The organism is Myxococcus sp. AB036A, assembly GCF_006547355.1.
In the GTDB taxonomy this organism is placed as follows: Bacteria; Myxococcota; Myxococcia; order Myxococcales; family Myxococcaceae; genus Myxococcus; species Myxococcus virescens.
The window spans coordinates 1-47,628 of record NZ_VHLC01000069.1 but is presented as its reverse complement, the minus strand read 5'-3'; the positions used below and the strand labels follow the sequence as shown (position 1 = coordinate 47,628).

Annotated in this window: 42 protein-coding genes and 6 pseudogenes; 26 read left to right on the top strand and 22 right to left on the bottom strand. The window is 65.9% G+C overall.

Going from position 1 to position 47,628, the window contains the following annotated elements; translation table 11 throughout:
- Positions 1 to 287: 287 nt before the first annotated feature.
- The gene (locus tag FL344_RS25460) at positions 288 to 671 is read left to right on the top strand and encodes a DUSAM domain-containing protein (RefSeq protein ID WP_141620348.1); all 384 of its coding nucleotides are present in this window, start codon (positions 288 to 290) and stop codon (positions 669 to 671) included.
- Positions 672 to 720: 49 nt separating this feature from the next.
- On the opposite strand, the pseudogene FL344_RS25455 reads toward FL344_RS25460, so the two are convergent.
- Positions 721 to 1,071, bottom strand: a pseudogene (locus FL344_RS25455) (PspA); the annotation flags it as partial.
- A 298-nt stretch (positions 1,072 to 1,369) separates the two neighbouring features.
- On the opposite strand from FL344_RS25455, the gene FL344_RS25450 reads away from it, so the two are divergent.
- Positions 1,370 to 1,678, top strand: a complete 309-nt coding sequence (locus FL344_RS25450; protein WP_141620347.1) for a hypothetical protein — start codon at positions 1,370 to 1,372, stop codon at positions 1,676 to 1,678.
- 321 nt (positions 1,679 to 1,999) lie between these two features.
- Entirely contained in the window at positions 2,000 to 2,521 is a 522-nt protein-coding gene (locus tag FL344_RS25445; protein WP_141620346.1) for a beta/gamma crystallin-related protein, read from the top strand.
- A gap of 131 nt (positions 2,522 to 2,652) precedes the next feature.
- Here FL344_RS25445 and FL344_RS38650 read toward each other — a convergent pair whose 3' ends face one another.
- A complete protein-coding gene (locus FL344_RS38650) occupies positions 2,653 to 2,919 on the bottom strand; it encodes a hypothetical protein (RefSeq protein WP_194863248.1) in 267 nt (88 codons plus the stop codon).
- 24 nt (positions 2,920 to 2,943) lie between these two features.
- Between FL344_RS38650 and FL344_RS25440 the strand changes: the two are divergent.
- Positions 2,944 to 3,045, top strand: a pseudogene (locus FL344_RS25440) (DUF2379 family protein); the annotation flags it as partial.
- A 111-nt stretch (positions 3,046 to 3,156) separates the two neighbouring features.
- On the opposite strand, the gene FL344_RS25435 reads toward FL344_RS25440, so the two are convergent.
- The 8 genes from FL344_RS25435 to FL344_RS25400 form a co-directional block, all read right to left on the bottom strand.
- Positions 3,157 to 3,714 carry a PspA gene (locus FL344_RS25435; protein WP_141620345.1) on the bottom strand — a complete coding sequence of 186 codons (558 nt, stop codon included), beginning with the start codon at positions 3,712 to 3,714 and terminating at the stop codon, positions 3,157 to 3,159.
- A 116-nt stretch (positions 3,715 to 3,830) separates the two neighbouring features.
- The gene (locus FL344_RS25430) at positions 3,831 to 4,256 is read right to left on the bottom strand and encodes a hypothetical protein (RefSeq protein WP_141620344.1); all 426 of its coding nucleotides are present in this window, start codon (positions 4,254 to 4,256) and stop codon (positions 3,831 to 3,833) included.
- The gene (locus FL344_RS25425; RefSeq protein ID WP_141620343.1) at positions 4,253 to 5,800 is read right to left on the bottom strand and encodes a recombinase family protein; all 1,548 of its coding nucleotides are present in this window, start codon (positions 5,798 to 5,800) and stop codon (positions 4,253 to 4,255) included. The genes FL344_RS25430 and FL344_RS25425 overlap by 4 nt, the downstream gene beginning before the upstream one ends.
- A complete protein-coding gene (locus tag FL344_RS25420; RefSeq protein ID WP_141620342.1) occupies positions 5,797 to 5,997 on the bottom strand; it encodes a hypothetical protein in 201 nt (66 codons plus the stop codon). The genes FL344_RS25425 and FL344_RS25420 overlap by 4 nt, the downstream gene beginning before the upstream one ends.
- Positions 5,994 to 6,542: a DUF2924 domain-containing protein gene (locus FL344_RS25415; protein WP_141620341.1), complete on the bottom strand. Its 549-nt coding sequence runs from the start codon at positions 6,540 to 6,542 to the stop codon at positions 5,994 to 5,996. Before FL344_RS25415 ends, FL344_RS25420 begins: the two co-directional genes overlap by 4 nt.
- A gap of 236 nt (positions 6,543 to 6,778) precedes the next feature.
- Entirely contained in the window at positions 6,779 to 9,718 is a 2,940-nt protein-coding gene (locus FL344_RS25410) for a CHC2 zinc finger domain-containing protein (protein ID WP_141620340.1), read from the bottom strand.
- 266 nt (positions 9,719 to 9,984) lie between these two features.
- Entirely contained in the window at positions 9,985 to 10,665 is a 681-nt protein-coding gene (locus tag FL344_RS25405; protein WP_228565361.1) for a hypothetical protein, read from the bottom strand.
- A gap of 2,534 nt (positions 10,666 to 13,199) precedes the next feature.
- Complete coding sequence (locus FL344_RS25400) at positions 13,200 to 13,814, bottom strand: tyrosine-type recombinase/integrase (RefSeq protein ID WP_141620339.1); 615 nt, start codon at positions 13,812 to 13,814, stop codon at positions 13,200 to 13,202.
- A 146-nt stretch (positions 13,815 to 13,960) separates the two neighbouring features.
- On the opposite strand from FL344_RS25400, the gene FL344_RS25395 reads away from it, so the two are divergent.
- From FL344_RS25395 to FL344_RS25370, 5 genes and pseudogenes are all read left to right on the top strand, one after another.
- Positions 13,961 to 14,770, top strand: a complete 810-nt coding sequence (locus FL344_RS25395) for a Bro-N domain-containing protein (RefSeq protein ID WP_141620338.1) — start codon at positions 13,961 to 13,963, stop codon at positions 14,768 to 14,770.
- A 540-nt stretch (positions 14,771 to 15,310) separates the two neighbouring features.
- Positions 15,311 to 16,216, top strand: a complete 906-nt coding sequence (locus FL344_RS40105) for a hypothetical protein (RefSeq protein WP_368667451.1) — start codon at positions 15,311 to 15,313, stop codon at positions 16,214 to 16,216.
- Between the two features lie 459 nt (positions 16,217 to 16,675).
- Positions 16,676 to 18,331, top strand: coding sequence for an ATP-binding protein (locus tag FL344_RS25380; protein WP_141620335.1), 1,656 nt, complete (start codon positions 16,676 to 16,678; stop codon positions 18,329 to 18,331).
- A gap of 68 nt (positions 18,332 to 18,399) precedes the next feature.
- The gene (locus FL344_RS25375; protein ID WP_228565359.1) at positions 18,400 to 19,266 is read left to right on the top strand and encodes an acyl-CoA desaturase; all 867 of its coding nucleotides are present in this window, start codon (positions 18,400 to 18,402) and stop codon (positions 19,264 to 19,266) included.
- A gap of 923 nt (positions 19,267 to 20,189) precedes the next feature.
- Positions 20,190 to 21,089: pseudogene (locus FL344_RS25370) on the top strand (DUF6444 domain-containing protein); the annotation flags it as partial.
- A gap of 335 nt (positions 21,090 to 21,424) precedes the next feature.
- Here FL344_RS25370 and FL344_RS39335 read toward each other — a convergent pair.
- The 3 genes from FL344_RS39335 to FL344_RS25355 form a co-directional block, all read right to left on the bottom strand.
- On the bottom strand, positions 21,425 to 21,607 hold the full coding sequence (locus FL344_RS39335) for a transposase (RefSeq protein WP_228565358.1): 183 nt from the start codon (positions 21,605 to 21,607) through the stop codon (positions 21,425 to 21,427).
- Positions 21,608 to 22,194: 587 nt separating this feature from the next.
- Positions 22,195 to 22,371: a hypothetical protein gene (locus FL344_RS25360; protein ID WP_153881186.1), complete on the bottom strand. Its 177-nt coding sequence runs from the start codon at positions 22,369 to 22,371 to the stop codon at positions 22,195 to 22,197.
- Positions 22,372 to 22,518: 147 nt separating this feature from the next.
- Positions 22,519 to 22,830: a DUF378 domain-containing protein gene (locus FL344_RS25355; RefSeq protein WP_141620333.1), complete on the bottom strand. Its 312-nt coding sequence runs from the start codon at positions 22,828 to 22,830 to the stop codon at positions 22,519 to 22,521.
- 187 nt (positions 22,831 to 23,017) lie between these two features.
- On the opposite strand from FL344_RS25355, the gene FL344_RS25350 reads away from it, so the two are divergent.
- The 4 genes from FL344_RS25350 to FL344_RS39320 all read left to right on the top strand — a co-directional run bounded on the left by FL344_RS25350 (position 23,018) and on the right by FL344_RS39320 (position 26,099).
- The gene (locus FL344_RS25350) at positions 23,018 to 23,935 is read left to right on the top strand and encodes a YihY/virulence factor BrkB family protein (protein WP_228565357.1); all 918 of its coding nucleotides are present in this window, start codon (positions 23,018 to 23,020) and stop codon (positions 23,933 to 23,935) included.
- A gap of 154 nt (positions 23,936 to 24,089) precedes the next feature.
- Positions 24,090 to 25,040, top strand: coding sequence for an AsmA family protein (locus tag FL344_RS39330; RefSeq protein WP_228565356.1), 951 nt, complete (start codon positions 24,090 to 24,092; stop codon positions 25,038 to 25,040).
- 277 nt (positions 25,041 to 25,317) lie between these two features.
- Complete coding sequence (locus FL344_RS39325) at positions 25,318 to 25,914, top strand: AsmA-like C-terminal region-containing protein (RefSeq protein WP_368667450.1); 597 nt, start codon at positions 25,318 to 25,320, stop codon at positions 25,912 to 25,914.
- The gene (locus FL344_RS39320) at positions 25,824 to 26,099 is read left to right on the top strand and encodes a hypothetical protein (protein ID WP_228565364.1); all 276 of its coding nucleotides are present in this window, start codon (positions 25,824 to 25,826) and stop codon (positions 26,097 to 26,099) included. Before FL344_RS39325 ends, FL344_RS39320 begins: the two co-directional genes overlap by 91 nt.
- 59 nt (positions 26,100 to 26,158) lie before the next feature.
- Here the strand turns inward: FL344_RS39320 and FL344_RS25340 are convergent, their stop codons facing one another.
- Positions 26,159 to 26,596, bottom strand: a complete 438-nt coding sequence (locus FL344_RS25340; protein WP_141620331.1) for a phosphate-starvation-inducible PsiE family protein — start codon at positions 26,594 to 26,596, stop codon at positions 26,159 to 26,161.
- Between the two features lie 691 nt (positions 26,597 to 27,287).
- Between FL344_RS25340 and FL344_RS25335 the strand changes: the two genes are divergently transcribed.
- Entirely contained in the window at positions 27,288 to 28,691 is a 1,404-nt protein-coding gene (locus FL344_RS25335; protein ID WP_141620330.1) for an ATP-binding protein, read from the top strand.
- Positions 28,692 to 28,944: 253 nt separating this feature from the next.
- On the opposite strand, the gene FL344_RS25330 is transcribed toward FL344_RS25335, so the two are convergent.
- The 4 genes from FL344_RS25330 to FL344_RS25315 form a co-directional block, all read right to left on the bottom strand.
- On the bottom strand, positions 28,945 to 30,141 hold the full coding sequence (locus FL344_RS25330) for a carboxymuconolactone decarboxylase family protein (RefSeq protein WP_141620329.1): 1,197 nt from the start codon (positions 30,139 to 30,141) through the stop codon (positions 28,945 to 28,947).
- Positions 30,142 to 30,168: 27 nt separating this feature from the next.
- Entirely contained in the window at positions 30,169 to 30,906 is a 738-nt protein-coding gene (locus tag FL344_RS25325) for an SDR family oxidoreductase (protein ID WP_141620328.1), read from the bottom strand.
- Between the two features lie 113 nt (positions 30,907 to 31,019).
- Complete coding sequence (locus FL344_RS25320) at positions 31,020 to 32,126, bottom strand: alpha/beta fold hydrolase (RefSeq protein WP_141620327.1); 1,107 nt, start codon at positions 32,124 to 32,126, stop codon at positions 31,020 to 31,022.
- A gap of 5 nt (positions 32,127 to 32,131) precedes the next feature.
- Entirely contained in the window at positions 32,132 to 33,235 is a 1,104-nt protein-coding gene (locus tag FL344_RS25315; protein WP_141620326.1) for an alpha/beta hydrolase, read from the bottom strand.
- A gap of 415 nt (positions 33,236 to 33,650) precedes the next feature.
- Between FL344_RS25315 and FL344_RS25310 the strand changes: the two genes are divergently transcribed.
- The 4 genes and pseudogenes from FL344_RS25310 (at position 33,651) to FL344_RS25295 (ending at position 38,092) form a co-directional block, all read left to right on the top strand.
- Positions 33,651 to 34,556: a LysR family transcriptional regulator gene (locus FL344_RS25310; protein ID WP_141620325.1), complete on the top strand. Its 906-nt coding sequence runs from the start codon at positions 33,651 to 33,653 to the stop codon at positions 34,554 to 34,556.
- Positions 34,557 to 34,889: 333 nt separating this feature from the next.
- Positions 34,890 to 35,756 carry an aldo/keto reductase gene (locus tag FL344_RS25305; RefSeq protein ID WP_305021772.1) on the top strand — a complete coding sequence of 289 codons (867 nt, stop codon included), beginning with the start codon at positions 34,890 to 34,892 and terminating at the stop codon, positions 35,754 to 35,756.
- An 88-nt stretch (positions 35,757 to 35,844) separates the two neighbouring features.
- Positions 35,845 to 37,002 carry an aldo/keto reductase gene (locus FL344_RS25300; protein ID WP_141620323.1) on the top strand — a complete coding sequence of 386 codons (1,158 nt, stop codon included), beginning with the start codon at positions 35,845 to 35,847 and terminating at the stop codon, positions 37,000 to 37,002.
- A gap of 98 nt (positions 37,003 to 37,100) precedes the next feature.
- Positions 37,101 to 38,092 (top strand): annotated as a pseudogene (locus FL344_RS25295) (aldo/keto reductase).
- Between the two features lie 195 nt (positions 38,093 to 38,287).
- Here the strand turns inward: FL344_RS25295 and FL344_RS25290 are convergent.
- Positions 38,288 to 39,253, bottom strand: a complete 966-nt coding sequence (locus FL344_RS25290) for an IS630 family transposase (protein WP_141620322.1) — start codon at positions 39,251 to 39,253, stop codon at positions 38,288 to 38,290.
- A 233-nt stretch (positions 39,254 to 39,486) separates the two neighbouring features.
- Here FL344_RS25290 and FL344_RS25285 point away from each other — a divergent pair.
- Positions 39,487 to 40,195 (top strand): annotated as a pseudogene (locus FL344_RS25285) (transposase); the annotation flags it as partial.
- An 88-nt stretch (positions 40,196 to 40,283) separates the two neighbouring features.
- The gene (locus FL344_RS25280) at positions 40,284 to 40,640 is read left to right on the top strand and encodes a hypothetical protein (RefSeq protein ID WP_141620320.1); all 357 of its coding nucleotides are present in this window, start codon (positions 40,284 to 40,286) and stop codon (positions 40,638 to 40,640) included.
- Between the two features lie 190 nt (positions 40,641 to 40,830).
- On the opposite strand, the gene FL344_RS25275 is transcribed toward FL344_RS25280, so the two are convergent.
- The 3 genes from FL344_RS25275 to FL344_RS25265 all read right to left on the bottom strand — a co-directional run bounded on the left by FL344_RS25275 (position 40,831) and on the right by FL344_RS25265 (position 45,475).
- Entirely contained in the window at positions 40,831 to 43,074 is a 2,244-nt protein-coding gene (locus FL344_RS25275; protein ID WP_194863245.1) for a PQQ-dependent sugar dehydrogenase, read from the bottom strand.
- Between the two features lie 669 nt (positions 43,075 to 43,743).
- Positions 43,744 to 44,667 carry a hypothetical protein gene (locus FL344_RS25270; protein WP_141620318.1) on the bottom strand — a complete coding sequence of 308 codons (924 nt, stop codon included), beginning with the start codon at positions 44,665 to 44,667 and terminating at the stop codon, positions 43,744 to 43,746.
- 343 nt (positions 44,668 to 45,010) lie between these two features.
- A complete protein-coding gene (locus FL344_RS25265) occupies positions 45,011 to 45,475 on the bottom strand; it encodes a hypothetical protein (protein WP_228565354.1) in 465 nt (154 codons plus the stop codon).
- Between the two features lies 1 nt (position 45,476).
- On the opposite strand from FL344_RS25265, the gene FL344_RS25260 reads away from it, so the two are divergent.
- The 6 genes and pseudogenes from FL344_RS25260 to FL344_RS25235 form a co-directional block, all read left to right on the top strand.
- Positions 45,477 to 45,806, top strand: coding sequence for a hypothetical protein (locus FL344_RS25260; protein ID WP_228565353.1), 330 nt, complete (start codon positions 45,477 to 45,479; stop codon positions 45,804 to 45,806).
- Positions 45,807 to 45,816: 10 nt separating this feature from the next.
- Positions 45,817 to 46,254, top strand: coding sequence for a hypothetical protein (locus FL344_RS25255; protein ID WP_141620317.1), 438 nt, complete (start codon positions 45,817 to 45,819; stop codon positions 46,252 to 46,254).
- A 142-nt stretch (positions 46,255 to 46,396) separates the two neighbouring features.
- Positions 46,397 to 46,681, top strand: coding sequence for a hypothetical protein (locus FL344_RS25250; RefSeq protein ID WP_141620316.1), 285 nt, complete (start codon positions 46,397 to 46,399; stop codon positions 46,679 to 46,681).
- Between the two features lie 72 nt (positions 46,682 to 46,753).
- Positions 46,754 to 47,023 carry a hypothetical protein gene (locus FL344_RS25245; protein WP_141620315.1) on the top strand — a complete coding sequence of 90 codons (270 nt, stop codon included), beginning with the start codon at positions 46,754 to 46,756 and terminating at the stop codon, positions 47,021 to 47,023.
- Between the two features lie 72 nt (positions 47,024 to 47,095).
- Positions 47,096 to 47,320: a hypothetical protein gene (locus FL344_RS25240; RefSeq protein ID WP_141254459.1), complete on the top strand. Its 225-nt coding sequence runs from the start codon at positions 47,096 to 47,098 to the stop codon at positions 47,318 to 47,320.
- A 114-nt stretch (positions 47,321 to 47,434) separates the two neighbouring features.
- A pseudogene (locus tag FL344_RS25235) lies at positions 47,435 to 47,596 on the top strand (DUF2924 domain-containing protein); the annotation flags it as partial.
- Positions 47,597 to 47,628: the final 32 nt, after the last annotated feature.

Below are 47,628 nucleotides of genomic sequence, written 5' to 3'. Positions count from 1 at the left end.
TGAGCGTCTCGTGGGCTCGGAGATGTTATAAGAGACAGCTGTGAATCCTCCTGAAAGAAGGGGCGCGGCCCCACCGTCACCGACATTCGCCGTCGCGGGCAACTCTCCCGAAGCCTGCTAGGTCCAGTTGACTCGACCGTCGAATTAACATGACCTTCGAGAAACTGTGAAGCCCTCTGCCACTCGCAGCGGACAGGCCGCCCCAAGTGCGCCTATCCGGGGTGAAAGAGACCCCAGCCTCGGCCTCACACGCCGGGCTGGGGCAGCCCGCAAAGGAAACATGCATCGTGAGTAAAACCATTGACTGGGGGCCGATTCGCGCACTGGCGCGTCGTGTCCTCACCGAAGGAGAGCGCCTGGCCCTCACGAGGAAGGAGACGGCGCTGCTGAAGCGCACGGCCGCCGAGGTGGGCATCAGCGACGGCGAAGCCAAGAGCGCGCTCGCTACGGAAGAGGGAGCGCTGGGCCTGCTGCAAGAAGAGTCTCGGCGCATCCGCGAGGGCACTCGCCGGCTCATGGACGCGCTGCACCGGCTTTACCAGCACAAGGACAAGGGGGACTTCGTCAGCGCCCGCCAGGAGATGCGGGACGTGCTCGCCGTGGAAGTCGTGCCTCACTACCGCGCTATCATCGCCCAGGGGCAGCTCGACGCCATCGCCGACGAGCCGTAGCGACGAGCCGCAGGAGCACCCTCCAGCGAGGGCGCTTCGCTGCCCAGACTCAGGCTGGCGTCACCTTGTCGAAGGGACGCGCCACCTGCTTACCGTCGGAGACGCGCTCCACCTTCACCGTCTTCGCCTTCTCGTCGACCGCCTTCACCTTCGCATTGAAGGCGCCCCGCCCTTGCTTGTAGCGCACCTCCTGTCCCACCGCGAAGGAGACGGGTGCCTCGGGACTGGGACTGGAGCTGGGGGCTGCGGCCGTCGCGGTGCGGCCCGCTGCGCGCGGGCGCCCGCGGCTCTTCCGGGGCGAGGGCCCGGCCCGCGTAGGCTTCGGCGCGACCTCCTCCCTCGCCCACTTCCGCACAGGCACCGAGGGGGTGCGCTTCGACGCGGGCGCCGAGGGCGTGCGGCCTCAAGTGTGCCAATTGGACCCATGCGGCCCTGGCCGACTTCCTAGACAAACGAACGGGCATCCGCGTGCGTGAGACGGCCATGGGTGACTTCTGCCGCCGTGGCGTGCGCCCCTACCGGTCCACCTACCGCTTCCTGCGGGCCGACGCCACATGCCAGCAGAGAGCCCTCGATGAGTTGAGGGGAAAAAACGCCAAGCCCAGCAAGGCGTCATTGTCCTGTTGAGCCAAGACGAGGGACGCTTCCCCATGGTACCCACTCTGACGGCCACCTTGGGACTTAAAGGAGAGCGCCCCGTGGCTGGCACCCGCGACTGCACGGATGTGATGCACACACTTGCCGCAATCAACGTCATCACCGGTGCGCTAACCAGCCGCCTCTACGGCATCCGCGTTGGCACTCGCCGCAAGGACAGCCTGTCCAAGACGAAGCGGATGCAGGTGGCCTTTGCGCACCACCTGCTCGACATCGCCCGCGCCAACTCAGCCGACGAGTACCCGGAAGTAGTCATTGTCATCGACAACGCGCCCTGGCACCGGGGGCAGCCCGTGGACTGGGCTTTGCGGCGACACCCTCATCTAACATTGTATTGGCTGCCACTCTGAAGCCCGCAGCTTCAGCCCGTTGAGCGACTGCGGTGCCCTCTGCGCGGACATACCACTCACAACCTTCTCTTCGACGAGATGACCGAGCTTCAGGACTCGTTACGCTCAGGGTTTACCTACTATTGGGCGTGGCCCCAGGCGGTGCTCAAGATTCTCGGCTCGTTCTGGAACCCGACCACTTCAGCCGAGGCGTGAATCAGCACATCCTTGGCCGAAAGGATACGGCACTTTAGGCGGATTGCTTTTTCGGACTGTGAGCCCAATGCTTGCCGCAGTTCTGGCAATAAATGAGCCGGGACCGCTCGACGGAGGAGAACTGCAATGGCAAACATTACCGTCTACTACGAGGAAGATTTCAACGGTACGCACGTCGATCTGCCGCCTGGCAACTACACCCGGGCCCAGTTGGAGGCGCGGGGCATCGGGAACAACACCATCAGCTCGGTGAGGGTGCCGCCTGGCGTGAAGGCCGTCCTCTTCAAGGACGATAATTTCACCGGCGACCAGCTCGAAGTGGTGGCCAATGCCGAGTCGCTGGGCGCGCTGAACAACAACACCTCCAGCATCAGGGTCATCACCGTGCCCGTGCAGCCCAGGGCCAGGTTCTTCTACAAGGAGCAGTTCGAGGGCAAGGAGGTGGACCTGCCTCCTGGCCAGTACCTCCAGGCCGATCTGGAGCGGTACGGCATCGACAACAACACCATCAGCTCGGTGAAGCCGGTGGGCTTGACTGTCATCCTCTACAAGAACGACAACTTCTCCGGCGAATCGCTGACCGTGACTGCCGACGCCTCGAGCCTGGGCGCGCTGCACAACAACACCTCCAGCATCAAGATCTCCTGACGTTGGCGCGCCGGCATTCCAGGTGACGGTCCCTGCCTCGGGGACCGCCACCCTTTCGCCCCCAGTGACTCTCGAATCACCTGCATCCATGACAGTAGAGTGCGGCCTCCACTCGGTGACCCCATTCACGCTCACGGCCGAGCTGGTGCCCTATTCGTCTGCACGCGCTCGCCCCTCCAGCCGAAGACGGCGAGCGCACGCGCCACGTCCGCGTACCAGGGCAGCCCTGGTAAGTCCTCGGGCACCAGCGCGCCGATGAGCGAGCGTGGAGCGCCGCCCCCCTCTTCGAGCCGCGCCGAGTTCTCCTTCGCGGAGGACTGTGGTCGGGCCGCGCGGGGCCGCGATGAGTGCCAGGTCTGGAGGTTGCGGAATGCGAGGAAGGCAAAGAGCAACGTCATGTACCTGCGGTCATACGACGCGGCAGCGACCGCCAGGAGATGCGGGAAGTGCTAGCCGTGGAGGTCGTTCCCCACTACCGCGCCATCGCCCAGGGGCAGCTCGACGCGCTGGCCGACGAGCAGTGACGGCGAGTGCGGAGCGCCTTGTGCAGCGGTGGGCCGGGCGACGGCGGCGCCCGTGCCCTGGACTACGTGCCACAAGAGCGCCCTCCGAAGAGGGCGCCTCGCGACCCAAACTCAGGCTGGCGTCACCTTGTCGAAGGGGCGCACAACCTTCGTGCCGTCGGAGACACGCTCCAACGTCAACGTCTTCGCTTTCTCGTCGATTGCCTTCACCTTCGCCGAGAAAGTGCCCCGCCCCTGCTTGTAGCGCACCTCTTGACCCTCCGAGTATGAGGCAGGCGTCTCGGGGCTGGGACTGGAGCTGGGGGCGGCGGCCGGCGCTGTGCGTCCCGCCGCGCGCGGGCGCCCGCGGCTCTTCTGCTGCGAGGGCCCGGCTCGCGTGGGCTTCGGCGCGGCCTCCGGCCTCACATACTTCCGCACGGGCACCGAGGGCGTGCGCTTCGGCGTGGCCGCGGGCTCTGGCGCGGGTGCGTGCTTCGCCGTGGGCACAGGCGCGGGCGTGCGCTTCTGCACGGGCGCCGATTGGGCGCGGCCAGGCTCAACGCCCAGGAACCGAGCAATCCGCTCCAGCAACTCCACCTGCCGCTCTTGCAGCTCCAGTTGCCGGCCCAGCGTCTTCTCCACCGCCTCCGCCACCGCAGCTTGGATGATGCTCTTCATGTCGCTCTGCATGTGCTCTCGCTCACTTTCTGCGCGGGGCGTACAGCCCGCGCACTCTCAACACGGACAACAATTCAGCCTCTTGCACTCACGCTACACCAAGAAGTCCAGGCATCCGGACTCCCGTCTCAAAATGAAGCCTTCACCTCACGCCACCGCTCGCGCTGCGCTTCCCACGTCCCCGCGTGCGCAATGGCCCGGAGGCCTCGCTCGCTGAGAGGCTCCTCCCCTTCCACAGCCTCCAAGAAAAGCACCTCCTCCTGGATGTCGGGCGCCAGCAGCAGCAAGTCCAGCAAGTGCGTCACACGCGCTCGGGTAAAGCCGAGTTGACCTGCGACCTCCGCTGCGCTCGCCACGAGGCCCCGCCCAATGACGGACTCCACATGGTGCGCCAGGGCCAGCATTCGCGCGACGTGTGCGGGCCGTCGCGCCACCTCTCGCGGCGGGGGTGGCGCGCCCCCTCGGAGGCGCACCGCCTTCGCGTGACGCACGCGGTGGAAGTGCGCGCTGACGAGGCCGGCCTCCGCCGGCCCAGACTCGGAGCTCGCGCTCACGCCGCCACCTCCTCGCGCCCAGTCGCTGCGGCCTCACCAATGTGGGCCATATGCACGTCGACCTTGCCCGTCGCCTCGTTCACCACCACCCGGCCGACGAGGGCCCGCAGCAGGCGCCCCCGATTCGTAGAGGTGAGGGCATCCCACACCGCGTCGAAGTTCCCCAGGGCCTGGGCCACCCACGCAGCCTCCACCCTCTCCCCCTCAATGGCGTCCAGGGCGCGCTCCACCTCCGCCAGCCGCTTTCGCATGCCGGCGACCTCCTCTTCCGCGGCCGTCAGCTTCTCCTCAACGAGGCGCCGGGCTGGGCCCTCCAACTTGGAGAGGGAGTCCACCCACTTCGCGGACTCCCCAGCACGCTTGGCCAAGTCCCTCGGCAACTGCGCGCGCTCGGCGCGCAGGGCCTGGTGTTTCTCCTCCAGCCGCGCCGTGAGGCGGGCATGCACCTGGGCGGAGAAGCCGTCACCTACCGAGACTTCCCGCAGCTGAGCGACGACGAAGTCCTCCAGGGCGGCTGCCGGAAGGGGCGCGGCCCGGCACCCCTCCTTCCCCTGCTTGTCCCGGGTGACGCAACGGTAGTAGCGGTACTCGCGCTCGCCCTTGCGCGTGCTGCCGGGCGTCATCGCCTCACCGCACAGGCCGCAGCGCAACAGCCCTCGCAGCACGTAGTCGGGGTTGCGCCCGTGGTACTGGATGCCGGGGCCATCCAGCATGTCCTTCACGCGGTGGAAGGTGGCCCTGTCCACAATCGGCGGGTGCTCGCCCGGGTGCGTCTCGTCGCCATACGGAACGAAGCCCGCGTACAGGGGACTCCTCAAGAGGCGCAGCACATCCTGCGTCGTCCACTTCCGAGCTGCGCGCGTGGCACCACTCTGGGCCTCGTACCGCTTCGTCCTGCGCCCCGTCTCGTTGAGGAGGCGCGCCACCGCCGAGGCCTGCTGGTGCTGGAGGTACAGCTCGAAGGCCTCCCGCACCACCACCGCCTCGTACTCATTCACCACGAGGCGCTTGTCCTTCACCTCGTAGCCCAGCGGCGCGCGCCCTCCCGTCCACTTCCCCTTGCGCCTCGCGGCAGCCACCTTGTCCCGCGTCCGCTCCGAAATCATCTCCCGCTCGAACTCGGCGAAGGACATCAGCATGTTCAGCGTCAGCCGCCCCATGGCGTCCGCCGTGCTGAAGTTCTGCGTCACCGAGACGAAGGAGGCGCCCGCCGCGTTGAAGCGCTCCATGACTTTCGCGAAGTCGAGGAGGCTGCGGGAGAGGCGGTCCACCTTGTACACCACCACCACGTCCACCCGCCCCGCGTCCACGTCCTGCAGCAGCCGCTGGAAGGCGGGCCGCTCCATGTTGGCGCCGGTGAAGCCACCATCGTCGTAGCTCTCATCCACCAACACCCAGCCGGGCTGGCGCTGCACGTAGGCGACACAGGACTCGCGCTGGGCGTCGAGCGAGTTGAACTCCATCTCCAGGCCCGCGGCGGTGGACTTGCGCGTGTAGACGGCGCAGCGCTTCGCGTCCGAGGGCGGCAACTTGCTCTTCCTCATCTTCCCTCCGAATCCTCGGGCGTCGGCTCCCGAGGCTCGACGCTCGGCGACTGAGTCTTCCCGGCGAGCTGCTCCGCCACGGCCACCAGCCGCTCCATGTTGTCGTTGAGGCGCTTCAACTCACGGACGAGCCCCGGCACCGTCGACTCGTAGAAGCGCTGGCCCATGTACGTTTGAAAGAAGGCGGGGCCGCTCATGACGTTACCGCCTTGGGGCAGCCGGCCTTGAGGCCGAAGAAGGAGAAGCCATTCCAGGCCGTGCCCGTAATCAGCTTGGCCACGCTGGAGAGGCTGCGGTGAAGCTGGCCCTCGTATTCAATGCCGTCCTCGCGCACCGTCACCCGGTAATGCGTGCCCTTGAACACGCGCGTCAGCACCGTGCCCGGCGGAGGCAGGCGCGCGTCGCGCCCGTCCACCGGAGCAGGAGCAGGAGGAGGGGGCGGCGGCGTCGCGGGCTTAGTCTCCTCCACCTGTCGCATCCGCCAGCGCTCGGGCAACTTGTCGCCCAACTCCGAAATACGCGCGACGGCGCGCGCGGAGAGCCCCCCTTCGGCCAGCTCCTGAATCCGGAAGGCCAGGCGCTTCTTCAGGTAGTCCCGGTTGCGGCTGCGCGTGGGCTCGCCGTACAGCTCCAGGTACTTCTCCGCCAAATCCGGCACCGACATGCTGGCCAGCGCGGCCAGTTGCTGTGGCACGTCCGCCAACTGCTTGCGCGCGGCGCGCGCAGTCTCCTTCTTCGCCACGGTGTCTCCTTTGCCCGGGGCAGCACGCCCTCGGGCGAAGGCCATGGACGCTCTGTCCCCAGAAGAAGACAAGTCGAGAGTCTGCGGTTCAGCCATGCGCGCCCTCCTCCGCTCCCCACACGTGCGTCTGTCGTTGCGGCTGCGTATGCCGGCGCAACCACAACTCCCAGAGAGCCTCGGACAGCACGTCCACCGCATCCTCGCGGCGTTGCTGCACGGGGCTCGCCGGACAACTGCTACGCCCAAGGGTCGACTTCCGTCGTCTCCGCGGCAGTCGTGGCCGTGTTCACCTCCGGCTCGCCCGCCAGCTTCTGGAGTGCGTACATCGTCCGCTTCTTGCGGTCCTGGTTCCTCACCACCACTCGCAAGTCGCCAAAGACTCTATCCCTCGCCGTTTGCAGCGCGCGGCCCAGGCGGCTCTGCTGTGAGCGAGGGCCGCCCTCGCCTCGCACCTGCAGCATCAGCTCGTCCTTCTCGCACAGCTCGTTGAGGCTGGAGACGAGCACCTCTGCCGTCCCGTGTGCCGCCCACCAGGCCTGCACGAATTCACGCCAGGACTCCCCTTCGACGTCCGCATTCGCATACAGCTCGTCGAGGTTGCCGAGGAAACCCTCCACTCCAGCCACCTTGAGGAGGCCGCCCATGACGGCCGCCCAGTGCTCGAAGGAGCCCAGCCGCTCTTTCCCCAGGGGCCTCCCCACGGCAATCCACGCCTGCACGAGCGTCAGGGCCGCGCGCACCAACTCGCTCCGGTGCTCCTTCACCCAAGGAATAATCGGGTCGTGCTTGAAGTCGGTCCGCGTCCAAGCCCTGTCCAGCTTGGGGTCGATGCGGATGCGCACGGAGCGACGGGCGATGTCCTTTGAGAGCCTCGGGTTGTTGCCGGTGAGCATCCACATGGCGGCATTGGGCAGCGTCAGCTTCTGCGTCTTGCCCAGGAGGCGGTCCGTCCAGGACGTACTCGTCAGCATGGCTGCGAGGGCCGCGGAGGAGAGCGTCGCCTTCTCATTGGCGTTGTCGAGGAGGATGAGGGGGCGCGCCAAGGCGAGCTCGGCGGTGAGCGTCTTTCGAATCTCCTCTTCATTCTCAGGCAGAGTGCCAATGGCGCACGCCCTGCCCGTCACCACCCACGAGACGAGGTTGCACAAGAGGCCCTTGCCGGAGCCGACAGCTGGCGCCTCCACCACGTGGAGAGGGGTGCAGCCCTCAATCATCCGGCGGACGAAGGGGAGGAGGACGGCGGCGAGGGCATGTGCCCTGTCGCTGGGGTGGGCGAAGGGGAAATCCACGAAGACGTCGTCAAAGAAGAGGGCCCGTGCGGCTGCAACCTCCTCGGGTGTCGGCCGCTCCGGCACGGCGCCGAGGTGGAGGGCGGGGGTGGGCTCCAGCCAGAGTCTGTCCTCCCGGTGCAGTCCGGGCGTCAGGAGGAGCTTCCCGTCCTGGCCGAATACCGGCGTGGTAATGACGGCCTCCACGGGAGGGAGGCCCGGAGGCGGGTACGCGAGGAAGTCCCGCGCGACGTCCTTCGGCGGGAAGACGGAGTGCGGCCTGCCCTCGACTTCCGCTACCCACGTCGCCTCCCGGAGGAGGACTCCGTAGACAGCGGCCTCCGTCATCTCGGAGAGAATGGGCGCCTCCTTCTCGGGCTGGGCGAGCTGCGCGAGGGCGTTGCCTCGCACGAAGAGTGGCGCCGCCTCGTTGGCGAAGCCCTGCGTGCTGGCCGCCTTCATGCGGCGCTCATTCGCCTGCACCACCGCCTGGCGTGCCTCGGTGACAATGGCCCAGAGTTGGCGGTTGCCCACGTTGATTTCCGGGCGCACGGCGGACGCACGACGCTGAGCCGTGGCCGCCGCCTCCTTCTGCGCCACCACCCCCTTGAGGTTGGCGTTGAGGGCCCGCCTCCGGAGGCCAAACTTCGCCGAAATGGCCTCCAGCACGACGTCGGCCCGCACGGCGGTGCACGTCTGCAGTGAGGCCAGGAGGGGCGCCAGCGCCTTGTCCAAGTCGGCCTTGGGCGCGCTCTCGGGAATGTCGTCCAGCATGTACTCCGGGTACCCCCTCGCGCGGCCGAGGACTTCGTGGAGCGCCGCGGCGCCGTGCGTCGTCACAAACGCGTTGACGTCCACCTTCTCGGTGCCCTGCGAACGTGGAAGCAGGGCGAGGCACGCCTCGCGCCCCTCGGCCCAGAGGGCCGCGGCAGTCTCCCTCGCGCCCGCCTCTCCGGCGCCGCTGGCCTCGGCGTCATTGCAAATGACGACGCGCCTGGCGTCGCGCGTGAGTCTCAGCAGCCGGGGAATGTCCTGCTTGCGAAAGCGCGTCGTGGCCGGAGAGAGGCAAGCAATGCCCGCCTGCATGGCGCTGATGCAGTCGGTGACGCCCTCCGTAATCAGCAGCGTGTCGGCCTTGCGTGCCGCGTCCTCGTTGTAGAAGTAGTCGTTGCGGACGGTGGGCGAGACGTAGGGGTGCCGCTCCGAGTGGGTGAGGAGCTTCTTGTACTTGGCCTCCTCCCTCGTGTGTTGCGTCGCCCGGGCGATGAAGTAGACGACGCGGCCCCCCTTCCAGTACGGGAAGACGAGGCGCTCCCGGAAGAAGTCCTCGACGCGGCCGCCCGGCAGTTGGACGAAGAGTCCCGTCTTGAGGGCCGCCTCGCGGCTCGCGCCCAACGCCTCACTCAGGTGCGCGAAGAGGCAGCCGTCGGCCCACCCCAGCTTGAGGCTGTCCACCACCTCGTCGGTGAAGCCGTAGTGCTGGTTGAAGGACTCCTCGCGGAGTTTCGCGGGCAGGCGGCGGTGGTAGTAGTCGGCAGCGGCCGTGAGGAGTCGCTCGACTTCGCGGCGCTCCACCAGTGCCTCGAACTCCCCCGCGTAGGACTCGTCATCGGGCGAGGGTGGGGAAATGCCGACGCGCTCAGCCAGCCGGAATACCGCCTCCTTGAAGCCAACCTTCTCCCTCTCCTGGACGAAGTTGAAGACGTCGCCCCCCAGGCTGCCGCCGTTGGAGAAGTCGCGCCACGTCTGAGTAGTGGGCCACACCACGAAGGAGGGCGTCTTCTCCGGATGAAAGGGTGAGAGTCCCTTGAGGGTGCTGCCCGAAGGGCGCAACTCGACGTGGGCCCCGACGACGTCGGTGATTTCCGAGCGGCTCCGCACCTGCTCCACAAAGGCGCGAAAGCTCATGGGGCCTGCACCTTGGGGCTGTGCCTCGTCGCCGCGGCGTCCGGCCCTCGGCGCCCGGCAGGTTGGCGCGCACGTCCCGCCAGCCTGGCGCCGAGGCGCCGCTGCGCAATGACTGTTGGGAGGCCGAGGGCACGAGAGGCAGCGCGCCCCTCGTCCCCACGGCGCGCGGAGAAGGAGTCCTGCATGGGTTGCTTTCCGGGGACGTGTGGACGGGCTGACTCGCAGCACGCCCTCGCTTGGCGGCTCAACTCACCTCGGGCTGGCGCTCAGCAGTTTCGTTCCCAAAACGCCTGGTACTCGACTGCAACCTCTTCGACGAAGGTTTGCCACTCCTCGCCGCGCATGGCTGACACGTCCCCAACCTGCTGCATTCCGAGGTGGTGGTGGAGGAGGCGCTCCACCCTCTTGCGCGGCATGGTTTTCAGCACGTTAGAGAGGTACTGCACGAGGCGCGCGTTGGGCCGCCTCGCGCCCGAGTCGCCGCGGCGCGCTGCTTCGGCTGCCGTCGACGCGTCCACCCGGAGCTTCGCCAAGTCGTGAAGCGGCAGCCCCTGGAAGGCATGCTGCTCCTCCGAGGACAGGCGGCGCTCGGGCTGCAGGGAGTAGCGCGTCTGCCACCAGTCCTTCGCGGCCCCGTGACGCTGGACTTCAACGGCCCACGTCTCAAGCCCAAACGCGTGCCGCACGCGCAGGACGTCCTTGAAAAAGCCAATCCCGTACTCAAGCACCTTCACCTCGCGCGTCTCGAAGAGGGCGACGTTGTGGGTAAATCGCAGCACGGGCTTGTGTCCCTCCGCCTTCAGCCTCCGGGTAAAGGGGACGAACTTGTTGTCGATGACAGCCACGTCGCGCGGGTGCGGCTCCCCGAGGAAGACGACGACGGCGGCGTCGCCGTCATTCTCCAACTTCAGCCAGGCGACCCCGGCCTCCTTGGGCTGCTTCGTCAACTCCTGCGTGCGGCAGTCCTCCCCCAAGGGCTGGGCTGGGGCAGGGCTGGGCGTCTGGGTAACTGGCCTGGGGAAGTCGCTCTCGTCACGCATGCGTGCCTCGGGGCCGGAGGAGGTTGTGGCCGCCGCTACTGGGGAGCCGCTCCGCCCTGCAGAGACAAAGGCTCGGTGCCCGCAATCGGGGACATGCCGACGCGCACGAATTTCCACTGGGGCCTTCAACTCTCCAGGTAATCAGTTTTTGCTGGAGTCCTGGTGGCTTGCCCCGCATCCGGTAGCACCATGAGAAGGAGGCCGCGGCGGGCCATCCAGCATGGAGGGTCGCTCCTTCATGGGGGCGGCGATGGCCTCTGCTTGGCGGGCCTCATGCCCCTCTGCCTTGAACACGGGCGGAGTTCCCACCTCCTCCATTCGGACGCCCACGCTGCGCTCCAAGGGAAGAGGCAACGAGCACTCCACGACGGGCTGGCCATGACTGCTCGGAACGAGTGAGGAGTGCGTGGGCGAGGCAACCTTCGCACCGAAGGGCGCGGACCGCCGTCTCCCCAGAAGCAGCTCTCGCTCGCACCAGGGCAACCCCAGCAGACGCACGGAGTGGTGCTCACTGGTGACGCGCAACCGGCGGTCCCAGCACGACGCGAGGGCAAGTAGGACGATGAAGGCGGGGAACAGGAGAGCGAGTGGCCTCATCACCCACGTTTCCCCCTCCGACTCTCACATTCCTGCCGGACTGCCGGACTTCCTGCCGGACTTCCCCTGCAGAAGTCCGGCACCCAAAACGGCTGTAACTACGAGTGGTTAGGCCCTCCTGCCGGACTTGCCGGACTTCCTCCCCCGTCCCGCCCCTCTACGGGGAAATATTTTCTGCGCGCTTCCCTCCCAAAATATTCTCCCTCGCGTACGTAAAGGTGCCTTTGAAGTCCGGCAAGTCCGGCAGAGTGACTCAACCCCATGAAGTTGTTACGGAAATTGCTGCCGGACTTCATGCCGGACTTCTGCCGGACTTTGGAAAAGTCCGGCAGCTGAAGTCGGGGGCGGGGCCCTGCTTTAACTGGAGGTACCGGGCGCCTGGGTGAGACTTCGGCACCTCCGGCCTCCCTGGCCTGGTTGCTGGGTGCCAGGACCGGCTCAACGGACCGCATCCGGGTCGGCCAATCAGCTCGCGCCCCCTGAGCGCGCAGGACTACCACTTGCTCCCAGTTGCCCTTCGCCTGCGCGCGGAAGTCAGGGCAAGGCGAGAACCGTTCAGGCTTTGGCGAAGCTGCCCCTTGGTACTCCTGAGCGCCCGGGCAGCTTGAGCAGAACGGGACTCCGATTCGCGCAGGTGCCCCACAGGAGAGGACGGCCCATGACAGGTCGAAGGCGCGGCTGTCTCGGCGGCTGCGTGAAGCCCGAAGCTGTTCGTCCAGGTTGGTCCAGGGCCAGCACACTCCCGCGCTCGGGGTAGTTCCCCTCCGACAGGCGCCCTCCCCCGCCGACCCCGACTGAGAGCGCCCGCCGATAAGTGAACGCGGACACTTTCGCGTTCAGTTTCGCCGTTCACTTTCGCCGAGCCAGGCCACGCCCGTTCACTTTCCCTGTGGAGCTCCGGCCTGGCGCGCGAAAGCACACGCCTGGCACCACAGCCTTTGTAGTTTTGCGAGGTTAGGGCGGACAGCCACCAGGTCCTCGAGCGCCGCGGGATCGCTCCGGGCAATAATTCGGGCCTGGAAGCACACTCCGTCCAACGAGCCGGACTCGCAAGCCGTTCACTTTCCTGGCCCGTTTGCCCGTTCCCCGCCGAAGCCCCGCTGGCCGCCACCTGGCCCACCTGGCGCGCGCCCCCGGGCAACCCCGCGCGCCGCGCCTTTCGCCGCGTGACACCCCTTTCGTGCGCGCGTGTCCCCCAGCGCTTCGGGCCGCAGGCCTTTGTCCTCCTCGTGAGCCCCACGCGGCCCCGAGTTGCCCTCGAAGCACCGGCCCTCCGCCCCGCGCGCACCTGGGCGCGCGTGCCGTTACCAGGGCCGAGCCGAATGGCCGAAAACAGGTAAAGGCGGCCGTTCGGCCTCATCGCCCCACGCTGTTTCGCGCGCTTACGAGGCCTCCTGGCGGGCCGAAGCGCCGAGGCCCATGGCCGCTTTCCCCGGGTTGGCGCCACCTGCCGCCCATCGCGGGGCCCAGCTCGTCCCCAGTCACCTTCACCGCCTGCCCCGGCCGGGCGCAACCATGCCTACCGATGACGCCAGCACGCCTACCTTGCCTACCCCTGACGCCAGGGTGGGGGGGGTGGTGCGATTTTTCGTGGGGCCGGCGCTGCCGGGGCGTGTATCGGGGGCCCTTTTCGAGAGAGTCAGCTCCGAAAAAGTGAACACCCCGCCCCTGTTCATTTGCACCCGGTAAGTGAACGCCTCGCGCTGTTCACTTTCGCCGGCTGCGCCTGCGCCTGGGGCAGTCCGCGCGGGCCCCGAGCACGGCCACCCCTCACCGCCTCCGCGCGGCACCCCGGCCCAACCAGGGGCTCTCGCGGGCGCTCAGCGCGGAGGCGGCATGCCCCATCAGCAGGGCAAGTCGTTCGTCACGCGCACCAGCTCGTCGTCCGAGGGGTGCGTGTAGATGACGGTGGAGTCGACGCTTCGCTGCCTCGCGAACTTCTGAGTGAGGCGAATGTCCTTCGTCCTCCGGTACACCCCGGTGCATGCGGTGTGGCGGGTGCAGTGGAAGTTCAGGTGCCGCTCCAGCCCCGCGCGCTCCTGCCACACCGCGAAGCCGTGGCGCACCTGCCGCGTGGACAGGCGCAGGCCCTTGCGGCTCAGGAAGAGCGGCGCCTGGGGCCCCACGTCATGCCCCTGCGCGCGCTTGAGGCGCAGCAACTTCTCCAGCTTCGCGCGCACCGTGTCCGAGAGGACAACCTCCTGGGGGCGCGGGTGCCGGCGGCAGCCCTTGAAGACGTGCAACAGCACGTGCCGGCGTGCGCGCCCGCGCTCGTCGAAGATGTCCCCGACGTTGAGGGCCACCAGTTCGTGCTCACGCAGGCCCGAGGCCAGCGCGAGGCTGTAGAGGCAGTGGTCCCTGAATCCATCCTTGTGCAGCCCCGTGGCGCGCAGCAGCCGCGCCACCTCCTTCTCCGTGAGGGTGCGGGGTGCGCGGGTGACAGCGGCATAGGCAGACATGGCGGCTCCTTCGTGAAGAGGACGTGGCCATACGCGCTCTGTCGCCCCAACAAGACAAGTCATTAACCACGCTGCTCATTGATTCTTCGCCGGCGCCGCAAGCGGCCCTGGCCTTCCCCAACCTCTCCAAGAAGGAGTCCCTGTGAATCAGCCTGTCTCATTCGACTTCGAATCGCACCACGTTCCGCGTCGTCACCGACGCGCACGGCGAGCATTGGTTCGTCGCCAAAGACATCGCAGAATCCCTCGAATACCGCATGGCCAGCGACCTGACACGCGTGCTCGCAACGGACGAGGTCCGTACGCACGACGTGCGTACGGACGCAGGGACTCGGGAGATGTCCATCATCAGTGAGCCTGGGCTGTACCGCGCCATCTTCGCGGCCAAGCCCCACAGCCACGAGAAGGCCGAGAAGGTAGAGAGGTTCCGCCGCTGGGTGACACACACGGTGTTGCCCTCCATCCGTAAGACGGGCAGCTACACGACGCCAGGCGCTCCGTCACCACAGCCGCGCCCCTCGCCGCTCCAAGCCCAGGTGCTGGCCCACCTGGAAGTAGCCAGGACGCTCGCCTCCTTCATCCCGGGACTCAAGCCGGAGCTGGCCGCGGCCTGCGCCCTCGACGCCATCCACCGAGACACTGGGCTGACGATGGAGCCCCACCGCAAGGGGCTGCCGGCTGCCGCCGAGCCCCCCGCGCGGCTCAACGCCACGCAGCTCGGCCAGAAGGTGGGGCTGTCCGCCCGGAAGATGAACCTCCGCCTGGAAGCATGCGGCCTCCAGCGACGCAACGAGCGCGAGGAATGGGAGCTGACGGACGCGGGTCGGGAGTACGCCGAGGCCGTCCCCTTCAGTCGCAACGGCCATGCCGCCTACCAGCTCCTCTGGCGACCCGAGGTGCTCGGCGTCCTGGAGGATGTCGCTCGCTCCTCGGCGATTTCCGTCGGCCTCGGTTGAAGGAGGGCACCGTGACACTCGGCATCGTCAAGCGCACCGAGGACGACCTCACCCAGTGGCTCGCCACCGAGTCGGGCTTCATCTCCGGCCTGTGCCACTACGACAGCGAGCCGGTGGTGTTGGAGCCCTACCAGCAGGCCCTGCTGGACAACCGCTCCCGCTTCCGCTGGGTGGCGAAGAGCCGCCAGGTGGGCTTCTCCTTCCTCTTCGCCCTCGAGGCCCTCGCCCGCTGCCACCTGCGCGACGGCCACACGGCCGTCTTCGTCTCGTACAATCTCTCGGACGCGGTGGAGAAGGTGCTCATCGCCCGGCAGGTGTACGAGGAGCTGCCGCTCGCCTACCAGAAGAAGCTCGTCACCGACGCGAAGACGGAGCTGGCCTTCGAGTCGAACTCCCGAGGCCGGCGCCTCTCGCGCATCATCTCCGTTCCCGCCAAGCCTCCGCGCGGGAAGCGCGGCGATGTGTACCTGGACGAGCTGGCGCACCTAGTCAACGACCGCGAAGTCTACACCGGCAGCACCGCCCTCATTCTGCGCTCGCATGGGCAACTCACCGGGGGCAGCACCCCGCTCGGCCGGCGCGGCATCTTTTGGGAGATTGACGCCCAGGAGCTGCGCAAGTACCCGCACCACACCCGCCAGCTGGTGCCCTGGTGGCTGTGCCGCTTCTTCTCCCTCGACGTGCGGCGCGCCTCGGTGGAAGCCCCTCTCATGTCCACCGAGGAGCGCGTCGCGCGCTTCGGGCGCCCCGTCCCCGTGGAGCAGTTCGACTCCCTGCCCCAGGAGGACTTCCAGCAGGAGTTCGAATGCCTTTTACGTCGACGAGTCCTACAGCTTCCTCTCCTACGAGCTCATCCTCCCGTGCACCACCGACGAGCTGCCCTTGGCCCAGGACGCGTCCGACGTGCCCGTGCCCCAGGGACGCTTGGTGGCGGGATTCGACGTGGGCCGCACCCGAGACCGCTCCGAGCTGGCCGTCTTCGAGGAGGTGGCGGGCCGCTTCACCTGCCGTATGTTGCGCAGCTTCGAGGGTGTGCCCTTTGCGGAGCAGGAGGCCCACCTCCGTCGTCTCCTCTCCGTCCTGCCCGTGGCTCGACTCTCCGTCGACCGCAGCGGCATCGGAATGAATCTTGCTGAGAATCTTGCCCGCGACTTTCCCCAAGTCGTGGCGGAGAACTTCACCAACGAGGCCAAGGAGCGCTGGGCCACCGACTTCAAGATTCTCCTCCAGCGCCGCGACGTCACCCTGCCGCGCCAGCGTGAGCTTGTCGGGCAGATCCACTCCATCAAGCGGCGCGTGCTGCCGTCGGGGAAGGTGTCCTTCGACGCCGAGCGCACCAACCGCGGGCACGCGGACAAGTTCTGGGCCGTGGCCCTGGCGTGCCAGCGGGAGCGTGGACCGGAGAGACGAGGTAGCGGAGAGATTGGGGTGAGGGTGATTGGCTGAGGCCGTGCCTGATGGATGTGGACGCCGCAGATAGGGCGCGATGAGCGCCGCCTGGACGAGGAACAGGTAGTTCGCCGCGAGCCTGTTACATCTGACGTTAAACTAGATGCTTGTCCTTGAGGCAGCCCACAACTCGTCAATGACGGAGCGCTGACGATAGAGCACTGTGTTGAATCTGAAGGCACCATGCCTTCACAACTCTTCCGCGACTTGCGTGGACCGCCAACCAGATGACCAACATCCGAATCGGGACGATGCTCGTGAGGCGATGCTGAAGACGTTCCCCACAGCGCCTGCCTGGCTGGTAGCAGACGATATCCGCCAGCACGATTTCTTACAAAGGCCAAGCCCGACAGGGCATCCACTCTTTGATTACCAACAGTCCGACAAGCTCTACGCTTGCTCACACAGGAAGTGCCAGGCGGCATCCCTACTTCTTTAGAAAATCGAGGTATCGCGATGGCAAGTGTTGCGGAGACCATTCGTCGGAATCGAAGTGAAATCATCCGTAGATGGTCCGAGCAGGCCACCCGCGCGGCATCCGCCCGAAGGCTGGATGGGCCCGAGTTCGAAAACGTCATACCTACGTATCTAGCCTCGCTTGCCGACGAAGAAGGGGCACCCGGTGCGCTCGCCAACGCCCGGAAAGCGCACATCGAAAGCCATGTAGCCGCCCGCCTCCGACAGGGCTTCAATGTCGCGGAAGTCATCGAGGAGTTCGCCATCCTGGGACGGTGCATTACCCACACGTGGGCGAACGCTTCGCCCGAGGCCCGTCCTAGCGTCCAGGACGTTGAGCGCCTCTTCACCGAGCTGCATGACGCATCAACCGCCGTGGCGGAAATCTTCAGTCAGCATCTGATGGAGGACGAGCAGACGGAGAAACGATACTTGCGGCTCCTCCAGCAGGGAGCCAGCGAAGCGCTCATGGAGGAGACGACGTCCCTGCATCACCACTTAAAGGGAGCCCTTGAGTTGGTCGTCGAGGCCATGGGCGCTCAGAGCGCGGCCGTGCTTCTGTATGAAGTCGAGGGGGAAAGGCTCGTTACCGCAGCCGCTGCGGGGATAGCGAGCGAGCACCTGGAGAACTACGCGACCTCGATGAGTCCCGCATCCTTTCCCGGAATGGTTGCCGCTGGGGGCGATGAGACCAGTTCGGTCCTGGATGCCGAGACGACGCCGCTCGAGCTGAGCCCTCTGCTTCGCCAGAGCGGACTGCGTTCGCTGCTCGGGGTTCGACTCCCCCCCCACCGTGCACTGGTGGGCATCATGTTTGTCGGCCTTACCGAGGTCCGGGAATTCACCGCACGGGAGAAGGCACGGCTGCTCTCGCTGGGACAACAGCTTGGCGTCCATCTGGACAACGCCAAGCTGTACGCGAAGCTGCGCGAGAAAATCGAAGCGCTGCAGGCCGAACGAGCGCTTCGCGAACACTTCGTCTCGGTGCTCGCCCATGACCTTCGCGGACCGCTGTCGGCGGCGAAGTCAGGGGCGCAGCTTCTCATGCGGCACCCCGAACGATTGGACCAACGACGAGACCTGGCTCTGCGCATCGACCGGAACATCGAACGCACCGACCAGATGGTGCGGGACCTGCTCGACGCGAACCGCATCCAGGCAGGCCAGCGGCTCCCGCTTCGCCTCGACACCTGCGACCTAGGCGGCGTCGCCCAGGAGGTGGTCGAAGAGTTGATTGCGCTCCATGGGGACCGCTTCGTGCTCCATGCGGAGGAGCGCGTCCGGGGAGTCTGGAGCGCGGAGGAACTCCGCCGCGCGCTCTGGAACCTGGGGAGCAACGCCATCAAGTACGGCTCCGCCACCGAACCCATCACCTTCACAGTCACCCGGACCGGAGACACGGCACGAGCGTCAGTCCACAACCGAGGTCCTGTCATCGCTCTCACGGACCAGGAACAGATTTTCAAGCCTTTCACCCGGACCCACTCTGCGCAGGAAGGGACGTCGAGGGGGTGGGGACTTGGACTGGCGCTCGTCTGGGGGTGTGCGCAAGCACATGGTGGAAGCGTCACAGTCCAGAGTGACGCCGCGACCGGAACGACCTTCACCCTTACGCTGCCGCTGGACTCCCGGCCCTACCAGCCGCGCGAGCCGTAAGCCGCCCATCCTGCCCCGGTATCGGGCGTGAGCTGACAGAGAGGTGACACCCCAGAAGTTTTACAAATATGCTCCCCTTCTTCGCCTCCCATTGGACGCTGAGTGTGCTCTTCCAAAGCCTCTTCCAGCACCGCTATGCCGCGCATCGGATGTTCACGATGACGCCGCGCTCAGAACGCGTGCTGCATCTGAGCACCGCGCTTGTGCAGGGCTCGAGCTACCTCGACCCACGCGCCTACGCCATCTTGCACCGTGAACACCATGCCTATGCGGACACCGCCCGTGACCCACACTCCCCTGCGCACCACAAGCACCTGCCGCGCATGATGCTGGAAACGGGGCGTCGCTTCGGGGGGCTGCTCACAAGACAAGTCCAGGCAGAGGCACGATTCATTGGTGGCTACCCCGAGTGGCCCGCGGTGGACCGCTTCTTCAGCAGTTGGGCTGCCCGCCTGGGGTTTGGTGCGCTCTACACGCTCGTCTACAAGCGCTTCGCCACGCGCCGGTGGCACTGGGCGCTCCTCCCCTTGCACTTCGTGATGGGGCCTGTGCATGGCGCCATCGTGAACTGGTGCGGACACCGGTACGGCTACCGCAACTTCGCGAACCGAGACCAGTCGCGCAACACGCTGCCCCTGGACGTGGTGTGCATGGGCGAGCTGTTCCAAAACAACCACCACGCCCGGCCGGCGAGCCCCGATTTCGCCGCGAAGCGCTTCGAGCTAGACCCCACCTGGCAGGTCATGCGCCTGCTCGCCCGAATGAAGCTCATCCAGGTGATGCACGCCCCGCCGGCGCGTCCAGAGGCAGCGGGGAGGCGCAGCCAGCACTCGACGCTCCGTCCATTCGACGGTCGCAAAGCTCAAGGCGATGCGCAAGGGAAAACCAGAAACAAAGGGATACTTCAGCCGGCGAGAAACTCCCGCCATGACTAATTTTAGATTGTCTCTTCAATCATATGGGCCTTGAGCGTAACACAAGCATGACAGGCCCATTCCCTCATCGCGGTGTCTCTCATGTCCTACTGCATCACTATCGTCCCCGAGCTCTCGGAAGCGTACGAGCAGCTTCCTCCCTCTGAACGCCAACCCATCCAGGAGCGACTGGACATGCTCGCCGCGGCGGCCGAGGATGCCGCCCAATCCCCATCCAAGCTGGGGCGTCCCCATGCGAAGGAACTCGCGGTCGTCTCGCCAGGAATTCACCGGGTATTCCTGGGCGACCAGTGGATCGCGTATCGCGTCCAGGCGGAGGACCGCACCCTCCAGTTGCTAGACTTCGGAAGCTGGAGCATGACTCCACTGGCTCGCCAAGCGCCCCCCGCCGCAGAATGGCATAGCTCGGGACGCCCGGAGAGCGGCTGGGACAACGAGGGAGGCGGCAGCCCCCCATCCCCCTCCTAGGCCTCAAGATTTGAACTCCAGCGGGCAGTCGCTGCGGCTTCGTGGATCGACCGCTGCACCTCCTACCCGCCCCTCGGACACGGTGGCTCGCGACCGCGAAGTGCGCCGGCGACATGCCTGCGGGGACAGAAGCCGGAGCCAAGCTTCTTGAGCCCTAGCAATGACCATCAACTCGGATACGCTCCGGTGGCTGGTGCAGTGAGCTCCGCAGCCTGCACTCGGCTAATCACGCATACTTGGCATTGACGACGGGGCGCTGGGCGTAACGCCGGCATCAGGTACTCACGGGCGAAGGTGAGAGATACTGAGCCCGAGGTGCCACTTTCCATCGTCACGAGCGCCTCGATTCTGTTCGTTGGGTACCAATCCTGGTGAGTAAGCGTTCAGGGGAGATAGACGGTTGAAGAAGGAGCAGGCTTGCAGCCGGCGGGAGGCTTGTCGCTCGCAGAGGCGGCGTGGGACATGAGACAGGGCTTGTCGTGGCCGAGGTCGACCCCAAAGATGCGCGCATCGCGGAGCTCGAGCGTCAAGTCGAGGAGCTGACTCGACTGGTGCACGAGTTGCGGGAGCAGTTGCGGCGCAACTCGGGCAACTCGAACCGGCCACCGTCGAGCGACACGCCGGGGCAGAAAGCCGAGCGGCGCAGGCGGAGCGGGAGCGAGAAGAAACGCGGTGGACAGCCGGGACACAAAGGCCTGACACGCGCGCTGGTTGCCGAGGAGGAGGTGAGCGAGTTCAAGCACCTCTTCCCTTCTGCGTGTGAGAATTGCTGGGCGCCCCTCTCGCCCGAAGGCGGCACGCGGGTGCGGCGCTACCAGTCCGTGGAATTGCCGCCGCTCAAGGCTCACGTCACGCAGTGGATGCGCCATGGCGTGGAGTGCCCCAGGTGCCAGCATGAGACGTGGGCAAGCACCGCGGCGATTCCGACGTTGCCCTTCGGCCCGCGGCTGTCCGCCGTGGTTGGCCTTTTGACGGGCGTCTACTACCTGAGTCGGCGCTCGGCGGTGAGGCTTCTGGGGGATGTGCTGGGCCTCGACATTTCGCTGGGGGCGGTGAGCGCCGTCGAGGCGCGCGTCAGCGAGGCGGTGAAGCCCGCGGTGGACGAGGCCTGGTCCCGGGTGTTGGTGGCGCCGGTGAAGCACACGGACGGCACCCAGTGGCTTGAGGCCGGCCTGGCGCGCAAGCTGTGGACCATCGCCTCGTCAATGGCCACCGTCTTCAAGATTCTGACGGACGGCAAGTCGCGGACGCTCGCGCCGCTCTTCGGCCTGAAGCTCGGCGTCCTCTTCAGCGACCGCGCCACCGCGCTGAATTTCTGGGCCATGGAAGCGCGGCAAGTATGCTGGGCCCACCTGTGCCTACCCAAAATTCAGTCGCTGCGTCATGGGTGCGTCAAGGCTGCATCAAAATGCGCGTCATGACGTGAGCGATTTGCATGACGAGCCGCTGGGCCCTCCCTTCCGTTTGACAGAGATCGGAATTACGCCCGGTTCAGACGCCTCAACACCTCTCTGCCTGCGTGTGGACGCTCCCCGCCCTTCCTGCGAACGCAGGTAGGCTGGTGCAGCACGCGCGGGTCTACGAGGGTGCTGTTGGAAGGACCGAGACTCTACGCAGCGCGGCGCTCGTACCGATGGTGGAGCCCGAAGACTTCCCGTAGCTCTATCACCTTGGCTCCGTGCTCCGGGCCCTATACCTCACGCGTCTCGGGCGCATCTTTCCCGAGCGACAGGTGCGTCCGGCTCGCATTGTCGTAGCGCTGGTACTCGCGCAGCAGGCGCCGAGCGTGGGCTTCGTTCAGGACAACGACCTGGTCCAGCAGCTCCCTACGTATCGAGCCGATGACTCTCTCTCCGCACAGGGATTCTGCCACGGACACCGTGCTGCACTCGGCACCTCGCGAATCCCCAAATGGGTAAACGTGGCGCGAACGCCCTCGGAGTAGAGCTTGTTCCTATCTCGGTGCAAGTATCTCGGAGCACTGGTCTAGGGAAAGGCCTCTCGCAACTGCGGCTTCGTCCATTCTTCCGTCGGGTGCGCTGTCACATTGAGGTGGAGGATTCGCCTGTCTCGGTGACTCACAGTCACAAATCCCAACAGCACTCCGAACGTCGCAGTCGGAATGACAAAGAAGCCCATCCCTGTGGACTCCGCCAGATGCAAGCGCAAGAAGTTCCGCCAAGTTGGTGACTGGTTCGGCGCTCCCCTTCCCGGTCTGGGCATGTACCGAGCGACCGTTGTCTGGCCTACCTCCATCCCCAGCTTCAGTACCCCCCCGTGAATACACGGGGCACCCCATGTCGGGTTGGCTTCGGCCATGCGCCGAATCAACGCGCGCAGTTCCGGAGTTGCCCGAGGCCGCCCCACCCGACTCCGGGACTTCCAGCGCCAGAAGAGCCCAAAGCCCATCCGATTCCACTTCACCACTGTCGCCGGCTGAACCAAGCACAATGGCCTCCGTCAACCCTGCCAGAGGCGTTGGAGAACGCCCCAGAAGATGCGGTCGCCCCGGGCAAGACTCGGGAATGGGCGCTTCTCACGGAAGACTGCGAGCTGCTGGCGAAGAGCCAGATTCTCCAGCGCCAGCTCCGAACGGCTCCGCAGGACCGAGCGCATCGTCTCGACCAGCGCCTTCACGAAAACCCGCCTCTTGCCATTCTCGCCGACCGTAGCTGGCGGGCCAGAATTCTGCCACGCCCTGTCACGCGCCGCCTGGTGCCACAGAGACAGCCGCGCACGCACACACCACGGTCGAGCCCTCCCTTGGCGCAACGGCTCTCCGCATCAAGCCCGCGCGTCCGACCGTCGGTTGGACCGAGCCCCCGTGATTCGGGTCGTCGTGGTCGTTGTCGTCGTTTCCAGCGGCCGACGCCATGGGAAGGTGAGCGCGAGCGCCACTCCCGCCAGTCCCACGACGGAGTAGATGAGGCGAGCAAGAGCGCTGGTCACCTCACGTGAGCCTCCACCGAAGACCGCCTCCACGAGGTTCCAATTGAAGAAGCCGATCAGCCCCCAGTTGATGGCGCCGATGATGGCCAGCACCGCCATCATCTTGGCCAGCACAGCCTTCAGGCGGTCAGCATCCGTGCGTTCCATGGCTCGTTTCCTCGTCTGAGGGTGTCGTGAGGCAAGTAGTAGGCGGTGCCTCCCAGTGAAAACCCCGCTGCCCCTTAGATGAACCTAGTGATTGCCCTGCGCTCGGGCCCGGATGCCTGGCTGTTCAGTGGCGTCTGTTGAAGCAGTCAGAGGCGGGGCAGGGCTACCTTTCGCCCAGGAGATGACCATGGAAAGCGTGCCTCGCAGCCTGACTCGCAAGGAAGCGCCCGGCGCGGAAAGGCGTCCTGCGAGGGCACACGGGGGCCTACCCGGCAGCGCAGCGGAGTGGGCGGACATCCTTGGGGGACTGCGACGGGAGTGGCAGCGCAACAAGCTGAGCGACGCGGCGGCCGCGCTCACGTTCTACGGCCTCCTCTCCCTTTTTCCCTTCCTGCTCCTCACCGTCGCTCTGGCGGGCCTCGTCATTCAACCCTCGCAGGTAGAAGCGCTCATCGGCGCGCTGGGGCGCGAAGTTCCCCCGGCCTTCAGCCGGCTCCTCTATGAGCAGCTCGCGCAACTCACCTCCGGGCCAGGCAGGGGGCTACTGACGATCAGCGCGCTGGCCGCCGCGGGGTCGGCGACCGCCGGGGTAAGAAGTCTCATGATAGCCCTCAATACCGCCTACGATGTGACAGAGAGCCGTCCGCGCTGGAAGCTCCTGGGGATGGCGTTGGGAATGACGCTGGCGGGAGCCGTCCTGGCGCCGCTCGCCGGTTTCATCGCGGTGGGCGCCCCGGCTCTCGCCACCCGGCTCGGTGGGCCCTGGGCAACGCTGGCTGGCTGGCTGGCTGGCTGGCTGAGGTTTCCCCTCGCGGCGCTGCTGATGATGATCCTCTGGGCCGTCCTTTACTCCGTGCTCCCGGATACCCGTCATAGGTTCAAGTTCATCACGCCCGGCTCCGTAGCGGGGGTGCTCGTCTGGCTTGCTGCTTCGCTGGGCTTCTCCTTCTATGTCTCCCGCTTCAGCACGTTCGGCATCACCTATGGAGCCCTGGGAGGCATCATCGTCCTGATGTTGTGGATGTGGATCTCCTCGCTCGCGCTGCTGCTGGGCGCTGAGATCAACGCCGTCCTCGGTCGCCGTTCCTCTAAAGACAAACGCTGAGCCCGCTCCGGTTCGAGCAGACGGCGCGGCGGCGGTCGACAAAGGGGCAATGCGCACGGGCGGCGAGACAGCCGTCTCTTGCGGGCGCGGCCCAAAAGGAGCCTGGTTGCCTGGGGGCTCCGCGGGGCCAGGGGCCGCTCATCTTAACAAGGGCATGAAGAGAACTGCGCACTCCGCCCGCCGTGGCTTGATGGTCGCGCTCGGTGTCGCGGCCGCCGTGCTGGTGCTGACTGCCAGTGCGCTGGCCCTGAAGCCGTCGTGGATCGCCGAGCGTCTGCTCGGGCAGCTCAAGGCCATCGCCACCAGCTCCCTCGGCCGTCCTGTGAGCGTCGAAAAGCTTGATGCCCACTGGCTTCCAAGGCCCGGCGCCACGCTCACGAACCTGCGGGTCGAGGGTGACGGCAACGAGCCACCGTTCCTGGAGGCCCCACGTGTGACTGCTACTGTTCAGCTCTGGCCGCTGATTCGGAGTCTCGGCAAGGATGTGCGCGTGAGCGCGCTGAAGCTCGATGACACGAAGCTGAACCTGGTGCGGCGCGAGGACGGGACATGGAACCACGAATCGCTCGGGAGCACCCGCCCGGAGTCCGAGCGAGGGGCGTCCGTCGAGGACCTTCGGATTCGAGATGGCGTCGTGAATGTGACCGACCTGCAGGCGGCCGGTGGCACCGCCGCGGTCGTGCTTCGGGACATTGACGTGGAATTGATGGGCCTTGGACCGGGACTGGCGTTCGAGGGCGCCATGAAGGCAGCGCTCGCCGCATCGGAGCAGAACGTGGCGATGGACTTCAAGGTCGACCCGCTCCCCGCCGGGAAGCTCCAGCCCGGCCAGCCGGTGCCCGAGGTGACGCTGCACCTGCGCGGCAAGGACCTCTACGTGAACGCATTCCGGAACTTCCTGCCTCCGAGGGCGGCTGGTTATTTCACGGGCGGCCGGATGGACATCGCCGCGGACGTGAAGACCGACCAGGGCGAGTACGCGCTCGCGGGCCACGGCTCAGCGAGAGAGTTGAAGCTTCGCGGTGAGCCGGCGAGCGGCTCGTTCGCATTCACCTCGCGCATCGCCCCGGCCAATGCGAAGGCGGCGAAGGTGGGCTTCACGTAGATTGCCCTCAAGGGCCCCGGCATCCAACTCGGCGGCACGGCCTCGGCCTGGGTGGCGCCCGCGCGCGTGCGCTTCGCGCTGCAAGGGCAGGAACTCGACGTGAAGCACCTGCTCGGAGTGCTGCCACCGCAGCCGAAGGATGAAGAATCGGCCACCGCGCTGCCTGACTCGGTGCGCGCGCAGCTTGGGGAGGTCGATGTGGGAGGAACACTCAAGCTGGCGAAGCTCCACCACGGTGCGCTCGTGGCCACGGACGTAGACGCGCAGGCGAGGCTGGATGACGGCGTGCTCCTCGTGCAGCGTGGTGGCGCAACGATCTATGGCGGGCACGCTGACCTCACGGGGACGCGGGTGGACCTCACCAAGAAGCAGCCCGGAGTGGACACTCAAGGTGGTCCTCGCCGGAATGGACACCGCGAAGGCCTTCCAGTCGCTTTCGGGACAACCGTCACTGAGGGGCAAGGCCAGCGGCGAGCTTCAGCTCACCGGTACCGGAGTGGATTGGGCCCAAGCGCGGGCCAGCGTCACCGGCGGAGGGAGCGTGCAGCTTCGCGACGGTGCCCTCACGACCGCAGACGTCGGTGCGGAGGTGGTTCCGGTACTGACGGCGGGGCTTGGAGGCACTGGGGCTCAAGGACGCGACTGGCACGGTCCAGAAAGCGGTGCAGGGCACCCGACTGAACGACCTGAGCGCGCAGTTCCGGGTCCAGGGCGGATGGGTCGCGTTCACGAAGCCCATGGCGTTCCAGTCGGACATTGGCACCGGGACGCTGGGATGGCCGGGTGGGCCTCGATCAGCGCCTGGAGCTCAAGGGGACGCTCAACGCTTCCGAGCAGTTCGTCTCGGCCATCACCCGCGGTGCGATTCCAATGAAGGCGCCGGTGACGATCCCACTCACGATCACGGGCACGCTCAGAGCGCCTGAGGTGAAGCCTGGCAGCACGCTGGACGTCGCCAAGGGCCTGCTGCCAGGGGGGCTGCCGCAGAAAGGGAGCGAGAACCCGGTGAACCGAGCACGCAAGGGCCTTGGAGACCTCTTCAAGCGACCGAGGAAGTAACGAAGGCGCTTTGCCTCGCTGCAGCGGGAGCCATCAGCATCGGGACGCAGCTTCACCGTCTATTCGCGGTTCGAAGCAGGGCCAACGCTGGCGTGGGACCGATGGACCAGGAACCAGGTGGCGCCGACGGACAGCAGGAGCAGCGAGAGGGCTAGGACCCTCGGAAAAGTTTCCGCGTCTAGTTCCATCACCACAATCTTTCTGACGACCGCGATCAGCGCGGCCTCCATCACCGTTGGCACGATGCTGCGGTTGCGCAGATGTGCGATTCCAATCTTGAAGAGCTCGAGCGCGATGAATACCACCAACCCGACATCGAGCAGGTGCCCGATGGCGGTAGCGTCGAGGGTTCCCCCCAAGAGCCCCCTGTGCACAATTGCCATGAGGAACGCTGCGAGCCCGAGCACGGCAACGAAGGCCGTGCCGATGGTCACGCCTAAGCTGAGACTGGCTTCGATGCGCTCCAGCCATCGCTCGACAGTGCTTCGTGCGCCCATGTTTCCCCCGTGGTTGGCAGACTCCGCGCATCGGTGGGATGGCGGATGAAGTCCACCCGCAGTGGAATGTACCTCCTGTGCCTACCCAAAACTCGGTCGCTGCGTCATGGGTGCGTCCATGCCACATTAGGTAGCGCGTCAATGCGAGTGAGCGAGGCTCGCGGAGAGTCGCTCTGCCTGATGTGGCTCTGCGTGAAACGGACATCGGCTTCATCTACTAAGATGGTGGCACGTCCAACCGAGGCGCCCCGGCAGCGTCGTTCCAGGCCCCCAAGGGCCTGGCCGGTGATGGCCACCTCACCAGGGCGGACGACACAGAGCTGAACCTCACGGCTGCCATCCACCTGCGCCTAAAGCCCCTAGGGTGGAGGTCTCCTGGAGAACCAGCCAGACGCTGCTCGCGGGTTTCCCGGTGTATCCGCCCAAGCCCATCAGACCCGTGTGTGGCACTCGTGCAGGTGCTGGCCGCGCTCACCGGGCGCGTAGACGTCAGCCTGACGAACCCCGACGCACCGGCGCATTTCAGTCCTCGGGCACCGCGCGCCCACTGAGCAGCCGGCCGAGCTCTTCAGCGTTGAATATCCAACGCCCTGTCCCCCCCAGAGCTTGAAGGCGTCGGCGATTCAGCCTCTGGGCCCCCTAAGGACTCGGAAAGGATGATTGGCCCCTCCCTGCTTGTATAGTTCCGATAATGACCTCCGCACTCGAAAGTCCAGCTTGCAGCCAGGACCAGCATCCGTGGAGGGCCGCTAACAACCACGTCGTCCAGTTCTACGAGGACTCCGCGTTTCTCTCAGACGTGGTTGTCCAGTTCCTCGACGGGGGATTCCAGGTCGGAGAACCCGCTGTTGTCATCGCCACGGAGGCCCACCGAGCGAGCTTCGCGCAGCGGTTGAAAGCTCGTGGCACCGACGTGGCGCGCGCGTGCGCGAAGGGGCGGCTCGTCCTCCTCGACGCGCGACAAACACTCAACCGGTTCATGGTCGAAGGGCTGCCTGACTGGCATCGGTTCAAGAGTGTCATCGGGCCGGTTCTTGAGCAGAGCCACCGTGGCGCCCGGGGGGCGTGTGTCCGTGCCTATGGCGAGATGGTGGACCTGCTCGGGAAGGACGGCAACCCGCAGGCCGCGCTCATGTTGGAGGAACAATGGAATGACCTCGCAAAGCAGCATCCCTTCAGTCTGCTGTGCGCCTACTCGATAGGAAACTTCCGCACGCAGGAAGATGCACGGGCGTTCCAGGCTGTCTGCGCCGCACACACGCATGTCGTCCCCACCGAGACGTACTCACGGGAAAAGTCCGAGAGTGTCCGTCTGCGCGAAGTCTCCATCCTCCAACAGCGAGCCCAGGCGCTCGCGGCTGAAATTGAGCATCGCAAACGCGTCGAGAGGGAGTTGCTGGAATCGCTGAAGCTGCGCGATGACTTCCTCTCCATCGCCGGCCACGAGCTGAAGACGCCGCTCACCGCGCTCCAACTCCAGTTCCACACCTTACTGGGCATGGCGCAGGAGCGGAGAGACGAGCCCCTGAAAGAGAAGCTGGTACGTGCTCGGCGGCAGGCAGAACGGCTCACCCTGCTCGCGGACGAACTGCTGGATGTGGCCCGTATCAGCGCGGGCCGGCTCACGCTGCGACTGGAGGCGTGTGATTTGTCAGCGCTCGTGAGCGAGGTGCTGGAACAGTCCTCGGAAGCCGTGGCCCAGGCGCAATGCCAGCTCCACCTGAGCCTGGAGGAGGACGTGAAGGGGATGTGGGACCGTCTGCGCCTGATGCAGGTTGTCACGAACCTGGTCTCCAACGCCCTCAAGTACGGCGCAGGCAGTCCCGTTGAGGTGAAGGCGAGCGCAAGCACGAACGGGGCGCGAGTGTCCGTGCGAGATTTCGGCATCGGCATCCCGCTCAAGGACCAGGCGCGCATCTTCGAGCGATTTGAACGCGCGGTGTCCTCACAGAACCATGGGGGGCTCGGGCTTGGGCTGTGGATAAGCCGGCAGGTCGTCGAAGCCCACGGTGGCGTCATCCGCGTCGAGAGTGAGGCCGGGAACGGCGCCACATTCACCGTCGAGCTTCCGTACTCTCATGGCAACAGCGACTAAGCGCCGTTTCGGACCAGTGTGGCTACTCCGAGAGTTGCTCGCTGCGTCAATCGCTCGTCGAACGCACGTCAAAACGGGCGTCCCAACCCCAAATTCGGTCGCTGCGTCATGGGGGGCGCCGCGGCGATGTTCGACAGTGCGTCGAGGCGAGTGAGCGAGGCGCGAGGAGGCCTCGTCAGCTCAGCGCGTACTCCAAGGCGGACAGCTTCCCTGACACAGGGAGGAGACATCGCCCCCTTGAACAAGCCAGCAGTCACTCCTTTCCCTTCATCGCAGCAAGCGCCTGTGTCAGCGCCTCGGACGCACGCTTGGCGGCATCCGCATCACCACGCGCAGCCAGAACCTCTGCCAATTGGCGTAATTGTCCAGCCGTCAGGCCTACACGCATGCTGGCGGCCATGTGCGAGCGCAACTGTGGCTCCACGCCCGGCGTAGCGGCCAACGCGCCGACCGTGGCCAGCTCGCGGCTCTGCCAGTCGAGGTTGTCGCGCTCGAAGATGTCGCCGAACAAATGCGCCTGCAAAAATTGATTGATGACCGGCGCGAAGTCGAAGAGCGGCCCTTGAACCGGCGCGCCAGAGATCCTCGTCTGGTTCGCGGTCCCGATGGCGACCAGCGCGTCGCCGACGGGGACGGCTCGACTGGGCTCGCGGCCCGGTGCGTCCTTGATACCGCGCTGCTGGCGCGCCTCCACCACCTTCATCAGCTCGCCCAGCGCGTTGAGGCTGCGCGGAAAGCCCGTGTAGGCGTAGAGCTGCACCAGGATCTCTTTCGCTTCGCTGACGGTGAGACCCGCATCGAGCCCTTCGTTCAGGGCAACGTTCAGGCGAGGCATATCGCTCGTGGCCATGAAGGCCGCGATCAACGGGATGGTCTGCTGCTTAGCGGAGAGAGTCTGTTCGGCCGGTGCGGCTGACGTCGTCCGGTGGTCCTGACCCTGGCGTACCGAGGCGCTGGCAGCATCATATTCCTGCTCGGTCACCTTCTCCATCCAAGTCACGCTTCTGCCATCCACGGATCCAGTCACGGCCAGGTGAGTCATCGCGGTGGCTTTTGCGGCGCCGTGCCAATGCTTGACGCCTGGTGGACACACCACCACGTCGCCGGGGTGGATCTCCTGCACGGGCTTGCCCCACTCTTGTGTGAGCCCCACACCCGACGTCACCACCAGCCGCTGCCCCGCAGGATGGGTATGCCACGCGGAGCGGGCGCCAGGTTCGAACGTCACGTAAGCGCTCGAAGCGTTGATCTCTTCATTGGCGGCAAACAAGGGGTCGACGCGCACGCGCCCGCTGAAGTTCTCCGTCGGCCCGACCGTTGGCGATTGGGTGCCGGCGCGCATGATCTGCTGAGTAGGTGACATGGCGTTGGTATCTCCGCGTTGAGCGGTTGCGCAGGCCGTGCCGAAGACCCCTGCGCAGGCCGCGAACCACAAGAGCGATTTGTTCATGTGGATGGATCCTTCCTGAGGTTCGCCTCAAAGCTCCTGCTTCGTAGGACGGAACAGGATTTCGTTGATGTCTACGTCCTCGGGCTGGCTCATCGCAAAGAGAACGCAGCGTGCGAAGCTCGAGGCTGGGATGGCGTGGGTCTCGTAGAACAGTGCGACCCCAGCGGCGACACCTTCGGCGCCGACCGAGGCGGGCAGCTCCGTATCCACTGCGCCCGGCGACAGGACGGTGGTGCGGATGTTGTAGGCCTTCACCTCCTGGCGCAGCGCTTCGGAGATAACGCGAACGGAGTATTTACTAGCCGAATAGATTGCGCCGCCGATGCCAACCTTATGGCCAGCAACGGAGGCGACATTGATGAACTGGCCGGCCTTCTGCGCCTTGAAATGGGGAAGCGCGGCGGCAATGCCCCACAGCACTCCCTTGATGTTCACATCAATGCACTGATTCCACTCATCGAAGCGCAGCATCTCGAGTGGCGCGAGCGGCATAACGCCCGCGTTGTTGAGCATCACGTCGATGCGCCCAAACGTCTTGATCGCATGCTCGACAAAGGCCTGGACCTGCTCGCGCTCTCTTACGTCCATTTTGAAGACGATGCAGTTCTCTCTGCCCAGTTCCCCAGCCAACGCTTCAAGTCGATCCAGGCGACGTGCTCCGAGCGCGACCCTCGCACCTTCTTTCACCAGGTGCCGTGCCGTTTCAGCGCCAAGGCCCGAGCTGGCGCCGGTAATAACGACAACCTTGCCTGCAATGTTTTCCATCGGATGAACTCCATCCTTCCGCTACGGCGTGAGTTGTGGCCCCGACTGGACTCGATACGCATCGTGTCGATGCCTCTCCTACGCCTCCGCGATGCTACTGACTCGAGTGCCGTTCATGGGCCTCCACCGCCATCGAGATGCTTCTCCGCAAGGAACTTCGACAGCAGATTCGCAATCTCGGCGTTGTTTGTGTCGGAAAACGGGAAGTGGGTGTTGCCCCGGATCCCAAGTCCTGGGAGATGAATGACAGTGACATCACCACCATGGCGATTGACCGCGTCGCGCCAAAGCCGTGCCATCGCGAGCCGAACGCGCCAGTTGTCCTGACCGGGGTTCGGCGACGGCTCAGCGGGGATGTTGTCTCCAAAGTAGATCGCAATGGGGATTTTCGTCAGCGCCATGAACTGCTCGAGAGGAACCCCCACAGGCTCAAGCGGTCCCGTGAGACTGGGCATCGGTGCGGGCACCTCGCCCTCTGGAAAAACGAAACCGCTGCCAGGCTCGTAGGATACGACCGCGCGGACCTTGGACGACTTCATCACAGTGAGCCAGCCTGGACCGCCACCTTGCGAGTGGGTGACGAGGACGCCTGGGCCGATCTTCTCAAAAAGCGCTGCGACAGCGCTCGCGTTTACGTCCGCGTCATAGGGCCCCGTGTTCGGCGTCATCGAGCGGAAGAACTGGTTGAGCGCCTCGGGCGCACGCGAGAACTGGACGCCCGGAAAGTAGTCGGGCCAGACTCCAATGCGAAACATGCCGAACCACATCTGGTCGTCAGTCGTCGCGGGAATGGCCGAGGCCACGGTGCTACGTCCCGCGTCGCCGCGACGCGGCTGGTCAAGCAGGTATACTGAGAACCGGCGGCGCAGAAAGAGGTTCTGAAAGCCCTCGCGCCCGTCCGCGGTCGTTTCCCAGGTCTTCGAGAACTGCCCCGCGCCGTGCCAAAAGACGAGGGGTAGTGGGCGCGCGTCGGCCGGGACTTGGTAGAAGACGTACGCGTGATCTCCATGGAGCGTGCCGCCCTCCGACGACGGATGGAGTGGGTTGAAGGTACCAGGGCTGGTCACGACGGTCCCGCCTACGGCGAAGCTCCCCTGCTCCTTGAGGACGAGGGCAGTCGACGCCGACGCCGGTTCATCGCTTCGGGCAACCCTCACGCAGGCGCTCGACCCGAGGAGCGACGCGACGAGCCACAGTCGAATCCACCATACCGTCCGCATTGTCATCACCTCCCGAGCGACGTTCCGAAGAACTCCGTCAGCTTGTTCATTGCGGCGTCCACATACTTGGGAACCCAGTAGGTCTCGATATGCGTGGCGCCGTCGATCTTGAAGAGTTCCTTGTTCTTCGCGCCGGTGGCCTTGGCGAACGCATCCTCGGTCATGTAGAGACTGTCGGCCTTGCTCCCCGCGATCATCAGCAAGGGTATATCGAGCAACTCAAGCTGGTCAGTGGCGTCGAAGCTCATCAGGTCCAGTAAACTGCTCGTCGTGTACTTGAAGGTCGAACCGGGGTGCGTGTGCGTCTTCCAGTAGTACTCGTAACCCTGCCGATACAGATCGAACGGCAGTTTGGCGATCTGCTCATCAGTCAGATTGGCGTCCCCCGAATAGAGAACCTCCCCGCCAGCCGCCTCCTGGACACGGGCAGCCGAAGCCTGCTGCAGGCGCTCCTGGATGGTGGACAGTTGCGAATCCATGTAGCCGTTGCGACGCACCCGCCCGGAGTTGAACATGCTCAAGGTCGCAATCGCCTTGAATCGCTTGTCAGTTTGCGCGGCTTTCAATGAGTATCCGCCGCCACCACAGATTCCGAGCAAGCCCAGACGTGTGACATCGACGCCCGGATACCGCGCGATGAAGTCCGCCATGCCGTGGATGTCCTCGATGCGGTATGCGGGCTTGTCCACATTGCGCGGCTGGCCGCCGCTTGCCCCCTGATATGCCGCATCCGCCGCAATCGTGATGTATCCCTGCTCCGCCAACCGCTGCGCGTACAAGCCGGCCACCTGCTCCTTTACCCCACCATTCGGGTGCGCCACCACGACAGCCGGATAAGACTTCTTCGAATCATAGTTGGCGGGAGTGTAAACGTTGGCCGCAATATCCAAGCCATTCAGCTTATACGTGACGGCATGCATGTTGACCTTGCCGGGCTCGTTCTTCGTAATCGCGCCCCCGTAGACCAGAGTGAAGGGATTGGTCCCGTTGCCTGGCGTGACGAGGACTGATGACTCACGACCGTCCGCGCGGACTGTGGCAGCTTTCGCGCACGACATCATCATCGCGCTCGCGACGAGCAAAAGGTGGACCGATGCGCTTCGCTTCATGGCGTTGCCTCTCCTTGGCTTGCCTTCGTTGACGGAAGGTCGCTATCCGTGAGCCAAAGGATGCTCTCGGGCAGCCCTGCCCCCCTGCACTGAGGGCTCTTCGACGCGGCCTCGCCGCTCTCGCGCAGCGCCTCCGCGGTCGAGATCAAAGGTCCAGGAAGCGGTCACCAATCGGCTGGCCGCCTCGACGGCCAGGGGCCATCACGGCTTTCTGGCAGGAGTAAGTGCCCTCACTGACACGGCCAGAAACTATCTGCCCCGGCCTCATCAGACTAGGTGGCGAGGAAGCGAAGGGCTTTAAACCTGCGCTTTAAGATGGGCACCTGCTAGAAGGTCGCCATCGAACGGACTACCGGCATGCGGTGCACCACGTGCCAGCAGAGCGAAGCATCGGAGGCCCGAAGGGATGCACGCCATGAAGACGACGCTCCTCCCGCAGCTCCAGGTGTTCCTCGTGGTGGCGCGTCTTGGGAGCTTCAGCTCCGCAGCGCGTGAACTCGGCGTCTCTCCGGCCGCGGTGAGTCAGTCCGTGCGCCAGCTCGAAACACAGCTGGGCGTCGTGCTCTTCGCCCGCACCACGCGAAGCATGTCACTTACCGACGCAGGGCGGAGGCTGTTGGAAGGCGCAGGTCCAGGACTCAATCAGGTGCTCGCGAGCCTCACGGAAGTGTCGGCGCAGCCGGGCGAAGCAGTGGGGCGCCTGAAACTGACGGTACCGGAGATTGCCGTGCCCTTCGTCATGACACCGGTGCTGCCTGCATTCCGTGCGCGCCACCCGCGGGTAGAGGTGGAGGTCGTCGTCGAGAACCGCCTCGTCGACATCGTGGCGGAGGGCTACGACGCGGGTGTCCGCCTGCACGAGGCCATCGAGCGCGACATGGTGCAGGTACGCCTCACCGAAGCGTTCCGCTTCGTTGTCGTGGGCGCCCCCTCCTACCTCGCGAGGCGCGGCACGCCCCAGAAGCCCGAGGATCTGCTGCGCCACGAGTGCTTCACCATTCGTATGCCCTCTAGCGGGGGGCTCTATGCCTGGGAGCTGGAACGAGGAAAGAGGAACTGGCGGGTGCCGGTACGCGGCGGAGTCGTCACTAACCACCGTCTATTGACGCAGGCACTCGTGGAGCAGGGCATGGGGTTGGCCTATGCCTTTGAGCCTGCAGTGAAAGAGGCTCTGCGCACTGGGAGACTCGTGCGTGTGCTTGAGGAGTACGCGCCCACGGTGCCCGGCTACTTCATCTACTTCCCCAGCCGGGCGCGGCGTTCGGCGCCTCTGCGCCTCTTCATCGACGTAGCCAAGGAACTGGCCATCAAGGCGTTGTGAAGCCGCCCGGTGTCGGGGAGCGACCCGCGCTCGTCAAGTCCAAGACTCAAGACTGATGAAGGGCGGCCATCGTTTGCCTTGGACGCCCGATAGGACGCCTGCCGGCCCACCTCGAACCAGGTGCGGGTGCCGACGCTCCGACAGGGAAGTGTCTTGGCAGCAGCCACTTTCAACCGCAGCTTCAAGGCCCTTCGCCCTCTCGCCCGCTAGTTCCGTGCAGCCTCCCCTGACTACTTTTCTTCGTGTGGGTGAAGGTCCTCGAGCCGAGGCCCGCCACGAACCGCGCAACGGACGCGCAGGGGAAACAGGACGATGAGCACGAAGAGCCCTCTCATGACCTTCAACAACGGCGTGCGGATGCCGGCCCTGGGGCTTGGCGTTTTCCAGAGCCCGCCGGCAGAGACCGTGGGTGCCGTCGAGGCAGCCATCGGTACCGGCTACCGGCTGATTGATACCGCCGCCGCGTACGCCAACGAGCGCGAGGTCGGTGAAGGCATCCGTCGGTCCGGCATTCCCCGCGACGAGGTGTTCATCGAGACGAAGGTCTGGATCAGCGACTACGGCTACGAGGCCACTCTGCACGCGTTCGACAAAAGCGCTCGCAAGCTCGGCGTCGAGCGGCTCGACCTACTGCTCCTGCATCAGCCGCTGCCATCGGCGTTCGACCGCACGCTCGAAGCCTACCGTGCGCTCGAGAAGCTGCTCGCGGACGGCAGGGTGCGCGCAATCGGCGTGAGCAACTTCATGCCCGAGCACCTCGACCGCCTGCTGAGCGCAGCGTCCGTCGTGCCCGCCGTGAATCAGATCGAAGTGCATCCGTTCTTTCAGCAGACGGCACTGCAGCGCGCGCACGAGAAGCACGGGATTGCGACCCAGGCCTGGTCGCCCATCGGCGGCGTCATCACCTACGGGGGCCAAGAGAAGACCCCGTTGGACAATCCGACGCTGCTCGGGATTGCGCGCCAGTACGGCAAGTCCGCCGCCCAGGTGATGCTCCGCTGGCACCTGCAAAAGGGCCGTTCGGCAATCCCGAAGTCGGTCAAGCCCGCGCGCATCGCCGAGAACTTCGACGTCTTCGACTTCGAGCTCACGCGCGAGCAGTTGGCCGCCATCGACGCGCTCGATACCCAGGTGCGCGGCGGACCGGCCCCCGACAGCATCACCCTCGCCAACTACGGCAAAGCGATCCCCGAGGCGTAACGCCCCCCGCCGTGACGTAGACCGCAGACGCACGGAGATGACTCGTGCGCGACGAACTGAACGCCCTTCATCGAGAAAACGACTGCACATGGCATCGGAACGTAAGAACAAGCTGGGACGCCGCTCCTTCCTGCTGTCGGCTGGAGCCCTGTCCGCCACCCCGCTCCTAGGCTGCACGGCCACGCAGTCCTCCGCAAAGCCGGCGGCATCGAGCGGGACACCGGCGCCCAAGGCAATCGGACGGCGAAGCCTGGGCTCGCTGGAGGTTTCCAGCGTCGGGCTCGGCGTCCAAAATATGAGCCGCACTTACCAGACCACGGTTCCGAGCCGGCCCGAGATGCTCAACATCATCCGGACCGCCCACGACCGGGGCGTCACCTTCTTCGATGCAGCCGAGGCATACGGTCCTCATGAGGTCGAACGCATTCTCGGCGAGGGCGTTGCTCCGTTCCGGGACAAGGTCGTCATCGCCTCCAAGTTCGGTTGGAACATCGACCTTGAGACCGGCGAGCGTCGCCCAGGCCTCAATAGCCGCCCGGAGCGTATCAAGTTGGCCGCCGAGGGCATGCTCAAGCGCCTCAGCACCGACCGTATCGATCTCCTCTACCAGCATCGGGTTGACCCGGAGGTCCCCATCGAGGACGTCGCCGGGGCGGTCAAGGACCTGATGGCCCAGGGCAAGGTGCTGCACTGGGGCCTCTCCGAAATGGGGCCGAAGACGCTGCGCCGCGCGCATGCCGCGCTGCCCGTGAGTGCCGTCCAGAACGAGTACTCGATGCTGTGGCGTGGCCCCGAGGCGGTCATCATTCCGCTCTGCGAGGAGCTGGGCATCGGCTTCGTGCCTTGGAGCCCACTCGGCGTGGGGTTCCTCACAGGGGCCATCGACGCGAACACGCGCTTCGCGCCAGGCGACATTCGCGGCGTCGAGTCCCGCTTCTCTCCCGAGAACCTGCCGCACAACCTGGCTCTCATCGAACGGGTCAAGCGCTGGGCCGAGCGAAAGCGAGCCACTCCTGCCCAGCTCGCTCTGGCCTGGCTGATGGCGCAAAAGCCCTGGATTGTCCCCATCCCGGGGACGACACAGATGGCGCACATGCTCGAGAACATCAGGGCGGTTGACGTGCGCTTCTCGCCGGCCGAACTCGCTGAGCTGAACAACACCATCTCTGAGGTCGAGATTCGCGGCGCCCGGCTCCCGGAACAGGCGCTGGTTTTCTCGGGGGTCGAGGCGCCCCTGAAAAAGTAAGGCCGCGATGACTCGATTCATGAGCGGCAGGGCTTCACCGCGGTGCGTCACCCCATCCACTGGAGCGCGCCCGCAGGACGTTTGGAAGGAGATGCGAGATGAGGAAGCGTGCGTTGGGTAGGAACGGAGTCGAGGTCTCTTCGATTGGCTACGGGGCCATGGGGCTGAGCCACGGCTATGGGCCCGCCACCGCCAGGCAGCAGGCCATCAAGATCGTCCGCGCGGCCTTCGAGCGTGGCGTGACCTTCTTCGACACGGCGCAAATCTATGGTGCGGAGAACGAGGAGCTCGTCGGGGAGGCGCTCGCGCCGTTCCGCGGACAGGTGGTGATTGCCACCAAGTTCGGCTTCGACCTCGACGTGCCCGCTGGCCAGCAGGTGCTGAACAGTCGCCCGGAGAACATCCGTAAGGTGACGGAAGGCTCGCTCCGGCGCCTGCGTGTCGACGCCATCGACCTGTACTATCAGCATCGCGTCGATCCAAACGTGCCAATCGAGGACGTCGCCGGGACGATCAGGGAGATGATCACCGAGGGCAAGGTCAGGCACTTTGGTCTCTCAGAGGCTGGCGTCGAGACGATCCGGCGCGCCCACGCCGTGCAGCCCGTCACTGCGGTCCAGAGCGAATACTCTCTCTCTGGTGGCGCGAGCCCGAGCAGGCAGTGCTGCCAACCTGCGAGGAACTCGGCATCGGCTTCGTTCCCTTCAGCCCCTTGGGCAAGGGCTTCCTCACGGGGAAGATTACCGAGAGCACGGAGTTCGGAAGCGGCGACCTGCGCGGTACGACGTTCCCCCGCTTCACGCCCGAGAACATCAGGGAGAACCAAGCGTTCGTGGACTTCATCAAGCAGGTAGCCTCAAGGAAGCGGGCGACGCCGGCGCAGGTCGCGCTCGCGTGGCTGCTCGCGCAGAAGCCTTGGATCGTTCCCATCCCGGGGACAACGAAGCTGCACCGCCTCGAGGAGAACCTCGGCGCGGCGAATGTCGAGCTCTCGCCCGACGACCTGCGGCAAATCGACGGAGCGGCGGCCTGGCTCACCATTCACGGTGACCGCTACCCTGCGCACCTGCAGGCGCGAGTGGGACGCTGAACGTCCGCGACACCGGTGTACCTATCCCAAATTCAGTCGCTGCGTCGTAGATGCGCCAGGCCACTTCAGACATTGCGTCACTGCGAGCGAGCGAGGCGCGCGGTCCTCGGTGAGCCGGGAGACACGAACGCTGGAGAAGAAGGTGGAGGCGCTGCGCCCCCAGCCTAAACGCCCGATCACGAATCTCGCACGCACTCAGGCGGCGCGCCGCAGATGGACCTTGCGGAGGATAGGACTGGCACGACGCTGGGCGTTGCGAGCGTGCAGGTAGGCATGGACGCGCCGCATCAGCTTCTGGAGGGTGCGGCAGCGATGGTTGCGGGTGACATTGGAGTGGAGGTCCAGCCAGACGCGCTCAATGCGATTGGCGTCCGGGCAGTAAGGCGGCAGGAAGTGGAGGACAATCCGGCCGTCGAGTTGCTCGAGCGCCTTCTTCGTCTTCTTGCTGCTGTGGATGGAGGCGTTGTCCAAGATAAGGTGGATTCGTGGGGCGCCACGGTACTCACCGCAGATGCGCCAAAGGAGTTGGATGAAGAGTGAGCTGGCCTTCGACTTGCCTTCCACCCAGGTGAGGCGGCCCGTCTTCGAGTCCAGGGCGCCAGCCAGGTATCGCTTCTTGTTGTTGCCTGGCGTGAGTACCACTCGGCGCTGGCCGGGCAGGCACCAGTCGCGCCCCACCTTCGGGTTGAGATGGCTGTCCACCTCGTCCACGTAGAGGACCGGCTCCTCGGACCGGGCATATGCTTCCAGGCACCGCAGCTCGAATAGACGCCGGCGCCGCTTCCAGCCCGGCCAAGGGCAGCCCACGACGGGTTTGGCCGCCTTCAGGCTCGCACCGAGGGTGGCAAGCGCACGGCCCATGGTGACAACCGACACCCGCGCCAAGCCCCGGCGCTCCATCTCCAGCGCGAGCAACTCCCGCGTCCACGTCGGGCGGCACCAGCCCACCTCTTCGGGAGTACCCGCCAGCACACGCGAGAGAATGGCGAGGAAGCGCTCATCCACCTCCGCCTCGCCATTGGCTGCCCTGCGGTCCAACAGGGCTTTACGCCGTCCCGTCCGGTAGCGATTGACCGCGGAGACGACGGTGGAGGTGGCGCACGCCAGCGCACGTGCGACCTCGCTGCACGAGTGGCCGCGCGACACTCCCACCACTGCCATGCACCGCCGCAGGGTGAGCGGGCAGCCGCTCCTTTCACCCCAGAGGATGAGGGAGCGGCGCTGCAGCCGCGACAGACGGGGCGTACCTTTGTCCCTGGGCGGGGCCTTTCCGCTTCCTGGTCTTCTGCGCACACAGAGCCGAACGGGATGTGCCCCTGCCTCTTCCTCGCGCCCCGCGCGCCCGCCCGCTCACCAACCGCGATCGAGAATCACGAGCGGTGGTTTAGGCCTTTCCCTACCTCTACCTGGATGGCCACCTTCCTGGACGCGAGGTGGGTGCGCACGGGGCAGAGTGTCTCCGCGCTGGTGGCCTACGGGGTGGGCGAGGATGGGCACCGGCACCTGCTGGCGTTGACGCTGGGCGGCAGCGACTCGGCGGACTCGTGGCTGGCGTTGCTGCGCCAACTCCTCGAGCGGGGGCTGAGGTGCGTGCGTCTCATCATTGCCGACGGGCACGAGGGCCTGACCGCCACGGCCCGGCACGCCTTGCCCGAAGCGCAGCTGCAGCGCTGCACGGTGCAGTTGACGCGAAACATCCTCGCCAATGCCCCCTGGAGGCTGCGCGGACGGCTGGGCAAGGAGACGTCTGCCGTCTTCGAGGCCGCCTCCCGTCAGGACGCCAGGAAGAGACTGGAGGCCCTCCAGGAGGGGTTGGGGCGTCAGGTCCTCGAAGCCATGGCGTGCGTGCGAGAGGGCTTCGCCGCCGCCACCTGCTTGTTCGCCTTCCCCAAGGCCCACTGCAAGCGCCTGCGCAGCACCAACGGATTGGAGCGCCTCCGCGGTGAGGCCAAGCGCTGCATCCGTGCTGTCGGTGCCTTCCCGGACCGTGCCAGCGCTCTGTGCCTCATCACCGCTGTCCCTCTCGAAGTCACTGGCGTCTGGGATGACCGCCGCTACATCGACATGTCCTTGCTGAACTCAATCCCAGCCTCCGAATCATGATGCCCGTGGAGCTTTCCTTCCCGTTCTCCTCCGAACCCACGACTCAAAATTCGGGACTTGACCCTCACGAGCCGTGTAGGTTGGTTCGATGATCATTGCCCTCGCGCTCACCGCCCTCCTGGGACTCTTGTTCTTAGTCCTTCTGTCCGGCGAGAAGAAGGCAGTCGAGCGCGTCCGTCGCGAGGGGAAACGCTATGTCGCCGTCATCAAGGATCTCGGCGCCATGCGGAGCGGCAGAGGCCGAGCGTGGCTCCTGCTGAAACTCGAAACTCCATCGGGCCCGGTGGGAAAGCGGCTCATCGTGCCGATCCAAGGAGCGGTGACCTGGGACTTCCTCACCACGGCGCGCGTGACCGAGCAGCCAGTGTACGTGCACTGCCTTCTGGACCCGAGCGTCGAGGGGGTTGTTACCCAGTACGGCTTCGTCCTCGAGGAAGCCCCATGATGGCTTGTGTGCCTACGAGGCTCGCTCGCCACGTCATGCGTGCGTCACGGCAACATTCGACAGCGCGTCAATGCGAGTGAGCGAGGCGCGCGTAAGACCGTCATGATGACAGGGCCACGCCGGAAACCGTACAGCAGCCCGCCTGCAGTGCCTGGCCCCCCCCAGGGCCCGGCACACGCCCCCTTCCGGCTCAGAGCTCCGCGGGGCACACTGGCATGGAGGTAATCCAACCATCCACCAGCGTCGTGCCCTCCGTGTCGAGGATGGCGGTGGCGAGCGGTGGCATGCGTGACGTCGAGAGGGAGTGCATGCGCCGCGACAGCACCGACTTCGAGGGGGCTCCCGGCGCGATGAGCAGGGCCCCCGCAATGCCCAGCTCCCCATACTGCGGGGCCACGCCGCAGACCTTCATGGCCGGCACGGACGTGGAGTAGCGCAGGTCCAACTCCCCCCGCCCCAGGCCATTGGGCCGGTGACAGACGGCGCAGTTCACATGGAGGTACGCCCGCGCCCGCGCCTCCACGGGCTCCGGACCGTCGTAGGCCGGCATCCGGGGGAACTGGTCCACGCCGGAGGGCAACGTCAGCACGCCGATGTGTGCCAGCGTTCCCAACTGCGAGGCCACGCGCGCTCCGGGGTACTCGAAGTCGCGGTTGAGCTGGGCCACCTCCAGCCCCAGCAAGAACCTCGCGGCGGCGGTGTGACACTGCATGCACTCGCCCCGGCTGGGAAAGGTCCACGTCTGGGTGCCCACTGTCTTCACCTTGCCCGTCTCCAGTAGCACCGCGTCCGTGCCCGCGTCGTTCCACTCGTACGTGTAGCCCGCCCAGACGCCGTCCGGGTGGCGCATGAAGAGCCGTGTCTCCACGAGACGGCCGCCGACCATGAACGTCTTCACCGCCACCGTGCCGGGAGGTGCCTCCAGGACGCCCTCCGGGCCCACCGACATCGACGTGCCGTCCGGCACCCCGATGAAACGCTCCTTCTGCGCGCCGTCCGACCAGAGCGGGGCATTCACGCCATAGGGGATGAGCCCCACGGCGGGCCGCTTCACGTCCAGCGGGTCCGCGCAGCCGGTGGCGGATAGGTGCGTGGGGAACGCGTCGCTCCCCGGCGCAGCGGGCAGCGAGGCGACGAGGCGGTGCAGGCCGCCTCCGGCGAAGTCCACCACCAGCAACTCGCCGTCGTTCATCTCCGCGAACGAGGAGATGGCGAGCGTCGTGGTGAACAGCAGCTCCGGCTTCGCTCCGCCGTCCGGCACGGCATCTCCCGGCAGCGTCCAGACACGGCCCGCGCCGAAGTCTCCGAAGACGTACTTGCCGACCAGCGCTGGCACGGCGGTGCCCCGGTACACGTAGCCGCCAGTGACGGAGATGCCCTCGGCACGGCCATAGGCGGCCACAGGCGGCGTCAGCCCGGCGGTGTCACAGCCGGCGCCGCGCACGCACTCGGAGCCCTCCAAGACGCTCCAGCCGTAGTTGCCCCCCAGCTCAACGCGGTTAATCTCCTCGAGGAGCTTCTCTCCCACGTCGCCCAGCCAGAGCGCCCCGGTGGCCCGGTCGAAGCTCCAGCGCCAGGGGTTGCGGAAACCCGAGGCGTAGATTTCCTTCCGGCCGCCGGTCGTCGCATATGGGTTGCCAGGTGGGATGGCGTAGGGGCGGGCACTGTCCACGTCGAGGCGCAGCATCTTCCCGAATAGCTCGTTGGGGTTCTGGGCCTTCCGGCTCGGGTCCACGCGACCGCCCCCATCGCCGAACGCGAAGTAGAGGAAGCCGTCCGGGCCGAACGCTAAGTGCCCGCCGTTGTGGAACGAGAAGGGTTGGTCTTGTTCGAGCACGCTCTCCGCGCTCGCCGGGTCCAGCGTGGCTCCGCCGTCCGCGCTCCGATAGCGGACGATGTACGAGCGAAGGCCCCCCATGGCGTTGTTCCCCACGTAGGAAAGGAACACCTGCCCGTTGGTGGCGAAGTTCGGATGGAAGGCCATGCCGAGCAGACCCGTCTCGTCATGCTCCATGTTGACCTGCCCGGAGAGGTCAATGAAGACGGAGCTGGTCACCGGCGTGACGCTCAAGGCGAAGACGCGGACCCGTCCGCCCCGCTCCACCACATAGATGCGGCGGCTGTCCCCTGGCGCCTGGAGCGCGAACACGGGCTGGGTGAAGCTCAGCTCCGGGTAAGCGCGCTCGAGAGTCGCGCCCGCGGGGGCCAGGGGGCGCGGGGGCGCGACACACGTGGGGTTCGCGGGCCGCACGTCGAGCCCGAAGAGTACCTCAGTATCGAAGCCTCCATCTGGGCCCCCCTCCCCCGGCTCTTCCGGCGGCTCGGCGCCCCGGCCATCCGAGGCGCCAGAACATGCGAGGAATATGCCGAGCGACATCATCGCGAGCGACACCAGGCTCACCAGCATCAGGAGTGGTGGACGTCGTTGCCTCATGGCGATGCTCTGGTCCGAGGTGTCGCTGAATGCCAGGGGCCGGGCCTCGTGTCCGAGCCCGCATCTGCCGGATGCCGGACTGCGCGCGGCCCCCTCGTCATGAAGTGCGCCAATGCCTCCTACCGTGGATGTCTCGGCCCGGACACGACCACGCCGCCGAACGCTCACGCGCCCACTCTTAATGGCACGCTTGAAGCACCCAAAGGTCGTTGAGCGCGTTGAGTCCACCCTCGGCCCCAGGGGCTGTACCTACCCAAAATTCGGTCGCTGCGTCATCGACGCGTCAAGTCCACTTCCGACAGCGCGTCAATGCGAGTGAGCGAGGCGCGCACGAGCCCCAGGCGGGCCGCATCATTCGAACAGATGGCTGGATGGACGATGAGTGCTCCACGGGCGAGATAGGCGGCCCTCTCTGCTGTGCAACCGGAGGGGGGAGCATGCGCATGTGCGGCAAGAAGGGCCGCCCTTACGACGCCAGCCGTGCCCATCGCTACGTGGAGCGCTTCGAGACGTACTGCCAGCGGGAGAGGGACAGCCCGGGCCCATGGCGCTGGCGTTTGAGGTACCCGCGCGCGTGGCGCTCCACCGCGCCGCGCCAGACTAGGCCAACCTCAGAAGAGGGGGGCCCGTCGGGACCGCCGCGGCGAGGCGGCGGTCCCGACGCCCGCCTCAATCACAGTAGTACGTCGGAGCCAGTTCCAGGACGCGCTGCTCGGCCATGGGGGAGAGCGCGCGCAGGCGGGAGAGGAAGAGGGGCGCCTTCATCCCCATTCCGATGAAACCCCAGACATACGAACGCTCCTGGGACTCGGCCAGGTGCTTTTGTTCCTCCGGGGTGAACGTGCGCCCCACCACCTTCTCCAGCGTCTGGAGATCCAGCGCGAGCTGAGCGTTCAACGTCCCCCGCAGCGCCTGGAGCAACTCCGCGTACTCCCTGAGGGCCTCGTCCAACGTATCGGGCTCCCGGGCGAGGATTTTCTGCGCCTCCAGGAAGTCCAGCCGGGTGTGCTGCGCCTCTTCGAGCCAGTGGTGCTTGAGCAGGTTGCAGAACAGCGGGTCCAGCTTCTCCGCCTTGTTTCCGCGGACCGTCTCCAGATAGTGCTGCTGCGTCATCAACTCCAGGTGCAGGTTGAAGATGAGCACCCCCAGGTTCGACTTCGCCATGATGGCCCGCGCCACCTCGACGTGGTTGTCGAGCAGGGCGGGGACGACCTTGAACCCCCGGGCGAACGCGCCGGTGAAGCGCGCGAAGAGCTGCTGGTGCTTCAGCTCCTCCTCCGTGAAGCGCAGGAGCGCGCGCATGTGCGTCGCGTTCCCGTGCAGCTCCAGGCTGGCGCGCTGGGCGGCCAGGGCCACGGCGTACTCCTCCAGGAACAGGAACAGGTGCGCATAGCTGTTGGAGCGGATGTGATTCAGCATCAGCCGCTCCTCAGCGTTCAGGAAGGGAATGGCTTCCGCGCCCGTCAGCGTATCCGAAAGGAACCGCTGACTGAAATCCAGGACGGTGTCCTTGGGCAATACGTCATCAAGGCGCCAGGAGACCTTCTCCGAGCTCTGGATACAGGACTGATACTCCGGATTTTGATTCAACATTCGAAATGAACCTCCCTATAAAAATCAAACACTGATGGCACGAGTGGGCTTGCCGCGAGGGGGGGGCGGCCCTCCTGAGAGCAAAGCGCCCTCCATCCACCAGCCAACGAGGGCGAACTTTTCAATATACCCTGTGAAGCACGACGATTTGCTGGCACGGTTTCTGGGTGGGGGCGCCATGCCCTTGGTACGACCACAACTCCCTCACGTTCGCGAGCGACATGTCCGCTCCACGAGCCACGCCCTGGCCGGCCCCCGGCCGCCCTGCCTCCTGCTGGAGTGGGCTGGGAGGCCGGGGGCTGGGACTCTGGCTCTGGTGGAGACGAAGATAAGCGGAGGATGCCTAGCGGCAACTCAGGTCGAGCATGTAGCCGACGTATGTGGAGGTGTTCGCGCTATCCACCACGAAGCCTCGAACAAGGCCATTGCCACCACATTGGAAGGAGTACGTCTCCTTCCCCAGGATGCAGGAGCTGCTCCCCCCCACCTTCGTCAGCGAATCAATCTCGCCTGTCTGGAGGTTCCTGCACGACACCGATATTGTCGAGAGATTGATTTCACTGCACCAAGACTGATTCACAGGGGCCTTCGCCCAACCATTGATGCCCGTGATTTCGTGGAGGACGGCGCCCGGCCCGCAGTCCCTGGTGAAGGCCGTGCCTCCCGAGCCGCCAATCGCGGTGGCGCTCATCGCGGCGCCGATAATGGCTCCGGAGTCGAAGCGGGCACAGCGCAGCCCCAGCGCGTCCAGCCAGGCGCCCGCCCGGCCGTGGATGCCGACCGCCACCTTCGCCTCCTGGACGCGCACATTGCGACTCCCCCTGAGTAGCACCGCCAGCAACACCTCCTTCGAGCTGGCGGGCTGCGTGCGCGAGGTGGGCCGGCTCGGCCTCCAGTACAGCAACAGCGACACCGCCGCGCACGACAACCTGGCCGGGGGCGGCTCGGTGACGTTCCGCAGTCGCTTTCCCACCGCGCCCTCCTCCATCACCCTCAGCCCCTACGCCTTCGCCGGAAGCTTCATCGGCAATCCCACCGTCATGGCGCCGGACAGGGACGGCTTCGCCTTCTACACCCACCAAACCCTCCCAGGCCTCGCCTCGACGTACTGGTTCGGCTCGTACACCGCTGTCGCGTGAGGACGCCCCTATGGCCATTCACGAAGTCACCGCCGAGGACGTGCTTCAACGTTGCGCCCGGTGCGGCAGCGGCAATCGCCTCGCCCTCGACACCCTGGAGGTCGGCGTCGCGCGTCGCGAGGACGTGGACGACGGCATCGTCCAGCTCCCGCCCTGTCCCGCTTGCCGCTCCACCGAGTTCCTCATCCGCGCGGCCGAGGACGAGCCCGAGCACCCCGCGCCAGGCAGCTTCGGCCACCTGCACCGGCTCCTCGTCGGCCACCTCCATGCCGAGCTCGTCCAACGCGGGCGCCTGCACACAGTGCTCAAGCCCAAGGGGGGCGGTGCCGGCAAGGTGGTGGTGCGCCCCTTGTCGCAGGAGGCTCGCGAGCGCTGGTTCCCGCAAGGCCTCCGAATCGCGGTGCCTCCCGACGAGCAGCCCGGCGCCCCGGAAGAGCCCAGTCAATAGGCATACACCGCCAGCAAAACAGAGCCCCCCTGCGCCCGCCATGCCCCTGCATCCCGAATCCCTCCCTCCTCGGCTTGCTATCGCTCGAAGGTAGAGCGTGTATGTCTTCGCGCCCTCCCCACTGCGCGCCAAGGAGACACCCATGGTTATCGGCACTGATACCACCTACCTCGGCAACGAAATCCCCGGCCTCCGGGGGCAGAAGGTCCGCATCTTCGCGGTGCTGCGCGGCGGCACCCGCCCTGACGCCGACACGGACGCAGACGACTACTACGCGGACACGGACGAAAAGCTGGCGCGCCTCGGAGGCGTCACGGTCGAGGACTGCATCGACGCCGCCCCCATTCTCCCGGACGGCACCACCTCCTTTGTGCATGTCGATCCGCGCGCCATCGACTTGGAGTGCTTCGCGCACCTGCGCAAATAGTGACTTGCATTGCACCTGAGACAGAGCGCGTATGCACGCACGCGCTCGCGAGCAGGCGCGCCAGAGAAAGCCATGACAGACACCCCCGAGGCGTATAGCGCCTCCGAAGAGCAGGCCATCTTCCCATCGCGCGATGCAGCGCTTGAGAGAATCGCCAACAGGCACATGGGCTTCGACACGCTGCGGACGCGCATCGGCCCCATCGACTTCCGCGAAGTCGCGGTGTGGGAAGTGAAGGATGCCCTCGAAGCGGCCTACCAAGCTGGGCTCGACGCAGCCGGCAGCACTCGCGTTGCCGCCTCGAATCAGCTCAAGAGCCGTCGCAATCCCAGCGCACAATGACTTGCCATACGCGCGCAACAGAGCGTGTATGCCTCACGCGCGCCACCCAAGGGCGCGCGGAAGGACGAAACAATGACACCCCGCAAGCCACGCACCGCCAGCTCCGCGAAGCCTGCCCGGGCACCCGAGGCAACCCTCGAACGCATAGCAAGCGAAGCACTCAACATTGAAACCTTGAAGACACGCAACAGCGACAGCCTCGACTTTCACGACGTGGCGGTGTGGCGCCTGAAGGAGGCTCTCGAAGCCGCCTATCAGGCCGGCCTGAGCGCCGCCAGCAACACCCGCAGCAAGTAGCGCCTCCTCTCAACAACCACGCCCCGCCCAGCGGGGCGCCTGCGCATGAGGGCCTCCGGGCCACCCTTGCGAATGGCAGACGTGTACCCACAGCCCGGAAAGGAAAACACCACCATGCCCCGCACCACCGCCCCGAAGACGAAGAAGCTGGAGTCCATGAATTTGACGGAACTGCGCGCCCGCTTCCGCGAATTGGTGGGCGAGGAGACGCGCAGCCCCAACAAGACGTACCTCATTCGCCGCATCGAGGAATCCCTCGCCGCGAAGAAGCGGCGAGGGATTCCTCGATGCGGCGAATGAGGTACGTC

Excerpts from the sequence above, each read along its gene's own strand:
- FL344_RS25445 (WP_141620346.1), top strand. The coding sequence starts at position 2,000 with ATGGCAAACATTACCGTCTACTACGAGGAAGATTTCAACGGTACGCAC.
- FL344_RS38650 (WP_194863248.1), bottom strand. The coding sequence starts at position 2,919 with ATGACGTTGCTCTTTGCCTTCCTCGCATTCCGCAACCTCCAGACCTGG.
- FL344_RS25435 (WP_141620345.1), bottom strand. The coding sequence starts at position 3,714 with ATGCAGAGCGACATGAAGAGCATCATCCAAGCTGCGGTGGCGGAGGCG.
- FL344_RS25425 (WP_141620343.1), bottom strand. The coding sequence starts at position 5,800 with ATGAGGAAGAGCAAGTTGCCGCCCTCGGACGCGAAGCGCTGCGCCGTC.
- FL344_RS25420 (WP_141620342.1), bottom strand. The coding sequence starts at position 5,997 with ATGAGCGGCCCCGCCTTCTTTCAAACGTACATGGGCCAGCGCTTCTAC.
- FL344_RS25410 (WP_141620340.1), bottom strand. The coding sequence starts at position 9,718 with ATGAGCTTTCGCGCCTTTGTGGAGCAGGTGCGGAGCCGCTCGGAAATC.
- FL344_RS25400 (WP_141620339.1), bottom strand. The coding sequence starts at position 13,814 with ATGTCTGCCTATGCCGCTGTCACCCGCGCACCCCGCACCCTCACGGAG.
- FL344_RS40105 (WP_368667451.1), top strand. The coding sequence starts at position 15,311 with ATGGGCAACTCACCGGGGGCAGCACCCCGCTCGGCCGGCGCGGCATCT.
- FL344_RS25380 (WP_141620335.1), top strand. The coding sequence starts at position 16,676 with ATGGCAAGTGTTGCGGAGACCATTCGTCGGAATCGAAGTGAAATCATC.
- FL344_RS25375 (WP_228565359.1), top strand. The coding sequence starts at position 18,400 with ATGCTCCCCTTCTTCGCCTCCCATTGGACGCTGAGTGTGCTCTTCCAA.
- FL344_RS25355 (WP_141620333.1), bottom strand. The coding sequence starts at position 22,830 with ATGGAACGCACGGATGCTGACCGCCTGAAGGCTGTGCTGGCCAAGATG.
- FL344_RS25350 (WP_228565357.1), top strand. The coding sequence starts at position 23,018 with ATGGAAAGCGTGCCTCGCAGCCTGACTCGCAAGGAAGCGCCCGGCGCG.
- FL344_RS39330 (WP_228565356.1), top strand. The coding sequence starts at position 24,090 with ATGAAGAGAACTGCGCACTCCGCCCGCCGTGGCTTGATGGTCGCGCTC.
- FL344_RS39325 (WP_368667450.1), top strand. The coding sequence starts at position 25,318 with ATGACGGCGTGCTCCTCGTGCAGCGTGGTGGCGCAACGATCTATGGCG.
- FL344_RS25340 (WP_141620331.1), bottom strand. The coding sequence starts at position 26,596 with ATGGGCGCACGAAGCACTGTCGAGCGATGGCTGGAGCGCATCGAAGCC.
- FL344_RS25335 (WP_141620330.1), top strand. The coding sequence starts at position 27,288 with ATGACCTCCGCACTCGAAAGTCCAGCTTGCAGCCAGGACCAGCATCCG.
- FL344_RS25330 (WP_141620329.1), bottom strand. The coding sequence starts at position 30,141 with ATGAACAAATCGCTCTTGTGGTTCGCGGCCTGCGCAGGGGTCTTCGGC.
- FL344_RS25325 (WP_141620328.1), bottom strand. The coding sequence starts at position 30,906 with ATGGAAAACATTGCAGGCAAGGTTGTCGTTATTACCGGCGCCAGCTCG.
- FL344_RS25320 (WP_141620327.1), bottom strand. The coding sequence starts at position 32,126 with ATGCGGACGGTATGGTGGATTCGACTGTGGCTCGTCGCGTCGCTCCTC.
- FL344_RS25315 (WP_141620326.1), bottom strand. The coding sequence starts at position 33,235 with ATGAAGCGAAGCGCATCGGTCCACCTTTTGCTCGTCGCGAGCGCGATG.
- FL344_RS25310 (WP_141620325.1), top strand. The coding sequence starts at position 33,651 with ATGAAGACGACGCTCCTCCCGCAGCTCCAGGTGTTCCTCGTGGTGGCG.
- FL344_RS25305 (WP_305021772.1), top strand. The coding sequence starts at position 34,890 with ATGACCTTCAACAACGGCGTGCGGATGCCGGCCCTGGGGCTTGGCGTT.
- FL344_RS25300 (WP_141620323.1), top strand. The coding sequence starts at position 35,845 with ATGGCATCGGAACGTAAGAACAAGCTGGGACGCCGCTCCTTCCTGCTG.
- FL344_RS25290 (WP_141620322.1), bottom strand. The coding sequence starts at position 39,253 with ATGGCAGTGGTGGGAGTGTCGCGCGGCCACTCGTGCAGCGAGGTCGCA.
- FL344_RS25280 (WP_141620320.1), top strand. The coding sequence starts at position 40,284 with ATGATCATTGCCCTCGCGCTCACCGCCCTCCTGGGACTCTTGTTCTTA.
- FL344_RS25275 (WP_194863245.1), bottom strand. The coding sequence starts at position 43,074 with ATGAGGCAACGACGTCCACCACTCCTGATGCTGGTGAGCCTGGTGTCG.
- FL344_RS25270 (WP_141620318.1), bottom strand. The coding sequence starts at position 44,667 with ATGTTGAATCAAAATCCGGAGTATCAGTCCTGTATCCAGAGCTCGGAG.
- FL344_RS25255 (WP_141620317.1), top strand. The coding sequence starts at position 45,817 with ATGGCCATTCACGAAGTCACCGCCGAGGACGTGCTTCAACGTTGCGCC.
- FL344_RS25250 (WP_141620316.1), top strand. The coding sequence starts at position 46,397 with ATGGTTATCGGCACTGATACCACCTACCTCGGCAACGAAATCCCCGGC.
- FL344_RS25245 (WP_141620315.1), top strand. The coding sequence starts at position 46,754 with ATGACAGACACCCCCGAGGCGTATAGCGCCTCCGAAGAGCAGGCCATC.
- FL344_RS25240 (WP_141254459.1), top strand. The coding sequence starts at position 47,096 with ATGACACCCCGCAAGCCACGCACCGCCAGCTCCGCGAAGCCTGCCCGG.